46 protein-coding genes, 1 tRNA gene and 1 pseudogene are annotated in these 57,267 nt (G+C 64.3%); 24 read left to right on the top strand and 24 right to left on the bottom strand.

What is annotated here, in order from left to right; genetic code table 11:
• Positions 1–122: 122 nt before the first annotated feature.
• Positions 123–1,265 (top strand): sensor histidine kinase, encoded by a 1,143-nt coding sequence (locus E5162_RS11555; protein WP_158291293.1) that lies wholly within the window; start codon positions 123–125, stop codon positions 1,263–1,265.
• A gap of 68 nt (positions 1,266–1,333) precedes the next feature.
• Here E5162_RS11555 and E5162_RS11550 read toward each other — a convergent pair whose 3' ends face one another.
• From E5162_RS11550 to E5162_RS11540, 3 genes are all read right to left on the bottom strand, one after another.
• Positions 1,334–2,968 carry an AMP-binding protein gene (locus E5162_RS11550; RefSeq protein ID WP_135945408.1) on the bottom strand — a complete coding sequence of 545 codons (1,635 nt, stop codon included), beginning with the start codon at positions 2,966–2,968 and terminating at the stop codon, positions 1,334–1,336.
• Positions 2,965–4,614, bottom strand: coding sequence for a carboxylesterase/lipase family protein (locus E5162_RS11545; protein WP_135945407.1), 1,650 nt, complete (start codon positions 4,612–4,614; stop codon positions 2,965–2,967). Before E5162_RS11545 ends, E5162_RS11550 begins: the two co-directional genes overlap by 4 nt.
• A gap of 140 nt (positions 4,615–4,754) precedes the next feature.
• Positions 4,755–7,040: a TonB-dependent receptor gene (locus E5162_RS11540; RefSeq protein WP_135945406.1), complete on the bottom strand. Its 2,286-nt coding sequence runs from the start codon at positions 7,038–7,040 to the stop codon at positions 4,755–4,757.
• A 291-nt stretch (positions 7,041–7,331) separates the two neighbouring features.
• Between E5162_RS11540 and E5162_RS11535 the strand changes: the two genes are divergently transcribed.
• From E5162_RS11535 to E5162_RS11520, 4 genes are all read left to right on the top strand, one after another.
• A complete protein-coding gene (locus E5162_RS11535) occupies positions 7,332–8,018 on the top strand; it encodes a TetR/AcrR family transcriptional regulator (RefSeq protein WP_135945405.1) in 687 nt (228 codons plus the stop codon).
• A 187-nt stretch (positions 8,019–8,205) separates the two neighbouring features.
• Positions 8,206–9,873, top strand: coding sequence for an MFS transporter (locus E5162_RS11530; RefSeq protein WP_135945404.1), 1,668 nt, complete (start codon positions 8,206–8,208; stop codon positions 9,871–9,873).
• Positions 9,866–11,197 (top strand): hypothetical protein, encoded by a 1,332-nt coding sequence (locus E5162_RS11525; protein ID WP_135945403.1) that lies wholly within the window; start codon positions 9,866–9,868, stop codon positions 11,195–11,197. The genes E5162_RS11530 and E5162_RS11525 overlap by 8 nt, the downstream gene beginning before the upstream one ends.
• A gap of 8 nt (positions 11,198–11,205) precedes the next feature.
• Complete coding sequence (locus E5162_RS11520) at positions 11,206–12,927, top strand: carboxylesterase/lipase family protein (protein ID WP_135945402.1); 1,722 nt, start codon at positions 11,206–11,208, stop codon at positions 12,925–12,927.
• On the opposite strand, the gene E5162_RS11515 is transcribed toward E5162_RS11520, so the two are convergent.
• The 3 genes from E5162_RS11515 to E5162_RS11505 form a co-directional block, all read right to left on the bottom strand.
• Positions 12,924–14,519, bottom strand: a complete 1,596-nt coding sequence (locus tag E5162_RS11515; RefSeq protein ID WP_135945401.1) for an ABC-F family ATP-binding cassette domain-containing protein — start codon at positions 14,517–14,519, stop codon at positions 12,924–12,926. The two genes, E5162_RS11520 and E5162_RS11515, sit on opposite strands and share 4 nt — an antisense overlap.
• 274 nt (positions 14,520–14,793) lie before the next feature.
• The gene (locus tag E5162_RS11510) at positions 14,794–15,552 is read right to left on the bottom strand and encodes a methyltransferase domain-containing protein (RefSeq protein WP_135945400.1); all 759 of its coding nucleotides are present in this window, start codon (positions 15,550–15,552) and stop codon (positions 14,794–14,796) included.
• 261 nt (positions 15,553–15,813) lie between these two features.
• Positions 15,814–16,392 carry a TetR/AcrR family transcriptional regulator gene (locus tag E5162_RS11505; RefSeq protein ID WP_135945705.1) on the bottom strand — a complete coding sequence of 193 codons (579 nt, stop codon included), beginning with the start codon at positions 16,390–16,392 and terminating at the stop codon, positions 15,814–15,816.
• Positions 16,393–16,595: 203 nt separating this feature from the next.
• Between E5162_RS11505 and E5162_RS11500 the strand changes: the two genes are divergently transcribed.
• The gene (locus tag E5162_RS11500) at positions 16,596–16,994 is read left to right on the top strand and encodes a RidA family protein (RefSeq protein ID WP_135945399.1); all 399 of its coding nucleotides are present in this window, start codon (positions 16,596–16,598) and stop codon (positions 16,992–16,994) included.
• A 155-nt stretch (positions 16,995–17,149) separates the two neighbouring features.
• On the opposite strand, the gene E5162_RS11495 is transcribed toward E5162_RS11500, so the two are convergent.
• The 4 genes from E5162_RS11495 to E5162_RS11480 all read right to left on the bottom strand — a co-directional run bounded on the left by E5162_RS11495 (position 17,150) and on the right by E5162_RS11480 (position 21,468).
• Positions 17,150–17,464 carry a HigA family addiction module antitoxin gene (locus tag E5162_RS11495; protein WP_135945398.1) on the bottom strand — a complete coding sequence of 105 codons (315 nt, stop codon included), beginning with the start codon at positions 17,462–17,464 and terminating at the stop codon, positions 17,150–17,152.
• Complete coding sequence (locus E5162_RS11490) at positions 17,436–17,720, bottom strand: type II toxin-antitoxin system RelE/ParE family toxin (RefSeq protein ID WP_135945397.1); 285 nt, start codon at positions 17,718–17,720, stop codon at positions 17,436–17,438. Before E5162_RS11490 ends, E5162_RS11495 begins: the two co-directional genes overlap by 29 nt.
• A gap of 153 nt (positions 17,721–17,873) precedes the next feature.
• Positions 17,874–20,330 (bottom strand): DUF305 domain-containing protein, encoded by a 2,457-nt coding sequence (locus tag E5162_RS11485; protein ID WP_135945396.1) that lies wholly within the window; start codon positions 20,328–20,330, stop codon positions 17,874–17,876.
• A 136-nt stretch (positions 20,331–20,466) separates the two neighbouring features.
• The gene (locus tag E5162_RS11480; RefSeq protein WP_135945395.1) at positions 20,467–21,468 is read right to left on the bottom strand and encodes an LLM class flavin-dependent oxidoreductase; all 1,002 of its coding nucleotides are present in this window, start codon (positions 21,466–21,468) and stop codon (positions 20,467–20,469) included.
• Positions 21,469–21,757: 289 nt separating this feature from the next.
• Between E5162_RS11480 and E5162_RS11475 the strand changes: the two genes are divergently transcribed.
• Positions 21,758–22,903 carry an FRG domain-containing protein gene (locus E5162_RS11475; RefSeq protein WP_135945394.1) on the top strand — a complete coding sequence of 382 codons (1,146 nt, stop codon included), beginning with the start codon at positions 21,758–21,760 and terminating at the stop codon, positions 22,901–22,903.
• A 458-nt stretch (positions 22,904–23,361) separates the two neighbouring features.
• On the opposite strand, the gene E5162_RS11470 is transcribed toward E5162_RS11475, so the two are convergent.
• Entirely contained in the window at positions 23,362–23,616 is a 255-nt protein-coding gene (locus E5162_RS11470; RefSeq protein ID WP_135945393.1) for a hypothetical protein, read from the bottom strand.
• 134 nt (positions 23,617–23,750) lie between these two features.
• Here E5162_RS11470 and E5162_RS11465 point away from each other — a divergent pair, with 134 nt between their 5' ends.
• The 6 genes from E5162_RS11465 (at position 23,751) to E5162_RS11440 (ending at position 29,803) form a co-directional block, all read left to right on the top strand.
• Positions 23,751–24,440 (top strand): NifU family protein, encoded by a 690-nt coding sequence (locus E5162_RS11465; RefSeq protein WP_135945392.1) that lies wholly within the window; start codon positions 23,751–23,753, stop codon positions 24,438–24,440.
• Positions 24,441–24,513: 73 nt separating this feature from the next.
• Positions 24,514–25,620 carry a two-component system sensor histidine kinase NtrB gene (locus tag E5162_RS11460; protein ID WP_135945391.1) on the top strand — a complete coding sequence of 369 codons (1,107 nt, stop codon included), beginning with the start codon at positions 24,514–24,516 and terminating at the stop codon, positions 25,618–25,620.
• A 3-nt stretch (positions 25,621–25,623) separates the two neighbouring features.
• Entirely contained in the window at positions 25,624–26,211 is a 588-nt protein-coding gene (locus E5162_RS11455; protein ID WP_135945390.1) for a response regulator transcription factor, read from the top strand.
• A 44-nt stretch (positions 26,212–26,255) separates the two neighbouring features.
• A complete protein-coding gene (locus E5162_RS11450; RefSeq protein WP_135945389.1) occupies positions 26,256–26,636 on the top strand; it encodes a hypothetical protein in 381 nt (126 codons plus the stop codon).
• 88 nt (positions 26,637–26,724) lie between these two features.
• Entirely contained in the window at positions 26,725–27,294 is a 570-nt protein-coding gene (locus E5162_RS11445; RefSeq protein ID WP_135945388.1) for a Crp/Fnr family transcriptional regulator, read from the top strand.
• Positions 27,295–27,505: 211 nt separating this feature from the next.
• Positions 27,506–29,803 carry an adenosylcobalamin-dependent ribonucleoside-diphosphate reductase gene (locus tag E5162_RS11440; RefSeq protein ID WP_135945387.1) on the top strand — a complete coding sequence of 766 codons (2,298 nt, stop codon included), beginning with the start codon at positions 27,506–27,508 and terminating at the stop codon, positions 29,801–29,803.
• A gap of 78 nt (positions 29,804–29,881) precedes the next feature.
• On the opposite strand, the gene E5162_RS11435 is transcribed toward E5162_RS11440, so the two are convergent.
• The 3 genes from E5162_RS11435 to E5162_RS11425 are packed head-to-tail and all read right to left on the bottom strand — an operon-like array spanning position 29,882 to position 32,028.
• Positions 29,882–30,361, bottom strand: coding sequence for a hemerythrin domain-containing protein (locus tag E5162_RS11435; RefSeq protein WP_135945386.1), 480 nt, complete (start codon positions 30,359–30,361; stop codon positions 29,882–29,884).
• Positions 30,358–30,831: a group III truncated hemoglobin gene (locus E5162_RS11430; protein ID WP_206751106.1), complete on the bottom strand. Its 474-nt coding sequence runs from the start codon at positions 30,829–30,831 to the stop codon at positions 30,358–30,360. The genes E5162_RS11435 and E5162_RS11430 overlap by 4 nt, the downstream gene beginning before the upstream one ends.
• A gap of 6 nt (positions 30,832–30,837) precedes the next feature.
• On the bottom strand, positions 30,838–32,028 hold the full coding sequence (locus E5162_RS11425) for an NnrS family protein (protein ID WP_135945703.1): 1,191 nt from the start codon (positions 32,026–32,028) through the stop codon (positions 30,838–30,840).
• Between E5162_RS11425 and E5162_RS15040 the strand changes: the two genes are divergently transcribed.
• Entirely contained in the window at positions 32,027–32,866 is an 840-nt protein-coding gene (locus E5162_RS15040) for an Rrf2 family transcriptional regulator (protein WP_233342195.1), read from the top strand. The two genes, E5162_RS11425 and E5162_RS15040, sit on opposite strands and share 2 nt — an antisense overlap.
• Here E5162_RS15040 and E5162_RS11415 read toward each other — a convergent pair.
• From E5162_RS11415 to hemN, 3 genes are all read right to left on the bottom strand, one after another.
• Complete coding sequence (locus tag E5162_RS11415) at positions 32,863–33,246, bottom strand: YbaN family protein (protein ID WP_135945385.1); 384 nt, start codon at positions 33,244–33,246, stop codon at positions 32,863–32,865. The genes E5162_RS15040 and E5162_RS11415 overlap by 4 nt on opposite strands.
• 95 nt (positions 33,247–33,341) lie before the next feature.
• Positions 33,342–35,624 carry a nitric-oxide reductase large subunit gene (locus E5162_RS11410; protein WP_135945384.1) on the bottom strand — a complete coding sequence of 761 codons (2,283 nt, stop codon included), beginning with the start codon at positions 35,622–35,624 and terminating at the stop codon, positions 33,342–33,344.
• 138 nt (positions 35,625–35,762) lie between these two features.
• A complete protein-coding gene (gene hemN / locus E5162_RS11405) occupies positions 35,763–37,100 on the bottom strand; it encodes an oxygen-independent coproporphyrinogen III oxidase (RefSeq protein WP_135945383.1) in 1,338 nt (445 codons plus the stop codon).
• A gap of 92 nt (positions 37,101–37,192) precedes the next feature.
• On the opposite strand from hemN, the gene E5162_RS11400 reads away from it, so the two are divergent.
• The 5 genes from E5162_RS11400 to E5162_RS11380 all read left to right on the top strand — a co-directional run bounded on the left by E5162_RS11400 (position 37,193) and on the right by E5162_RS11380 (position 42,607).
• Positions 37,193–37,891 (top strand): Crp/Fnr family transcriptional regulator, encoded by a 699-nt coding sequence (locus tag E5162_RS11400; RefSeq protein ID WP_158291291.1) that lies wholly within the window; start codon positions 37,193–37,195, stop codon positions 37,889–37,891.
• Positions 37,892–38,259: 368 nt separating this feature from the next.
• Positions 38,260–38,484: a DUF1858 domain-containing protein gene (locus E5162_RS11395; RefSeq protein ID WP_135945381.1), complete on the top strand. Its 225-nt coding sequence runs from the start codon at positions 38,260–38,262 to the stop codon at positions 38,482–38,484.
• Positions 38,485–38,777: 293 nt separating this feature from the next.
• The gene (gene nirK / locus E5162_RS11390; protein WP_135945380.1) at positions 38,778–39,836 is read left to right on the top strand and encodes a copper-containing nitrite reductase; all 1,059 of its coding nucleotides are present in this window, start codon (positions 38,778–38,780) and stop codon (positions 39,834–39,836) included.
• Positions 39,837–39,916: 80 nt separating this feature from the next.
• Complete coding sequence (locus tag E5162_RS11385) at positions 39,917–40,375, top strand: pseudoazurin (protein WP_135945379.1); 459 nt, start codon at positions 39,917–39,919, stop codon at positions 40,373–40,375.
• 120 nt (positions 40,376–40,495) lie between these two features.
• A complete protein-coding gene (locus E5162_RS11380) occupies positions 40,496–42,607 on the top strand; it encodes a TonB-dependent receptor (RefSeq protein WP_135945378.1) in 2,112 nt (703 codons plus the stop codon).
• 233 nt (positions 42,608–42,840) lie between these two features.
• Here E5162_RS11380 and E5162_RS11375 read toward each other — a convergent pair whose 3' ends face one another.
• On the bottom strand, positions 42,841–44,514 hold the full coding sequence (locus E5162_RS11375; protein WP_158291290.1) for a pyridoxal phosphate-dependent decarboxylase family protein: 1,674 nt from the start codon (positions 44,512–44,514) through the stop codon (positions 42,841–42,843).
• A gap of 191 nt (positions 44,515–44,705) precedes the next feature.
• Between E5162_RS11375 and E5162_RS11370 the strand changes: the two genes are divergently transcribed.
• Positions 44,706–45,131 (top strand): hypothetical protein, encoded by a 426-nt coding sequence (locus E5162_RS11370; RefSeq protein ID WP_135945376.1) that lies wholly within the window; start codon positions 44,706–44,708, stop codon positions 45,129–45,131.
• A 587-nt stretch (positions 45,132–45,718) separates the two neighbouring features.
• Here the strand turns inward: E5162_RS11370 and E5162_RS15190 are convergent.
• Both E5162_RS15190 and E5162_RS11360 read right to left on the bottom strand, forming a co-directional pair.
• Positions 45,719–45,841: pseudogene (locus E5162_RS15190) on the bottom strand (hypothetical protein); the annotation flags it as partial.
• 89 nt (positions 45,842–45,930) lie between these two features.
• Positions 45,931–46,020 (bottom strand) — tRNA-Ser (locus tag E5162_RS11360).
• A gap of 234 nt (positions 46,021–46,254) precedes the next feature.
• Here E5162_RS11360 and msrA point away from each other — a divergent pair.
• The 4 genes from msrA (at position 46,255) to E5162_RS11340 (ending at position 49,460) form a co-directional block, all read left to right on the top strand.
• Entirely contained in the window at positions 46,255–46,917 is a 663-nt protein-coding gene (gene msrA / locus E5162_RS11355) for a peptide-methionine (S)-S-oxide reductase MsrA (RefSeq protein WP_135945374.1), read from the top strand.
• Between the two features lie 164 nt (positions 46,918–47,081).
• Positions 47,082–47,750 carry an HAD-IB family phosphatase gene (locus E5162_RS11350; RefSeq protein ID WP_135945373.1) on the top strand — a complete coding sequence of 223 codons (669 nt, stop codon included), beginning with the start codon at positions 47,082–47,084 and terminating at the stop codon, positions 47,748–47,750.
• Positions 47,751–47,781: 31 nt separating this feature from the next.
• Positions 47,782–48,576 (top strand): 2OG-Fe(II) oxygenase, encoded by a 795-nt coding sequence (locus E5162_RS11345; RefSeq protein ID WP_135945372.1) that lies wholly within the window; start codon positions 47,782–47,784, stop codon positions 48,574–48,576.
• A 32-nt stretch (positions 48,577–48,608) separates the two neighbouring features.
• Positions 48,609–49,460, top strand: a complete 852-nt coding sequence (locus E5162_RS11340; protein ID WP_135945371.1) for a CHAD domain-containing protein — start codon at positions 48,609–48,611, stop codon at positions 49,458–49,460.
• 20 nt (positions 49,461–49,480) lie between these two features.
• Here the strand turns inward: E5162_RS11340 and E5162_RS11335 are convergent, their stop codons facing one another.
• The 4 genes from E5162_RS11335 to E5162_RS11320 form a co-directional block, all read right to left on the bottom strand.
• The gene (locus E5162_RS11335; protein WP_135945370.1) at positions 49,481–50,605 is read right to left on the bottom strand and encodes a M14 family metallopeptidase; all 1,125 of its coding nucleotides are present in this window, start codon (positions 50,603–50,605) and stop codon (positions 49,481–49,483) included.
• Between the two features lie 123 nt (positions 50,606–50,728).
• Positions 50,729–55,273 (bottom strand): glutamate synthase large subunit, encoded by a 4,545-nt coding sequence (gltB, locus tag E5162_RS11330; protein ID WP_135945369.1) that lies wholly within the window; start codon positions 55,271–55,273, stop codon positions 50,729–50,731.
• Positions 55,270–56,682, bottom strand: coding sequence for an NAD(P)-dependent oxidoreductase (locus E5162_RS11325; RefSeq protein WP_135945368.1), 1,413 nt, complete (start codon positions 56,680–56,682; stop codon positions 55,270–55,272). Before E5162_RS11325 ends, gltB begins: the two co-directional genes overlap by 4 nt.
• A gap of 192 nt (positions 56,683–56,874) precedes the next feature.
• The gene (locus E5162_RS11320; protein ID WP_135945367.1) at positions 56,875–57,066 is read right to left on the bottom strand and encodes a hypothetical protein; all 192 of its coding nucleotides are present in this window, start codon (positions 57,064–57,066) and stop codon (positions 56,875–56,877) included.
• Positions 57,067–57,267 lie beyond the last annotated feature (201 nt).

Below are 57,267 nucleotides of genomic sequence, written 5' to 3'. Positions count from 1 at the left end.
CCGAGCGTGACTTGCGCTCTTGCCTGGCCGCTCTCCCGGAACCGGCGAGCCGGTCGCAAGTTCGATGCCGTCACACGCAGCACCACGGCATTTCGGGCCGCTCCTGAAAGGGGGGAATGGACATGATGAGCCACGATGACATGATCAGGCGCCAACGCGTGCTGGCCGAGTTCGGCGAGTTCGCGGTGGCCTGTGACGATCTCTATGAGGTCCTGGACAAGGCCTGCCGCCTCATATCCGAAGCGCTCGATGCCCCGCTGGCCAAGATCGTCGAGATCGAGCACAGCAATGGTTCGGCGCGCGTCGTGGCCGGTGTCGGCTGGCAAGACGGCGTGGTTGGCGAGGCGACCGTCTCGCTGTCCGACCGCTCTTCAGAAAGCTATGCGATCGAGCACGGCGCGCCTCTGGTGACGCGGGATATTGCCCATGAAACCCGCTTCGTCTTCCCCCACTTCCTGGAGAAGGCGGGCGTCGTCGCCATGGTCAACATCCCAATCTTTCTGCCGGGAAAAAAGCCCTACGGCCTGTTGCAGGTCGACGATACGCGCCCGCGTAATTTCGACGACGTCGACATTGAGTGCCTGAAAACCTACGGCGCAATCCTGGGCCCTGTGATCGACCGCTTGCACAAGGCTCATTCCCTGCGCGACGCCCTCGACAGGAACCGCCGGTTGATGAGCGAGCTGCAGCACAGGGTAAAGAATAATCTGGCAACGCTCGCCGCGCTCGTGCGCGTTCGCGAGCGCCAGACCGACAGCCAGGCTGCCCGGGACGAACTGCGTTTCGTGGCCGACCGGATGGATACGCTGCATCTCGTCCATGAGCGTCTCTATTCCAGCGGAGAGATCGACCGGATCGAGCTTGGTGGTTATCTTCAGAAGCTCCTGGAAAACCTGCTTCAGTTGCAGCGCGACGACGGCAAATCGGTGACCTCGGAGATCGAGGTGGAGGAGGTGGACGTTGCCGCCGACCTCGCGACCCCGCTGGGGCTGATCGTCAACGAGTTCGTCACCAACAGTTTCAAGTACGCCTTCAATGACCGGGCCGGTAGGTTGAACCTGAGCCTGAGCCGGGTCGATGACGGGTATGTCGAGGTCGTTCTCGCCGATAATGGCCCGGGTCTGCAAAAGGCGATGAACGCCACGCCGGTATCGGGCACGGGCATGTCTCTCATCGAAGGTCTGGCGCAACAGCTTGGCGCCACCCCGGACTGGGAATGCGACGCCGAGGGCGCCTGCCTTCGCCTGATCATTCCTCTGCAATGAGACGCGGCGCCAAAGGGAGGAGAGGGCGCTCTCCGGGCTGGCACCGCTCTCATTGCGGACGTTTCAGGTCAGGGCAGGGCGCGTTGCCTGGGGGTCGTGCTCCCGGCCTCGCGTGCCTGGCCATGTTCGGCCCTCAGCCGTACCTTGTCGATCTTGCCGGTCGGCCCGACCGGCATGTCGCGCAGGCGCACGACCTCGTCGGGAATTGACCAGGAGGCGACCTGTCCGCGCAGCGGAGCCAGCAGCGCCTCATCGCTGAGGCCGCTCGCCTTGATCAGCTCGACCAGAAGGACGGGCCGCTCACCCCATTTGGGATCGGGCCGCCCGATTACGGCGGCCTGCGACACATCCGGCAGGGCCGAGACGAGCGCCTCGATCTCGGACGGATTGATCCATTCCCCGCCCGACTTGATGAGGTCCTTGGACCGCCCGGTAATGTAGAGATTGCCGTGAGAGTCGATCCGGGCAAGGTCGCCGGTATCAAACCAGCCATCCTCGTCAGTGGCCGGCTCGGTCTGCCCGAAATAGCGTTCGATCACGGCGGAGCCGCGCACGCGCAGATGACCCTCGCCGTCACGCTGATCGGGCAGAGCGCGCCCGTCCGCATCGGTCAGGAGCAGGTCGATTCCGATGGCTGGACGGCCTGAGCTGGCCGCATCGCGATGCGGATCCGCGGGCGCCGCCGCCGTGCCCAGCGGGGAGAGTTCGGTCATGCCCCATGTGGTCTGCACGACCGCCCCGAGACGGCGTTCGAGCCGGTCCATCAGGGCCGGCGCCATCGGTGCGCCCCCGACCATCACGCGCTCCAGCGAGGGGACGTCCTCGCCGGTCTGTTCGAGATGTTCGACCAGGTCGAGCCAGACGGTGGGAACGCCCACGGCCATCGTAACCTGTTCTGAACGGATGAGGCGGGCCAGGCTCGCCCCGTCCGCTGCGCGTCCCGGCAGGACGAGCTTTGCGCCGACAGCAGGCGCGGCAAAGGGAAGGCCCCACGCATTGGCGTGAAACATGGGCACCACGGTCAGGACCGCGTCGGTCGAGACGATGCCCATCACCTCGGCCTGCAACTGGCGCAGCGTATGAAGATAGCAGGCGCGATGGGTGTAGGTGACGCCTTTCGGGTCTCCGGTCGTGCCCGAGGTGAAGCACAGGCCGGACGGCGCGGATTCGTCGAAATCGCCCCACGCCACCTCTTCGCCGGCTTCGGCGATGACCTGGTCCAGGCTGCCGATCGACAGGTCCGGGCGATCCTCGCTCCGGTCCGGCGGCGCGCCGTCCATGACGAGAAGCTGGGACACCGATTTCGCACGCGCGAGGACCATCTGGGCCAGCGGCGCAAGATCGGCGCTCACGATGAGAATGCGGGCGCCCGACTGGTCCAGCATCGAGGCGAGCCGGGAGGCCGTCAGCCGGGGGTTGAGCGTGTGACAGACCGCGCCCATGCCCATGATGGCGTACCAGGCCTCGACATGGGCCTGGGTGTTCCAGGCGAGCGTCGCGACGCGGTCGCCGAAGCGCACGCCGCGGCCCGCCAGTCCGGCCGAAAGGCGCCTGGCGCGCTCTCTGAGGGCGCCATATCCGGTCCGGCTGCTCACGCTGCTGTCGCCCGCCGTCACGACTTGGGCATCGGGGTGCCATTTGGCGGCGTGGTCGAGGAAGCGGTTCAGGGTCAGCGCATAATGCTGCATGCTGCCGTCGGTCATGAGCAGTCTGCCACCGGCGCGGGCAGGGGCGGCGCGATGACGCCGACATTCCAGTGCCACCCGATATCGGCCGCCCGGCGGCGGCACATCACCGCCTCGTGCAGTTCGAACATGCCGGGCAGCAGATCGGTCCGGCCGCCGCGCGGGGCGTCGTCAAAGAGCATGTAGGCCTCATTCTCGCTATAGGGCGGCCAGGCCGGCTGGCCTTCGGCGGCAGGGTGTCCGTCGCGTGCGAACGACACCCAGTAATCGGTCATCGCATCGGCAAGCGCGGCTTCGTCTGGCGTGTCCGGCGGCGCGGGCCAGTGCTCGGAAAGGCGGTCGAGATTGTCGAACATGTAGGGCAGCTCGCTCGCATGGAAGGCGTGCAGCCCCATCTCCTCGGCGGCCGGGTAGCCGTGGTGATAGTAGTAGTAGTAGGCGGCCTGGCCGATCTCCGACTGATCGCGAGCGAGGCGTTCGGCCGACCAGCCATACATGGCGTCCCGCGTCGTCGCGAGCATGCTTTCCTCGATATCGCTCGGCGGATAGTGCGCCAGGGCGGTTTCGGCCAGCTCGCCATAACCGCGCCGGATCGCGGCCTCATAGGCCTCCTCGTCGGCGGGCGGGGGCGGCATGAGCCGGCGCAGGGAGCGGATTTCGCCTTCGTTGAACCCGGCGATCACTGGGACCGGCGCCTGCTCGCCCCGGTCGAAGATGCTCACGATCTGATCGGGCAGCACCAAGCCGTCCACGGTGCCAGACGCCAGATATCCGGCGCGTCCGGCCGCGTCGACGAGGGTCTCCGCGTCCATCGCGCGCAGATCTGCCACATCCTCCGCACCCAGCGCTTCGGCCAGGGCCACGCCCGCGGTCTCCGCGGCCGGCGCTCCGAAAGCCGCCTCGCTCAGGGACGGCGTGGAGATCGTATAGGCGCTCTGCGCAATCGCCTTGTCGAACAGTCCGCGCGCCAGCGGGGAGGCCATCAGATAGGTCACGCTGAGCGCGCCGGCCGATTCCCCTGCGATCGTGACATTCTGCGGGTCGCCGCCGAACGCCGCGATATTGTCTTCCACCCATTCAAGCGCCGCGATCTGGTCGAGCAGGCCGTAATTGCCGGACACGCCGTCCGGCGACTCGGCGCTCAGCTCGGGATGGGCCAGATATCCGAGCACGCCAAGGCGATAGTTGATGGAGACGAAGACCACGCCGCGCTCGGCATAGGACGCGCCGTCATAGAGGCTCAGGCTGTTCGCGCCGCGTACCAGGGCGCCTCCGTGAATCCAGACGACGACGGGTGCGCCGCTGGCCTCGGCCGGGGCCCAGATGTTGAGGTTCAGGCAGTCCTCGCTCAGGCGCGGCAGCGTGTCGGTGTAGATGCTCTGCGACACCCAGCCCGGCTGCATGCAGCCGGGACCGAACTCCGTCGCGTCATAGGCCTCGTCCCAGGCCGGCATCGCGGTCGGCGGGGCCCAGCGTGCCTCGCCGACCGGGGGTGCGGCGAACGGTATGCCCTTGAAAATCTCCAGCCCGTCCTGCGTGACGCCCCTGACGGGGCCGGCCGGAGCCTCGACGAGCACATGGCCTGAGTCGGATGCGCCCGCACAGGCAGAGCCGAGACAAGCCAGGCCGACCGCGGCACTGGCGCTGCGCAAGAGGCGTATCATGGATGCTTCCTTCGGTTCGTGCCTCGCGGCGGTGCTTTGCTCTGGCCCCCGCCAGGCCGGTCCGTCCAGCCGCTTCGGGAGCGCGGCAGTCGCCGGGACGGACCGGCTTGGCGGGAGAGTGTGATACCAGCGGGCATGGATCAGTAGCGGTAGTTGAGACGGATACCCACGGTGCGCGGGCGCAACGTGCTGGATCGCGCATCCGCAAAGGCTTCCGGGTGGGCGTAGATCAGAGAATCGTCGTCGAACGCGTTCTCGACATAGACCGTGGCGGTCAGGTGATCGCCAAAGAATGCGCCGAGCGTACCGTTCACGCTCTGATAGGACTCGGTGGGAGAGTAGGTCGGCGCCGGCACACCCGGCCGCCCCGGCACGTAGGGGAACTGGTTGGGGAAGCCGTCGACGTGGCGCGCGTTGATCGAGGTGAAGCCCTGAACGGTCGGCGAAAGCGCCCACGAATAGTTCAGATAGATCGAGCCCTGGAATTCGGGGAAGGCAAGCTGCACGCCTTCCACGGCTCCGGAGATGGCCGCTTCCTGAGCGGTCAGGTCGTCAACCTCGCTGTCGTTGAATGACGCGTTAAGACCCAGATTGAGGCCTTCGAACAGAGTTGCATCGACCTCGAACTCAAGGCCTTGGCTGGTCGCTCCGCCGATATTGGTGGCGAACTGGACGGAGTCCGAAACGCGGTTGGCCTGGACCTGGATATTGCTCCATTCGATGTAATAGGCCGCGATATTTGCCCTCAGCCTGCCGTCGAACCAGTTGCCCTTCACGCCGATCTCGTAATTTTCCAGCTCGTCGGATGAGGCCCCGTCCGGGATCACGATGTCGGTGGGATCCACGGTGCTCGCGAGGCCGCCGCGTGCGTTGACCACCGGCGCGCGAAAGCCGGTCGAATAGGTGGCGTACACGGTCATGTTGTCGACCGGGCGGTAGGAGGCGCTGAACTTGTAGGACGGCCCCTCCTCGGTACCCTCCTCGCCGGTGGCTGCAACGTTGGGCGTGACGGTCAGCGGGCCGGAATAGCCGGTCAGTGCTGCGGTCAGATAGTTGCTGGTATAGCCGCTTCCTTCGGCAAAGCCCTGAACATCGAGGGCGCCGTAGCGCAGCCCGCCCGTGAGCCAGAAATTGTCCGAGAAGCGGTAGGTCAGCTCGCCGAAGGCCGCCAGTTCGTGCGAGATGGCATGGGTACTGCTGCGCGAGTAGTATTCGTCAGGAAGCCCGGTCAGCCCGCGTGCATCCAGGAAGTCCTGCGACGAGCGATAGTTGAAATCGACGTCGCGGCGCTTGTAGTAATAGAATGCGCCGGCGACCCAGTCGAACCGTCCGCCCTCTGCTGAGACCAGCCGCATTTCCTGCACGAACGCATCGTCATAGGCCAGCGCGTCGAGTGCGAAGGGCACGGCGCCGCCGAACGTGGCGTCCAGATCGATGATGAATTTTTGGTCGTAGAGCGAGTAGGTGGTCGAACTCGTCAGATTGGCGAAGCCGAAATCATAGTCCAGCGTCGCGTTGTAGGAATCCAGATAGCCGGCGTAAATGTCCGAGCGCCGCGTGCGCCGCGTATCGCGGTCGTCACCAAGATTGGGGTTGATGAGCTGGGAATCCTCCGGCTCGCTCGTCTCGTGCAGCGCCATGAAACGTAGCGAGAGCTCGTCGGTCGGCTCCCACTGGAGGATCGCCCGGCCGCCATAGGCCTCCAGCGTGTTGGCATTCTCCACGCCTGTCCCGATATTCTCGACCCAGCCTTCCTCGTCGCGGTAGAATCCCACGACTCGCAGTGCCAGCTTGTCCTCGACGATCGGCACGTTGACCATGCCGTTATAGCGCTGGCGGAAGGAATCGCCCTCTGTTATGCCGAAATCGACCAGCGTTTCAGCATCGAAATCGTTGAGATCCGGGCTCTTGGTCAGGATGCGGACGGCGCCGGCGAGCGAGCCTGATCCAAACAGCGTGCCTTGCGGGCCGCGCAGGAATTCGACGCGTTCCACATCGAACAGCGTGGAATCGAGCTGGGTGGAGTTGCCGTTGGCCGAGATCGGCAGCTCGTCGATATACACCGCCACGGTATTTTGAAGATTCGCACCGTAGCCGTTGGTTGCGATTCCGCGCACCGAGAAGGTGTTGAAGTTGGCGGTCGGCTTGTTGAGCACCGCACCGGGGGTTTCGAGGGCCAGGCCCTCATACCCGACAATCCCCTTGATCGTGAGCTCTTCTTGAGAAAACGCCGTGACGCTGATCGGGATATCCTGGACATTCATTTCACGGCGGGTGGCGGTCACGACGATGACATCGCTCTGGCCCGTGCGGGCTTGATTGGGAGTGGTGTCGGCTGACGGCTCCGGGGCCTCTTGGGCTAGAACCGGGCATGGCAAAGCGGCAAGTGCGATCACAGACGCGGTCGCGCGCAGTATGGTCTTCATAGCTATTTCCTCCCCTGGGTGGCCGGTCTATGCCGACCTGATCGTTATGAGGAAAGCCTACGCACAAAAGATATTCACTGACAAGCGTGTGAATAAGATTCTAGGTAATTTATTGTTTCGCGCTTGCGGCTCGCACCGGAAGGTCTTGCGACAGGTGTCTCTACAGGGCTTGAATGAATTGTGCGGTGCGGCGCAAGCTCTGGCAAAGCCGGTTGTGCGGTGCGTCGTCAACGCTCTATGACAAGGCTAATACCCTGACACCGAGAGGTGAAGACCAGGAAAGGATTGATCTTGGCGGCAGAGTCCAAACCTCAGCGAAAGCGTCAGACGAAGGCGGAAAAGCGCGCCGAGACCATCGAGCAGATTCTCGATGTGGCCGAGTATCTGTTCTCTCGTCACGGCCTGTATGGCGTTACGTTGAAGGATGTCGCCAAGGGCGTCGGCGTTCATCACACGCTGCTGAACTACTATTTCGCCGACAAGCAGGAGCTCTTCGACGCCGTGTTCGCGCGGCGCGCCGCGGTTACCAGCGAGCGCCGGATGAAGGCGCTCGACGCTTACGACAAGGCGTCTGGAGGCAAGCCCACCGTCGAGGGTGCGCTGCGCGCCTTTCTGGATACCGATCTGGATCTCTATATCGAAGGCGGGGATGGCTGGCGCAATTACGGCGCGCTGAGCGCCCAGATCGCCAATACCCCGCAATGGGGCGCGGAGATGATGGACCAGCATTTCGACCCGGTCGTGCTGCGCCTCATCGAGATTCTTGGCAAGGCGCTCCCGGACGCGTCGAAAGAAGACATCTTCTGGGGCTATCATTTCGTCAGCGGGGCCCTGATGGTCACCCTCGCGCGGACCGGCCGTATCGACAAGCTGTCCGGCGGCTTGTGCAAGTCCGACGACTACGCCGCGGTGAAGGCGCGCATGGCCCGGTTCATGGCCGGCGGCCTTAAGACGATCTGCGATAACCGGCCCGAATAGCGGTCTCGATAAATCTGAAACTCCACGCCTTGCGGCTTGGCTTGCGGTGCGGTTTATGTATTAACTCACGTGTGAGCGAATGAAATCCGGCGCGGGGAGGAGGGTTGCTCGTCCCGCGCCGTCTTATACGAGCCGAATGCCGGCGACAGACCGGCAATGGCTCCCGACACAGGGGAGGGACAGGCCCATGGCCGCCGACGACACGCAGGCGCCAGCCGCGCACAAATTCAGTTCGAACGACGTCAAGGTCATCGCGGCCTCGTCACTCGGTACCATGTTCGAATGGTACGACTTCTATCTGTACGGCCTGCTGGCCGGGTATATCTCCGTCAAATTCTTCTCCGGTGTCAACGAGACGACCGCCTTCATCCTGGCGCTGGCCGCGTTTGCGGCGGGCTTCGCTATCCGGCCGCTCGGCTCGATCGTCTTCGGGCGCGTGGGCGACATGGTGGGCCGGAAGAACACATTCTTGGTCACGATGGGACTGATGGGCCTGTCGACCTTCGCGGTCGGCTTCCTGCCGAGCTATGATGCCATCGGGATTACCGCCCCGATCATTCTCGTCGCCCTCCGCCTGCTTCAGGGCCTCGCGGTGGGCGGGGAATATGGGGGCGCGGCGACCTACGTGGCCGAGCACGCCCCCATGGGCAAGCGGGGCTTCTTTACCAGCTTCATCCAGACCACCGCCACGATCGGCCTGTTCATCGCGCTGCTCTTCGTGATCGGCCTGCGCGCCATTCTCGGAGAGGAGGCTTTTTCCGACTGGGGCTGGCGCCTGCCCTTCCTGCTCTCGATCTTCCTGCTGGTGATCTCGCTCTGGATCCGGTTCCAGCTCGCGGAAAGCCCGACCTTCCAGAAGATGAAAGACGAAGGCACGACGTCCAAAGCGCCGCTGGCTGAAGCCTTCGGGCGCTGGTCAAACCTTAAGCTGATCCTGATCGCCCTTTTCGGCGGCGTCGCCGGTCAGGCGGTGATCGGCTATACCGGCCAGTTCTACACGCTCTTCTACCTGGAGCGGATCGCAGACGTCGATCCGGCGACCTCCAACATCCTGCTGGTGATTGCACTGATCATCGCGACGCCGACCTTCGTCTTCTTCGGCTGGCTCAGCGACAAGATCGGCCGCAAGAAGATCATCATGACCGCCTGCATTCTGGCCGCACTGACCCTGTTTCCCCTGTTCAAGGCGTTGACCCATGCGGCCAATCCCGAGCTGGCCCAGGCGGTTCGGGAGGCCCCGGTCACGGTGACTGCGGCTCCGGGCGAATGCTCGATCCAGTTCGACCCGATCGGCCGGAACACGTTCGACAGCAGCAGCTGCGACATTGCCAAAGCGTATCTCGCGCGCAACGGCATCAACTACGCCAATGCCGAAGCACCGGCCGGCACGCTCGCCACTGTGACGATCAGCGATCGGGTCATCACCGCGCCCGACCCGGCCGCGCTTGGCGAGGCGGAGCTAGCCGCGCAGATCGACGCGTTCCGGCAGGAGGTCGGAGCGGAGCTCGTTGCCGCCGGCTATCCCGACGAGGCCGACCCGGCCAAGATCAACCGGCCACTCGTCATCGCGATCATCGTGGCCATCATGTTGATGGTCACCGCGGCCTATGCGCCGCTCGCGGCCATGCTCGTCGAGCTGTTTCCGGCCCGCATCCGCTACACGTCCATGTCGCTGCCCTATCATATCGGCAATGGCTGGTTCGGTGGATTTTTGCCCACGGTGGCCTTCGCGATGGTCGCTGCGACCGGTAACATCCATTTCGGGCTCTGGTATCCGGTGCTGATCGCGGCGATGACGGCGATTGTCGGACTCCTCTTCCTGCCCGAGACGTTCCGGAGGAATATCGATGAGTGATCGGGCCGACACCTTCCACAGCGGAGCCGGCACGACGCGGCGCAACTTCTTGGCCGCCTCGGCGGCCGCGCCCATCATCGCTGCTGCCGGTACGTCCCGCGCCGCTGCGCAGGGGAACCAGGGCAGCCGGGCCGCCGAGGATCTCCAACGCTATATCGCGTTCGGAAACAAGCAATCGGGCGGGCCGGGGGATGACGCCTGCGGCGCCTGGCTGGAGGCCGAGCTGGCCCAGGCCGGCTTCCAGACGGAACGCCAGTATTTCTCGGCGCCCTGGTTTGAAAGCGTCCGCGCAGAGCTCAGCGACGGCACGGCGCGAGCGTCCGTCTGGCCTCAGCCCATCGTACAGACGACGCCCGCCGAAGGAGTGACGGCGCCCATCGTGCGCGTGGATGCGCAGGGTCTGGCGCAGCGGCCGCTGGACGGCGCGATCGCGCTCGTCGATCTGTCCCACGCGCGCTGGTCGTCGATGTTCTGGCCCGGGGTCGCCACGCCGGTCGGGCGGGCCTTCGAGGGCGGGGCGCTGGCCTGCGTCATCGTCACGAACGGGCCGACCGGAAAGATCATCGCGCTCAATACCGATGGCCGCGAGCCGCTTTATCCCAACCCAGTCGCCTTGCTGGCTCCCGAAGATGCCGCGCCCTTCCTGGCCGCCGTGATCGACGGGCGCGACGTCACGCTGACCGTGACCGGCGAGGGTGGCCGGCGGCGCGCGTTCAACCTGGCCGGACGGCTCGACCGCGGGCGGGGCCGCTGGCTGGTCGTGTCCACGCCGCGCTCGGGCTGGTTTACCTGCGCGGGCGAGCGCGGGGGCGGGATTGCCGCATGGCTCCACCTGGCGCGCTGGGCCGTGCGCGCGGCGCCTGAGTACGATCTCGCCTTTGTCTGCAATAGCGGCCACGAATACCAGTATCTGGGCGCGGAGGAGTTGCTGCACTCGGTTGCCCCGTCTCCGGAGGAGACCGCGTTCTGGCTCCATCTGGGAGCCAACCTAGCCGCGCGCGATTGGCACGAAGCCGTTGGCGGGTTGATGCCGCTGCCCGGCACCGATTCGCAGCGCTATCTCGTGGTCAGCCCGCCCCTGCTGCCTGCGGCCCGGGAGGAATTTGCCGGTCTGTCCGGGCTGGAGGGCCCTTACTCCAGCGAGACGCTCTCGGCCGGCGAGCTGAGCAATGTGATCGAGGCCGGCTACGCGCCGGTTGCCGGCGTTTTCGGCGTCCATCGCTTCCACCATGTGGCCGAGGACGATGCGCGCTGTGTTTCCGGGGATGCCGTGTCCGAGACGACGGCCGCGTTTCAGCGGCTGGTCGAACGTGTTCTGATCTGAGGCCTGCCATGCTGGACCGACCTGCCGAAATCCGCCCGGTGCTGACCCTGACCTGCGCGGTTCTTCTGATGTCTCTGACCGGATGCGCCCGTGCGTCCGGCAGCGAGGCCCACGCCGATAACCCCGATCTGGAAGCCCCGGCCTCGGAAACCCCGGTCTCGGAGGCCCCTGTCGTGGAGATCGCGCAGGGCCGTCTTGAAGGGGTCAGGCGCGAGGGGCTGACTGTCTTCAAGGGAATTGCGTATGCGGCGCCGCCTGTGGGCGATCTGCGCTGGCGCGAGCCCGGACCGGCCCCGGCCTGGGACGGAACGCGCACCGCGGAGGCTTTCGGTCCGGCCTGCATCCAGCCGGCCATTCCTCCCACCAGCCTCTATTTCGATCCGCCTCACGCCACGTCTGAAGATTGCCTCACACTCAATGTCTGGGCGCCCGCCCGCGCCCAGGAGGCGCCGGTCATCGTCTGGATTCATGGCGGCTCGCTGCGCATCGGAGGCAGCGCCCGGCCCATGTATGACGGGGCGGCGCTCGCCCGGCGCGGCGTCGTGCTGGTGTCGATCAACTACCGTCTCGGCGTGCTGGGCTGGCTTGCCCACCCGGAACTCACCGCAGAGTCGCCCCGCCAGGCCTCAGGCAATTACGGACTGCTCGACCAGATCGCAGCCTTGCGCTGGGTGCAGGAGAATATCGAGGCGTTCGGCGGCGACCCGGACAATGTCACCGTCATGGGGGAATCGGCAGGCGCCCTCAGTGTCACCTATCTGATGAGCAGTCCGCTGGCCTCCGGCCTTTTCGACAAGGCGATTGCGCAAAGCCCGAATATCCGTGCCGTACCGGAGCTGTCCCGGCCCGCATTCGGCTTGCCTTCTGCCGAGGCCATCGGAAAGCACCTGAGCGAGGCGCTGGACGCGCCCACGCTCGAGGATCTGCGCGCCATGGACGCCCAGGCGCTGGTCGATGCGTCCACCCGGCAGCGCTTCATCAGCCAGGGCACGATCGATGGCTGGTCCCTGCCGGTCCAGGTCCTCGACGCGCTGGAAGAGGACCGCCAGGCCCGGGTTCCGCTTCTGGCCGGGTTCAACAGCGGCGAACTGCGCTCGCAGCGTGCCCTGCTGCCGCCCATTCCCGAAAGCGCAACCGCCTATGAAGAGACGATCCGGTGCGGTTACGGCAATCTTGCCGACGACTTCCTGCGCCTCTATCCGGTCAGCGACCTGCACCAGTCCACCCTGGATACCTTCCGCGATGCCATCTATGGCTGGGCGGTAGAGCGCCTGGTCGCCGAGCAGTCGCGCGACGGCCTGCCGGCCTATCTCTATATCTTCGATCATTGCAGCGATGCGGCCCGAGTCCGCGATCTCTGCGCCTTCCACGCCAGCGACCTGCCTTACGTGTTCGGCCAGGTGGGCGAGGATGCCGCGCTGGCGCCGAACTGGCCCGCGCCGGACGGCGAGGGGGCGCGCGCCCTGTCTGCGTCCATGATCGACTACTGGGTCTCCTTTGCGGCCAGCGGAACGCCTGAAAGCGACGGCGCTGCCGCTTGGCGGCCCTATTCCGAGGACGAAGCCTATCTTCGCTTCGCCGACCGGCCGCTGGCCGGCACCGATCCGGTATCCGGCATGTTCGAATTGCAGAACGAATGGGTGCGCCGTCGGCGTGAAGCCGGAGCGCAATGGTTCATCGATGTCGGCGTGAATGCGGATCCGGCCTGCGCCGCGCGGGACGGAGGCTAGGCGCTTACCTGCCGCTTGTCTGCCTGCAGGACGAGCTTCCTGTAATCGTTGAGGTCCCCGTCATAGCGCGAGGCGCGTCCGTCCTTGACCAGCCAGAGCTGGTCGGCGGTCCCCTCGGCCAGGTAGACGTCGTGGGTGATCAGCACGACGGCGCCATTATAGTCGTTCAGCGCGTAGATCAGCGCTTCCCGGCTGTCGATATCCAGGTGCGAAGTCGGTTCGTCCAGGATCAGGATGTGGGGTTTCTCCATTGCCATCAGGCCCAGCAGCAGCCGGACTTTCTCGCCGCCGGACAGCTTCTCGATATTGGTCTCGACCTTCTCGTGCGCGAACCCCATCGCGGCGGCGGCGGCGCGCTGTTTCGACACCGGCGCGCCGTCGGGCAGGGCATCGCGGACATGGTCGAGCACCGTCTCGCCGGGTCGAAGCTCGTCCATCTGGTCCTGCGAAAAATAGCCGATGCGCAGCGAGCGCGGCGCCGTACGCTCGCCGGAGATCAGCGTCAGGCGTTCGGCGATGGACTTGACCAGTGTGGTCTTGCCCTGGCCGTTGGCGCCGACGATGGCAATGCGGTCTTCCGGGTCCAGGCGCAGATCGACACCCGACAGGATCACCGCGTCCTCGCCATACCCGACCGAAGCGTCCCGCAGCTGGAGCAAAGGCGGGGAGAGCTTGTCGGTCGAGGTCGGGAAGGAGAAGGGCGTCGTGCGCTCCTCCAGCGGAACCGTGATCTCCGTCATCTTCTCGAGCATCTTCACGCGCGATTGGGCCTGGCTGGCCTTGGACGCCTTCGCGCGGAAACGGTCGATGAAGGCCTGCAAGTGCGCCCTGTCTGCGTCCTGCTTGGCGCGCTGGCTCTCCAGCAGCGCGGTCTTGGCCGCGCGCAGTTTCAGCCAGGCGTCATAGCCGCCGGGCGAGATGGAGAGCTGCTTGTGCTCCAGCGCCATGGTGTGGGTCACGCACCGGTTCAGCATCTCGCGGTCGTGCGAGACGACGATCACGGTGTGCGGGTATTTCTTCAGATAGCTTTCCAGCCAGGCCGCACCCTCCAGGTCGAGATAGTTGGTCGGCTCGTCCAGCAGCAACAGGTCGGGTTCGGAGAACAATACGCCCGCAATGGCGGCGCGCATGCGCCAGCCGCCGGAAAATTCGCGCGTCGGGCGGTACAGATCGCCATCGCTGAAGCCCAGCCCCATCAGCACGTCGGCGGCGCGCGCCTCGGCCGACCAGGCATCGATATCGGCCAGCCGCATGTGGATCTCCGCGATCCGGTCGGGGTCGAGCGCGGTCTCGGCTTCCTGCATCAGGGCGTGGCGTTCGAGGTCGGTGGCCAGGACCACGTCCAGGATCGTCTCGTCGGAGGGTTCGACTTCCTGCGCGACCCAGCCCATGCGCGCGCCCTTGTTCAGGCGGATCGCCGAATCCGGGGAGGGCTGCTCGATCTCCTCGCGGATCAGCTTCAGCAAGGTCGATTTGCCCGTACCGTTGCGGCCGACCAGGCCGACCTTCCAGCCGCTGGAAACCTGCGCGGAGGCGTTCTCGAACAGAGAGCGCGCGCCGATGCGATAGTCGAGATTTGAGATCGTGAGCATGGGGTGCGGTGTAACCGACCCAGCGCGCGGCGCAATGGCCGGACACCGGGCCCGCGCACCTGCCACATAATCGTCACGCGGCGGGCGTGATCGCGTATTGAGAGTCGAAACCGGCAAGGAGGCGGCTCCTACTACTACCACGACTCTCATCCTGCCGGAGCACGCCTGCGGATGGATGCAAATTGAGAAAGAGCCGGCGCGCAGTGTAGCGCGTCAGGCGCTGGCGGGGATTAGGCGCGGTGGCTCCGGCCGTGTCCGGATGCACCGGGCTGGCTCAATCGGCCGGTTTGCGCGCCCAGCCGCAGAAGACCAGCTCCCAGACCAGGGTGGCGCCGGCGCGGCGGCGCTCCTGGCGGAGGCTGTGATCGAGCAGCTCGGTATCGACCTCACCGGTCTTCACGATCCCGTACCGCTCCAGCCGGGGCATCACGCCGGCAATGATCTGCGCGATCGGATAGTCGCTGTCCGGAGTCAGCACGTTCGCCCTCGCCTCCACCTTTTCCACCTTGTAGCCAGCCTCGGTGAAGGCCCGGTGCAGATCGTGTCCCATGTTCAGATGCGCGCCTTCATGCTCCAGCATCTGGCGCAGCCAGGACCGCACCGTGCGGTGCAAGGGCAGGTCGGCGCGCGGATCGTCGGCCGTCACCATGTCGTGTTCGTGGAAGAGCACGTGGCCGCCGGGACGCAGGGCCGGGAATAGCGCCTTGAGCGCAGCGACAGGATCGCGCTGGTATTTCAGCACCCGGCGACCGACAACGCCGTCCCATCCCTTCGCGTCCTCCGGCGCCGCGTCGAACCCGGCCTGAATGAGGTCCACCCGGTCTGACAGACCGGCCGCGTCAAGCCGCCTGCGCGCCACGTTGAGCATGCCTGCATCGATGTCGGCGCCCCAGACATGCCCGCCCGGCCCGACCCGGCGGGCCAGCATTTCTGTCACGACCCCGGGACCGCAGCCGATATCCAGCAGGCGCTGCCCGCGTCCGATCCCGGCCTCATCGAGCCATTGCCCGGTCATCAGATCGACAGCATTCATGGGTCTCTCGCGTTATAATGTTACACTGCGAGACAGTCCGGTCTCTCTCCCCCCAGGTCAATGCATCCGTGAGACCGGCCGCGAAATTTCGCCATGCCGGGCAAGCGCGGGATGGCTCTCTTTCCCCCCCTCTCTACCGCCTCCCTTCCTCTTTCCTGACGACAGTCAGGACCCAGGGAGGACGCGCGGAGCCTTACGATCCTTGGATCCCGGCCTTCGCCGGGAAAGAGGAGGGAGACGCCTCCGCCTACCCTCCGGTCTTCAGGAATGCGCCTTCGCGTCCTTCAGCAAGCCTGTTGCCATCAGGCGGAACGCCTCGACGGCCTTGGGAAGGACGGCGTGCGGATCATCGCTGGCGGCAACCCACAGGGCGGCATTGAGCGCGGCTCCGCTCAGGAGGCGGGCCGCGGCTTCGACGTCGACGGGCTTCAGGACGTTTGAGGCAATCAAGCGGGCCACCGCCTGCTTCGTCAGATCGAGGCAGGCATTCTGGCTCGGCCATTGTGACGGATCGCCCAGGAAGGCCGGCCCGTCCAGCAGGACGATCCGGCGCACCTCCGGGTCCAGCGCCATCTCGATATAGGCTGAGCCTTCCGCCAGCAGCCCCTCCCATTCGCTCGGCGAGGCGGCAGCCGCCTCCCGGGCGCGTTCCGCCATCTCGGCGTCGACCTCGGCGACCACGGCGGCCAGCAGGCCCGTCTTGTCGCCGAAATTGTGGTAGAGCGCGCCGCGCGTCAGGCCCGCATCGGCCGTGAGCTCATCCATCGAGGCGGCGGCGAAGCCCTTCGCGGCGAAAGCGCGCCGCGCGGCCGAGACCAGCCTCGCCCGGTTGGCTTCCATCGTTTCGGTCCGGCGGCTTGCAGCCAAGCGTCCTCTCCCTTTTTCATTCACATACGAAACGCATGTGAATTTGACATACGGCACGTATCTGAATAATTGACATACGCGCTGTATATCACGATCCGGCGCGCGCTCGAAATTCTCGCCGCCTCCCGGGTGCATTCCGCATCCTTGGGCGGCCCGGCCTCACGAAGGACCAGACCATGCCACAGCGCGATGCCATCTTTCCAAAAGACCGCCACGCCCTTTACGAAGCGCACGGCTACTCCGCCGCGATCCGCTCCGGCGATCTCCTCTTTGTTTCCGGTCAGGTCGGAAGCCGCCCTGACGGCTCGCCCGAACCGGACTTCCCGAGTCAGGTCCGACTGGCGTTTCAGAACCTCGAAGCGGTGCTCAAGGCGGCCGGGTGCACTTTGGAGGACATCGTGGACGTGACAACCTTCCACACCGATCCCGAAACCCAGTTCCCGGCCGTGATGGAGGCCAAGAGCGAGGCCTTCCCCCAAGCGCCTTATCCGAACTGGACCGCCGTCGGCGTCAACTGGCTTGCCGGCTTCGACTTCGAGATCAAGGTCATCGCGCGTATCCCGGCTGAAAGCTGAAGTGTCTCGCCAGGGCGGGATTCTGGGACAATGAGGCGGTCGGACACGAAGACAATCTCGCTTTTCCTGACGAGGGTCAGGAGCTGAGAGGCCAGCGCGCAAAGTTCGCGTCTGGTCCTGCATCCCATGCGCCCGACCGTCTTTTGATGCGCCTCTTACGCTGCCCTCGGCTCGATTGTGCTCAGATCGCCCTCGATTTCGCGGCGGCGTTCCATGAGGTCATAATCGGCCTGCAGGCCGAGGAAGAAGCCTTCCGACACGGCGAAATAGCGCGCTAGGCGCAGGTCGGTGTCGGCGGTTATGGCCCGCTTGCCTAGGACGATTTCATTAATCCGGCGAGGCGGCACATGCACCGCACGGGCCACCGCATTCTGGCTGAGAGCCATGGGCTTGAGGAATTCTTCAAGCAGAATCTCGCCGGGATGCGGGTTCGCTAAAAGCTCAGTCGTGATAGTCGACGATTTCGACATTGCTCGGTCCTCCGGTCTGCCATTCAAAGCAGATGCGCCACTGATCGTTGATCCGGATGCTGTGCTGTCCCTTACGCCCGCCCTTGAGGGCCTCAAGCCGGTTGCCGGGCGGCACGCGCATGTCTTGCAGGGTGCGCGCCTGGTTGAGCATGCGCAGCTTGCGCAACGCTACCGACTGGATATCTGGCGGCAGCTTGCGGCTCCGGCGTCCAGACCAGATCAATTCCGCTTCCGGGTCGCCGAAGCTCTGGATCATAAGAGAATATAACGTATATCGTCATATAACGCAATGCGTTATATCGGGCGCCGGTCGGAGTCTGACACCTCCTCGATGCCTGCCTGCTCACCCACGAAAAACGCCGCGATCCGGGATGGATCGCGGCGCTCTTCATAGGCTCTATGGCAGAGTTTAGCGCACGGCCTGCGCCACGCTGTCGATTACGCTGCGCAAGGCGGCAGTGCGCTGTGCCGTAAGGCTCCCGGCCTCTGGCGCGGGCAGATCATCGGCGAGGCTGCGCAATTGCGCGGCGAGATCCGGGTCGTCCGATCCGGACTCCCATTGGGCCGCGCTCTGCTCCAGGGCGCCGGTCAGGGCCGCCGCCAGATCGGGCGAAAGCGCCTCGGCGCGCACAAGCTGGTCGATATAGGCCAGGCCCACCACCGGATGGTCCGGCCAGGTCACCGGCATCTGCTGCTGCGGATTGAACGCCTTGCCCTGATCGGCCAGCGCAGCCGCCGCGATTTCGTTCGGCGAGAGGTACTCGCTCGGCTCCAGCGCGAAGACGTCCAGCCCGCGCACGATCTCGCTGGCGTAGATGCGTCCGTCATACCAGTAGCTCGACCAGTAGCCGCCCAGGACCAGAATGTCCTCGTCGATCGGCCCGCGGTCGAAGAAGGCGATTTCCACCGGGTTCTGCGCATCGGTGAAATCGATCACAGAGATCCCGCCCTGATACCAGGACTGCACGAACAGATCGCGGCCCGGCACCGGAATGACCGAACCGTTATGGGCGACGCAGTTTTCCACCTCGGTCTGGGCCGAGGGGATCTTGAAGTAGCTGGCAAAGTCGAGCCCGCCGTCATTGATGGTGTAGATCGCGTCGGCGCCCCAGGTGTCGGGATCGTGCGCGCGGCAGCGCGGGCGTCCGCCTCCGCCCCATTCGTCGGTGAACAACACTTTCGTGCCGTCATTGTTGAACGTCGCCGAGTGCCAGTAGGCAAAGCCCTGATCGACCACCGCATCGATGCGCCGGGGTGCGCGCGGATCGGTGATGTCGAACAGGATGCCGTTGCCCGAGCACGCCCCGGCGGCCAGGTCGAGCGAGGGGAAGACCGTGATGTCGTGGCACTGGTCGGTGCGGCGCGTGGTCTGCGTGTCCTCGCCGTGATCGCCGCCTTCCCACAGGCCGGCAATGCGTCCGGTCTCGTCGTCGGCGAAGACGCGCGGGCTGTCCACGATGCGCGCCGCGCCCGGATTGTCCACGGGGATCTCGATGACGTCGATGGAGAACAGCGCCGTCTCCTCGTCGCCTGGCAGGCCGGAAACGCAGCCGGCCAGCTCTTCCTCGTCGCGGATCGAGCTGGTGCCCGAATTGTAGACGACGATGGTCTCCTCGTCGCTGGAGACGACCGAATGGGTGTGCGAGCCGCGGCAGGTCTGCACCAGGCCGACCTGACGGGGCGCCACGGGATCGCTGATGTCGAAGATGCGCAAGCCCCGCAAGCGGTCCTCGCTCACCTCCTCGCTCACGCCCTGGCGGCCGCAATCGATCCGCGCGCGTGTATCCTGCACCGACACGATCAGCAGGTCGCCGACGATGGAGACATCGCCCTGGCCACCGGGACACACGACCGAGCTGATGAGCTGCGGCGCCTCGTCCGCGCCCAGCCGGTAGAGATTGAAGCCGTGATAATTGCCGACCGCCATCAGGTCGCCGGCAAACGCCATATCGGTATTGGAGAAGCTTAAGAAGGGCGCGCGTTCGGAGAAGCGGCGCTCGGCCTCCTCTTCGCTATCTTCTGCCGCCTCCTCGCTCTCGTTTGCGTCATCGCTGTCTTCCGAGCTCACTTCCGGCGGCAGGCCGGCCGGGTTCTCGGTGTCGAAAAAGCCGGTCGGCTTGGGCAGGCTCGCCACAAGGTCAAGGTTCGAGATCGCCTCGCCCGCATCGCGGAAGCCCGGCGAAAGTCCATTGCGCGGATCCTGCGACAGGCCCGCGAGGACCGCGTCCATGCGCCGTATCTCCGCCTGCTGCTCGCTGCGCACATCGTTGATGAAGTCGTACAGGACCGGATCGTAGGCCGAGCCGCCCTGCTCGAGCAGGTGATCGACCATCTCCACCGCACCATTATGGTGCTCGATCATCAGTCCAAGGAAGAGTTCGTCGAACTCGCTGCCGTTCGCTGCGGCCAGCGCCTCCATTTCGGCCGGCGTCGCCATGCCCGCCATCTGCTCGTGGCGCGCTTCGTGGTGCATGGCGTGGGGGTCGGCCGCCGGGTCCGGCGTCGCTTCGCCGCGTTCGCGTAGCCAGCCTTGCATGAAGGCGATCTCGTCGGCCTGGGACGCGTCGATCCGGCCCGCGATGGCGACCAGTTCCGGCGTGCTGGTGCGGTCCGCCACGAGATCGGCCATCTGCACGGCCTGGTAATGGTGCAGGATCATGGCCTGCATGAAATCGACATCGTCCTGGGAGTAGCGGTTGGCCGCGATCTGCACCGCTTCCTGCGCGCTCAGCTGACGGCCCGCCTCACCGGGGGCGCCCGGCTGCACGATCGGCGCGTCCTGGGCCAGTCCAGCCCCGGTCGCCGTCAGGCTGGCCGTGATCGCCGCGCAGGCCGTACCGATGAGAAATGCCGTTTTCCGGGCCATGAACTCCCCCTTCAAGTTATCTCGATCAGGCAAGACTAGCCGACGCGGGCGCGCAAACAAGCACGCTTCGGTTTCAATATGATCGCAGGAGGGCGGGGCGGCGCCGCCGCGGCCTGAACATAACTTCGGCCCGGCCTCAGGCCGCCGCGGTCCTGGCCAGGTCCGCCATTGCCTCGGCGGCAATCTCGAACGAGCGCAGGCGCGCGCCGTGATCGTGGATCTGGCCGGTCAGGATCACCTCGTCGGGCCGGTAGCGCTCGATCAGCGCGCGCAGCTCGCGCGCCACCGTGGCCGGGCTGCCCGTGGCGGAGATCGCCAGTGCCGCGTCGATTGCCGGCAGCGCGTCCGCGGGAATGGCGTCGCGAATGTCCTCGACCGGACGCGGCAACTTGCCCGGCTGGCCCGTGCGCAGGCGGTAGAAAGCCTGCTGCATGGTGGTCTTCAACCGCACGGCCTCTGCGTCGGTCTCTGCGGCAAAGACATTGATCGCCAGCATGGCGTGGGGCCGCTCGCACTCTTGCGAGGGGCGGAAGTCTTTACGGTAGCGCGCGAACGCCTGGTCGAGCGCGGCCGGCGCGAAATGGGAGGCGAAGGCATAGGGCAGGCCGTGCTCGGCCGCGACCGTGGCGCCGTAAAGCGAGGAGCCGAGAATCCACAGCGGCACGTGGGTGCCCTCGCCGGGATGGGCGCGCACGCGCATGTCGCTGCGGGCCGGACCGAACAGCGCGCGCAGCTCGCCGACCTCGTCGGAGAATTGCTCGGCCCGGCGCGGATGCACGCCCAGCGCCTGCATCACGGCATGATCGCCGCCCGGCGCGCGTCCGAGCCCCAGATCGATGCGGTCAGGATGCAGGGTTGCCAACGTGCCGAACGCTTCGGCCACGGCCAGCGGCGCATGATTGGGCAGCATGATCCCGCCTGCGCCCACGCGCATCCGGCGGGTGCGCGCCGCCACATGACCGATCAGCACCGCCGTCGCGGCCGAGGCGATGCCGGGCATGTTGTGATGCTCGGCCAGCCAGTAGCGGTGATAGCCCCACTCCTCGGCGCGCACGGCGAGGTCTTCCATATTGCGCAGCGCCTGCGCCGTGTCCGCGCCCTCCGGCACGGGGGCAAGATCGAGAAGGGAATAGCGCATGGCCGGGCTCCGAGCGTTGCTTTTCCTGTATCTAGGAGGCGCGGGGGGCCGGCGAAAGGGGCGCGGGAGGGGTGTGGTGGGGGTGCGGGCGTGGGGCGCTTGTGCAGACGGTGCCCGTAGAATGAATATCGGCCTCGATGCAGTTTCGGAGCGCGTAGCGGCGGGTGTCTTGAAGGTCATCGTTGCCAAGGCCGAAGGCTCAAAGGCTTTTTCGTCTTCCGGTACTGGCGAATCCTCCTTGGGCCTTTATCGTCATGATTCTTCGAGAGTTGGCGGAGTTTGAGGTGAGATGAGAGAACTTGTTGGGCAGTGGATTGGTCGCATTAGTGGTGAACTCAATAAAGGATCTTTGGTCGTCAATCTCGAACTCGAACCCGAAGGTCTAGTTGGTTCTGCTACCTACCTTGATGAGGAGCCGAGCCTAGGCGCGATGTTCGCTGAGCGCCTTCATCTGATCCCAGGACAAGGCAATGCATCCGGGACTGCTAAGGTCGCGCCGATTGCACGCAATGGCACGTTCTTTCCTGACATCGACAGCGCGCAGGCGTCATATCCAAGGACACTGTTTCCAGATACCGTGACGGTTTCAGCGCAAGTCGTCGAGGGTGGACTTGGAATCGCTCTTAGGACCTCGTTGGGCCAAGAGATGAGCGGTGTGCTCAAATCCTACGAACCGCCTAAGAAATCTCAGTATCAACGTGAGCCCAGCGTACGCTCTTGGGCCTCGTTCAAGGAAAAGGTCTCCGGGCTTGAACCTCGACGCTACATCTTCCGAGGCCAGCCCCAACCCTGGCCGCTGCAAACACTTTTCCACCGGAAACGACGTAAAGATGTAAACCGCTATGTGAAGGAAGATATTCCCAAATTAACCGAACTGATTACTCCTCACATAACAAAAAAGATCGACATAAGAAACCCAGATGAGTTGGCGACATTATACAGTATAGCTCAACATCATGGTTATCCGACTCCCATGCTAGACTGGACCTGGTCTCCATTTATAGCTGCATTCTTTGCATTTAGAATTAGACCTGAAAGGCCAAACCCAAATTCTGTTAGAATATTTGCTTTTGATCAAATTTTATGGAGGCAATGCAGCAAAGAGCCTGCGTATTTCCTATCCTCTATTCCAATGTTAGAGGTGATTTCCGCGGCTCCGCTTGATAACAATCGGCTCGTTCCTCAGCAGAGTGTGTTTACGCTCACGAACCTCTGGGATGTTGAAGGGTTCATTAGGTGGAATGAGAAGAGGTGCGGCGAGAAGTTTCTCCATTGCTTCGATCTTCCTCTCAGTGAGCGATCAAATGCCCTCCATGAGCTTAGTGTTATGGGCGTAACCGCGGCTTCAATGTTCCCGGGCCTCGACGGCACATGCGAAGCGCTCCGCGGCCGGATGTTTGGCGACCTAACCGAAGTTCCGCAATCGCGGCTCTAGCGTCGAGATCGCCCCTCAGGCGTGTATCGAAGCGGTTCCGGTAAAGGTCGATCTGCGAGGTCGCCTGAGTTAAGTGTCACACTTTTTAACACGCGCCGTCGCATGACGCGTCACGACCCCGTCTGAGCAATCGAAATATTGGGATTCATAAAAAAAATATGGCGGTGAGGGTGGGAAACTCCACCACTTATTGAATATATAAGTAAAACAATTATTTATGACGATTGTGGATAGAATTTTGTACCAGGATTTGTACCATCCGCGGCAAACGCCGGGCGGAAAAACTCTTCCGGCTCTCGCGAGGAACCCAGGAGCAGATCAGTGTCCTCACCCGGCTCGGCTTCGCGAAGGCCATGGCGGCGAAGGGCCGTCACATGCCGACCATACTGAACGACGCGCCGGCCTATTTCGACGATGATCGCATCCAGAAGCTGTTTGAATGTCCAAACGACTAACCATCAATCGTTCTCGAAGTGGCCGCGATAGAGCTCGTGTGCGCCTTCGTCGTAGCCGCGACGCCGACTGATGACGAGAATAGCGGAAAGACCGCCCCCAACGATCAAGCTGAGCAATGTTCCAAGCGCGAGCGCGACCCAACCGTGAGCTCCCATCTCGACGGCCGGCAACTGGCGCCAGATGACAACCATGAACACAACGCAGATCGCAATCGCGGCGAGAACGACTAGCGCCGTTCCGATAGCATTCCTGTTCATACCCAGCCTCTTCATTGGTGATTGATGCCGCATGAGCCGCGGTGTTGAAGCCGCTCAATCTCATTGACATTAAAACTAGTATTTTTGATACCTCTTATATCTCGAGTTAGCAACCCGCCTGGGTTTGTGCCCGGATGTTCATCCAGACCGAAGCTACGCCCAATCCGCATGCTCTGAAGTTTTTCCCGGGCGTCGCCTTGTCGGATAGCAGTCCGACGCGATGGTCGGTTCAAAGCGAGGATCTTTCGGCCGCTCCGCTCGCTAAGGAGCTTCTTGCACTCGGACCGGTCACTGAGGTTCTGATCACACGAGACTATGTCAGCGTACGCAAGGACGTTGAGTGCGACTGGGCAAGTCTGAAGATTCTCGTCCTGTTGGTGATCGCGGACTTCGTCGAATTCGGTCGGCCGGCTGTCATGCTCGAAACAGAACAAGGGGCGCGGAGCCAGAATGAGCAATTAAGTCAGGTCGAGCAGCACATACTGGAGGTGCTCGACGCCTATGTCCGTCCTGCAGTCGCACGCGACGGAGGCGATGTCCGGCTTCACGACTACCTTGCGTCCTCGAAAACAGTGCGGCTCGAATTGCTGGGTGCCTGCGGGGGATGTCCCTCGGCCCGGGTGACCCTGAAGCAGGGCATCGAGCGTATTCTTCGCGAACGCCTGGCCTTCGTTCATCATGTCGAGGAATTCAAGTCGTCAGAAGACGATGCTTCCAAGGCGCGCAAGCAGCGACTGCGCAAACTGGCTGAGGGAGGCGGCGTGAGCCGCCCGCAAACGCAATTTTCCTTCAACACAAAGCCCGTTGCGTCGAAAGGCACCTGACGCGGCAAGTGGACCGGAACGCGAGCGCAGGTTAGCACTCTCCCCTTCAGGAGCGAGCAACACGCCACAGCCCATGACCACGACCTACGCTGAAGGCCAGCTAAACGCGCTGATCCGCACTGCGGTGGACGGGATTATCTCGATAGATGCCCGTGGCATCGTGAATCTCTATAATCCGGCGTGCCAGGGCATTTTTGGCTGGTCGGAAGCCGATGTGCTCGGGCGCAATATCTCAATGCTGATGCCCGCCCGCTACGCCGAGCACCACGATGATTTCATCATCCGCTATCTGAACACCGGCGATGCCCGCATAATCGGCATCGGACGGGAGGTCGAAGGACTGAGAAAGGACGGCAGCGAGTTCCCGATGGATCTCTCTGTTGGAGAATTCGAGCATGAAGGTGAACGCCGTTTCGTCGGGATCATCCGCGACCTGACCGAACGGGTTGCAGCAGAACGCAGGCTGCGGGAAATCCAGTCCCAGCTCAGTCACATGAGCCGCGTAAGTGCCGTTGCGGAGATGGGCTCTTCGCTCGCGCACGAGCTCAACCAGCCCCTCACGGCGATTTCACTCTTCCTGACCGCGTCCGAGCGTGCGCTTGCGACCGACCCTGACAAGGCACGCGCGATGTTCGCTCGCGCCGAGGCCGAATGCCAGCGAGCTGGCGACATCGTGCGGCGCATCCGGCAAATGGTCGAGCGGGGGGACGACGAGCGCAAAGTCATCGATCTCGTTGAGATCATTATGGGTGCAGCCGAACTCTGTAGCGTCGCCGAAGCGGGGGGGCGTTCGTCCATCGATTTGTCGGGTCTGACCGATCAGACGGTGGAGATTTACGCGGACCCGACCCAGATCCGCCAGGTGATGGTCAACCTCATCAAGAATGCCATCGACGCCACGCAGAACCTCGATATGCCCCGGATTCGGGTCCGGATGGAGGTCGAGAACCCTAAGTGCGTGACTGTGGAGGTGGAAGATAATGGGCCGGGCATTGATCCGGCCTTTCGCCATCGGCTCTTCTCGCCTTTCGTCACGAGCAAGGAGCATGGTCTGGGAATTGGCCTCTCCATTTGCCATACCATTGCCGAATCCCACGGCGGAAGCCTCGACCTTATCGAGGACCGCAACGAGACGCGCTTGCCGGGCGCGATCTTCCGGCTTCGCCTGCCGCTGGAGTAGATCATGACCGACGAAGAGATAACGATCGCAATCACCGACGATGATGACGCCGTGCGTGAAGGGCTCGCGGCGGTCCTGGATCGGCCCGGACGCAGGATCGAACAATATCCGCACGGCTATGCATTTCTGGAAGCAACCGCGGAGAAGAAGCCCGACATTGCCTTCCTCGACCTGAAGCTGCCCCAGATCTCGGGACTCGATGTGCTGCGCCGCCTTCAGCCGGTTCCGTTTCCAGTGATCATGATCAGCGCGCATGGCGATATTTCAACTGCCGTGGAAGCGATCCGGCTCGGTGCGTTCGATTTCGTGGAGAAGCCCTTCACGCCGGCCGCGCTTGAGGCGGCGCTCACGCGTGCGCTCTCGGAATCCGGGAAGGAGACAAGCAGCGTGTCGCTGGATCGGCTCACAGATCGCGAGCGCGACGTCGCGCAGGCATTGAACCGAGGCCTCTCCAACAAGGAAGCTGCGCGCGAACTCGATATCAGTCCACGCACGGTGGAGATCCACAGAGCCCGCGTGTTCGCAAAGCTCGACGTGCGCAATATCGCGGAGCTAGTGCGCCTGCTCTCCGGCATCAGCAGCAGAGTTTGATTTCGCACAAGGTTCCACAGGCACCAAGCCGGTATCAGGAGCCCATGTTGACCGGATGCACACTCTTCCTGATCGAGACCGATACTGCGGTCTTCGAAGCTTTCGAGGCCTTGTCAAGTACGTTCAATTTCGTGCTTCATCGCTTCGACACGCTTCAGTCCGCAATGCAATCAGCCATCGTGAATGCGGGCGACTGCGTGGTGCTCGATTGCGACAACCCGAGCGATGTCGACCAGTTGCTATTTTGGCGTGAAACCCAGGCGCCAGCTTCACAGCTTCTCCTGCTCTCCGGACTGCCAGGGCCGCTTCTGAATATCTTCCGGGGGGGCAACCCCGGGCTGGAGATCCTGGAGAAGCCTGTCAACGGCGACGAGCTGATCGCGGTCCTTTTGCAGATGAAGAAAAACCGAACTCGTCTGGGATAGGTAGAAGCGCGTACGCATCCTGCCGAATTTTTTCGCCGGATAGGATCTGCGACATCAGGCTCAACGAAACGCCGTTGGAGCCTCTCCCATGACCATAAAAGAAACCCCCCGCCGATTCGCTAAGGATGCGCCGATCTACTTCGCGGGAGATGCCGCCGGCCGGCTTCTTAAGGTCGCGTGCGGCGCGGTGATGATCTTCCACATCTACGATGATGGGCGCCGCCAGATCGTCGACATCGTCACCGAGGGCGAACTCGTGCACTTCCAGTTCGATGGCGAGCTCGACCATTACGCCGAGGCGCTGACTCAAACCACCCTCATCGAAGCGAGCGCGGACGCCGCGCTTTCGGACCAGGCTTGGGCGGAGTTCATCTTCGCGCAGATGCGCGGACGGCTCCAGCGCGAGCGCCGGCACATTGCCATGCTAGGCCAGAAGAGCGCGGCCGAGCGCTTGGCCGAGTTCCTCATCCTCGTCTCCGAACGCCTGTCCACCCCGCTAGGCGATATCGAGCTGCCCATGACCCGCCAGCAGATCGCCGACTATACCGGCCTCACGATCGAGACCGTGTCGCGCCTGTTTTCGCGCTGGACCCGCGAACGCCGTCTCGTCGTGACCGGCAAGCGGACCTATCGCATTGAGGGCGAGCTGGCGGCCTGACCGCGACTGTCGAGGCGGGAGCAGTGCGATGGCCGCCCGCACGCGGCGGCCCGATGCGAATGATCCGAAGACCCCGATCACACGCGGAGTTGGGCGGACTTGTCCTGCCGCAAATCGGCTTCGGACCGCTTCAATCAGACTGGGCGGGCCGTTGTGGCGAGTCGCGATTCGCCATCCCCGCACCACTTTTCAAAGCCGATTGAGAGCGCCAATGACCGCCCTGCAGAAAATTTCCACCGACATCTGGAGTATGAAATACCAGTTCAAGGACGCTCGGGGCGAACCCGTCGACGCGACTGTCGAGGAGACCTGGGACCGGGTCGCCCGCACGCTGGCGGACGTCGAGGGTGATCGCGCGCCCTATTGGGCGAGGCAGTTTCGAGAGGCGCTGGACGATTTCCGGTTTCTGCCGGCCGGCCGCATCGTTTCGGGCGCCGGCACGGGGCGCAACGTGACCCTGTTCAACTGCTTTGTCATGGGGACGATCCCGGACAGTCTCGCCGGCATATTCGACATGCTCAAGGAAGCGGCCCTGACCATGCAGCAGGGTGGTGGGATCGGCTACGACTTCTCCACGATCCGCCCCCAGGGCACGCTCGTTGCAGGCGTTTGCGCCGATGCGAGCGGGCCTCTGACCTTCATGGATGTCTGGGATGCGATGTGCCGCACCATCATGAGTGCCGGCACCCGGCGCGGAGCGATGATGGGTGTGATGCGCGACCACCACCCCGACATTCTTTCTTTCATCGACGCCAAGAAGGACCGGACGCGCCTGCGCATGTTCAATCTCTCGGTCCTGGTCAGCGACGCGCTGATCGAGGCGGTCGATGCGGACGAGGATTGGCCGCTCCACTTCAATGACACGGTCCATGAGACGATCCGCGCGCGCGATTTGTGGAACGCGATCATGGAAGCCACTTACGAGTATGCCGAGCCCGGTGTGATTTTCATCGATCGCGTCAATCAACTGAACAATCTGTCCTGGCTGGAAAACATTGCAGCAACCAATCCGTGCGGAGAGCAGCCTTTGCCTCCCTATGGCGCCTGTCTGCTGGGCTCGCTCAACCTCAGCCGCTTTGTCGAAAATCCCTTCAGCGACACAGCCCGGCTGGACATCGAATCAATGACGGCCTGCGTCGCCACCGCGGTCCGCATGATGGACAACGTCATCGACGCCAGCCACTTCCCCCTGGAGCAGCAGCGCGCGGAGGCTCGAAACAAGCGCCGCCTTGGCCTCGGCATCACCGGTCTTGGCGACGCTTTGATCATGTGCGGCATTCGCTACGGCTCCGAGGAAGCCGTCAGAACTGTTGATCACTGGCTCTCGCGCTTTACCAACGAGGCCTACCGGACCAGCGCCCTGCTCGCCAAGGAAAAGGGCGCCTTTCCGCTCTATGACGAGGACTTCTATCTCGAGGCGCCAATGGTCGAAGCGCTCGACCGCGAAGTGTTTTCACTCATCCTCGCTCATGGCATCCGCAACAGCCACCTGACGTCGATTGCGCCCACCGGCACGATCTCACTCTACGCGAACAACACGAGTGGCGGCATCGAGCCGGTCTTCGGCTACACCTTCAAACGCAAGGTGCTCCAGAATGACGGGTCCCATGTCGAGGAGGAGATCCAGGACTACGCCTACATGCTGTTCCGCGAAAAGTTCGGTGCCGGGACCGAACTGCCTGACTATTTCGTCACCGCCGAGGAGCTAAGACCGGACGAACACGTCGCGATGCAGGCGGCCGCCCAGAAATGGATCGACAGCTCTATTAGCAAGACAATCAACCTCCCCGAAGACATCTCGTTCGACGATTTCAAGGACGTCTACCGTCTAGCCTACGATATGGGTTGCAAGGGCTGTACGACCTATCGACCGAACGACAATACCGGTTCGGTTCTGTCCAAGACCGAAGGCAAGCCGAAATCAGCCCCGGCCACCGAGGATGGGTCCTGCGATGTCGCCCATCGTCCCGAAGAGCTGCCAGGCCAGACCTACAAGCTTCGCTGGCCGCACAGCGAGCACGCCATCTACGTGACCATCAATGACATCGTCGAAGAGCGTGAGGATGCGGAAGGCGAGATCGTGCAGACGCGGCGTCCATTCGAGATCTTCATCAACTCCAAGAATATGGAACATTACGCTTGGACGGTGGGCCTGACCCGCATGATCTCGGCCGTGTTCCGGCGCGGCGGCGATGTCGAGTTCGTTGCCGAGGAGCTCCAGGCGGTCTTCGATCCGCAGGGGGGCGCCTTCATCGACGGGCGCTATGCACCAAGCCTCCTTGCCGTCATCGGTGGGGTGATCGAGCGTCACCTCAATGCCATACGGGACGGCATGGAGCCCGTCAGCATCCAGAGCGCGGACCGGCAGAAAGAGGCCAGCAAAGCAACGATCGAGGAGATCACCTTTCGAATCCGGGAAGCACTTTGCCCGAAATGCCACCAGCCGGCGCTTGTCAAGCTTGAAGGATGTAATACCTGCACCAGCTGCGGCTATTCGAAATGTAGCTGACAGCGGGCGCCGGGAAAGGAGAAGGGAGAGGCGCCGCCTCTTCCTTTTTTGCCACCGCCTTGGCCGTCTCGCGCCGGACTAGGTTTGCTGCGCCTCGAACCGAGGGAAAAGCACGTCGTTCTCCAGATGGAGATGCTCTTCGAGATCCGCGATGAATTCCTCAATTCCCTCATATAACGTTGCCCAGGTACGACAAGCACCCTCGGGAAGCGACGGTCCGCGGGTCAGGCGTCGGATTTCCTCGACATCGGTTGCATGCTTCTCATGATCGCTTCGCATCACAGCGATCGGTTCACTGATGTCCGCTCCGCCGCCGTTACGGATCGCGGGAAAGAGGATAAGCTCCTCCTTCTTCATATGAACTTCGATCTCACCGATCATCCGGCGAAGTGCTTCGCAGAGCCCGGCCGGCGCTTCAGGATGACCGGCATGCACCCTCTCAACCTTGGCTGCGAGATCCGCGAGCCATGACAGCTGTTCGCGGTGGCGCGAATGGTACCAGGTCTCGATATAGCGGGTCAGCTCTGAGGGGTCTTCAGTGTACACGATTCTGCTCATGGCGCTGGGTCCTTTGCACTGGAGGAAGTTGAGCCATTGCGGGAGGACAGACCTTCGACGGCGAGGTGAAGCGATCGCGCGATCCGCTCGGCCCGTTCGATCACGTGGGCCGCACCCGTGGGCGGGCAGACCTCGCGGGCGGTCTGACGAAGCAACCGCAGCCAGCGCTCAAAATGCTCCCTCGAAACCGGGAGAGTAGCGTGTGCCGGCACGGGCGCCCCGTGATAGCGGCCGGTCATGAGCGCGACGGACGACCAGAAGGCCACCATCCTGTCGAGATGAGGTTTCCAGCTTTCGACCCGTTCTTCAAAGATCGGCCCGAGTAAATCGTCCGCACGCACACGCTCGTAAAACTGATCCACAAGCGTTTCGAGCATCTTTTCGTCAAGTCCGGTCGCCTCCATCAGGGCCGACGTCATTTCCGGCCGGGCGGAAGCGGGCTTGGACGAATCGGCGGGGTGATCGGTCATTTTCGGTTAGCGCTTTCTCGGCCCCATCAGGATTGGCCCGTAGCGCACGAAGAAGAGCGCGAATGCGCTGCTCCACATCATGGCAGAAACGCCCAGCGCCGCGAACTGCGCCGGCCCCAGAGCGACGGGCGCCACTACTCGGATCAAGGCCCCAGTCACCACAAGTACATAGATCGCGCTCGTCCAGAGATCGGCGGTGCGCTCGCGCCCGGTATGACCAAGGCTCGCCCGGGTCATGACCGCTAGGGTCATGGTGCCCATGGCCCCGGCCGTCAAAGCGTGAAGGGCCGCGCTGGCCGGGACCACAACGGGCGCGATCATCGAAAGTCCCATGAGAACCAGCGCGAGCGGCAACCAGGCGTAGCCGACATGAAGGATCAGAACGAGCGGCTCCGCGGTCGTTTTCCAGCCCTTCCAGCGCACGACGCGACCTGTGTGCATGGCTCCGGCGATGAGCAGGAAGGCGCCGGTGAACCAGTCGAAGGGGAGTGCGATCCAGAGGACGAGCGCTACGGCCAGCGCAAGCAGGCTCGCACGGTCGTACAGGCCCATGGGTGCAGGCAGATCGCTCTGGCCTTGCTGAACCAGCCAGTTGCGGGTGAAGCTTGGAACGATACGCCCGCCAATCAGCGCGATGAGCATGGCAATGACCGCGATTGCGACGCCTTGCGCGGGCCGCCAATCCAGGCCGAAGAGCAAAGCGGCGTGAAAGCAGATATTGGCGAGCGCGAAGAGGCTTGCGAACACTATCACGGGAACGTTCTTCGCATTGCCGCCCGTAACGACTTCCCGGCCGAGCAGGCCGACGAGTACGACGAGGAATGCACTGTCGATGACTGCCGCAGCGATGCCAAGCTCGGCGTAGAAAAGCATCGCTGCGCGGCCGGCGGCCCAGAGTGCAAACAGCCCGGCGAGCGGCCAACCCATCACAGGCAGCCGCCCCGTCCAGTTCGGCACCGCTGTCAGCAGGAAGCCGGCGACAATAGCGGCGATGAAACCGAACAGCATTTCATGGATGTGCCAGGCGAGCGCGGGCGCGGCGCCGACCATCGCATCTCCTCCGGCATAGGCATGCATCCAGAGCGGGGCGGAAAGCGCCGCCCAGAGAGCACCGAACAGAAAAAAAGGCCTGAAGCCGAAGCTAAAAAGCGCGGGACCTGAATACTCGCGCCGTGCGGCAATCGGATCCTTGGGCATGGCCCGTCGCTTGGCGGACTTATCGGTATTGAGCACGGCGCACCTCGAATTCGTCGAACTGCCGGGCGGAACCTCCAGAGGATTCTCGCCGGGCTTCTTTTTTGCGGACCCGATGGCGGGCCCTCGATCAACTTTCTTGAAGCACGAAGCGCTGGCGGGCATTTTGCGCTGGCTCAAAACTCGGCCTCACGATTTCGGTCTGCCTGCAGTCAGCACGTCGGACATCACAGTCGTCACGAACGATGAACCCAAGGCGCACCGCGCGGCTGGGCTGGCTCTGCATCGCCAGCGGGTGACGACAAGAAAAAAGCATCTATGGTACCTCTTCAAGAACCGGACCTGCTCCGTCGTCCGGACCAGCGCGGCTGACGAACCGATCACTGGACTTTTCTGGGAGCTCTGGATGCGACTGACCGCTCACACCGATTATGCGCTGCGCGTCCTGATTTACGCCGCCGTCGCGCCCGGCGGGCTATGCCGGATCGAGGAGATCGCATCAGCTTACGGCATCTCGAAAAACCACCTGATGAAAGTGGTTCGTGGCCTTAGCGAAAAGGGGTTTCTCAAAACCCTGCGAGGGCGAGGCGGCGGGCTGAGGCTTGCCTTGCCGGCGAGCGAGATCGTCGTAGGGAATGTCGTGCGCGCAATGGAGGACAGCTTCTCGCAGGCTGAATGTTTCCGTCCTGAGAACCGCTGCGTGATCACACCGGCCTGCGGTCTGAAAGGCGTACTGAATCGGGCGGTCCAGGCCTATCTCGCCGAACTCGATACCGTCACGCTGGCGGACATCTCTCGAAAGAACGAAGCGCTGACCGAGCTGTTATCCTTCTCAGACTAGGCATCGGGCCGCGACCAGATGAAGCCGGCAGCGACGAGCATGACGAGGCCGGCGGAGAGCTTGCCTGCCAGCGGTGCTGCGGAAGCCAGCATCCAGACGAACGACACGCTCATTGCGCCTGAAGCGACCATTTTCGCGCTCCAGGCAATGGCGCCGTGCGTCCGCCAGGCCTGGATCGGCGGTCCGAGCCGGGGATGATCGACGAGCCAGGTCTCCAGCCTCGGCGAGGCCTTCGCGAAACAGAACGCCGCAACGATCAGGATCGGCGTCCCAGGAAGCAACGGCAACGCGATTCCGGCAATGGCCACGGGAAGCAACACCATACCTATGCAGGCCAACATGATCTGCAAAGGCGTCATCACGATCTCCTTCTCACGCACCTGCAAGCGGTCCGGCTCCGGAGCGAACTCCGGAGCCGTCCCGAGTGAACCCGGCAGGCAGGCGGGCGGGGGCAAACCTGCCTGCCGGGCATCCGCTATTCGGCCGGAGTTCCGACCGGTATGGTCTTCGTCTTCTGACTGCGGAACCCCGTCCAGGCGAGTTTCGCTACGAAGACGGCCAGCACGCCGGCCCCGACCGAGAAGACGATGTCACCGGGCACCCGCATCCACACGAAGAAGTGGACAAGCTCCGACTGCAGCACTTCCGGCGACCGGGCGAACCACAGTCCCTCGGTGATGGAGGCATGGGCTTGGATGACCCCGACCGGGAACAGGCTCATGAAGACCATCATCGCTAGCCCGCCATTGAGCAGCCAGAAGCTCCACGCGGCCATCCGGTCGGACCAACCTTCCTTCGCGAACAGGCCGCGAAGGCAGAACATCATCAGCCCGATGCCGAGGAAGCCATACACTCCGAATAGGGCGGCGTGGGCGTGCGTGGCGGTCAGGTTCAGGCCTTGCACGTAGTAAAGCGAGATCGGCGGGTTGATGATGAAGCCAAGGAGACCGGCGCCGACGAGGTTCCAGAACGCCACCGCCACGAAGAACATGATGGGCCATTTGTAGGATTCTACCCACTTGGCCGCCTTCGTCATGCGGTAGTTTTCCAGCGCCTCGTGACCGATCAGGGCGAGCGGCACCACTTCCAGTGCGGAGAACACGGCGCCGATCGCGAGCGTCGGGGTCGTGGTGCCGGAGAAGTAGAGGTGGTGCAGCGTACCCAGCACCCCGCCAGTCAGGAAGATGATCGTCGCGAACAGCACGGCATGGTTGGCGGTGCGGCTGCGCAAGAGGCCCATCTTGACGGTGAGCAGAGCGACGGCCGCGGTCGCGAAGACCTCGAAGAAACCTTCCACCCACAGGTGGACGACCCACCAGCGCCAGTACTCGATCATCGACAGGTGCGTGTGCTGGCCCCAGGTCAGACCTGCGCCGTAGAACAGACCGATGGCGATCGTCGAAAGGAAGAGGATGATCGTAAGCGGCTGGCCTTCACCCGGCTGCCTGAGCGCCGGCCAGAGTGCACGACCCATCAGCGCGAGCCAGATCATCAGCCCGGCGAAGAGCAGGATCTGCCAGAAGCGGCCCAGATCGACATATTCCCAGCCCTGGTGGCCGAACCAGAAGTTCATGTCGAGATCGAAGTATTGCTGGACGGCGAGCCACTCACCGGCCATCGAGCCAACGACGACCACGAGCAGCGCCCCGTAGAGAATGTCCACGCCGATCTTTTGGAACTTGGGTTCGTTGCCGCCGAGCGCGGGGGCAAGATAGAGGCCGGTGGCGAGCCAAGCGGTTGCGATCCAGAAGATCGCCAGTTGGGTGTGCCAGGTCCGGGTCACGGCGTAGGGAAGAACGTCCGACAGCGGGAAGCCGTAGAAGTCGTGCCCCTCCACCGAGTAGTGAGCCGTGATCGCTCCCAGGCCGATCTGAGCGAGGAAGAGTGCCACGACGGTCCAGAAATACTTCCGGGTCGCCTTCATCGAGGGTGTGGGCTTCATGGCTGCGAGCGGGTCTTCGGCCGGCGGTGTGGGGGCCGGCTCTTCCTTGCGCCCGGCATGCCACCAAGTCAGAGCCGCGATGCCGCCGATGAGCAGGATGACCGATCCGATCGACCACATGATGTTCGGCGCCGACGGGGCGTTGCCCACCAGCGGCTCGTGCGGCCAGTTATTGGTGTAGCTCACATTGTCGTTCGGGCGCTCAGTGACGGTCGCCCAGCTGGCCCAGAAGAAGAAGGCGGTCAGGACTTCGCGCCGCTCCGGGTCGGGAATGGCATTGTTGGCGATGGCGTAGTCTTCGCGAAGCGCTTCGAGTTCGTGGCCGTTGCCGAACAGGTCGGCGAAGTGCGGCTTAACACGCGCGATCGCCTCGGCCCGTTCCGCGCTGATCACGATCTGGCCGGTTTCGGTGTTGTAGGTGTTTTCCCGGATGCGTGCTTGGAAACGGTTCTGGAGGCGGGCCTGCGCGCCTTCGTCCAGCTGCTCGAATGACACGCCGTAATCGTCCTGCGCCATGATATCGAGCGTGGCGAGCGCCTCACGATGCAGCCAGTCGGCCGACCAGTCCGGGGCGAGATAGCCGCCATGGCCCCAGATCGAACCGACCTGCTGGCCGCCCATTGACTGGTAGACCTGACGGCCGCGCTGAATGTCATCCTTGGTGTAAACAACATCGCCCGCCATCGTGACGACGGCGGACGGCATGGGTGGAGCCTGGCGGTAAAGATCGCGGCCCAGCCATCCAAGGACGCTGAACGACGCGATCAGTATCACAGCCAGGATCACGCCCATTTTCCTGATGGAGCGGTCCTGCATGGTTTTATTCTCCCTCCCTGAAGAGCTACGCCCGCACCCGTCCCGGGGAGCGGTTCCGGCAAGTGTGTTAGGCGAGGTCGCGCCGCCCCGATTTGCGCGAGATCAAATCGGGCGCGGGACGCGCAGTGTTTCGAAAGATCAGACCGCCACGGCGTGACGCGCGGTCGAGGTCGCAAGCCGTCTGTCGAAAGCCGCCGCGACGCTGCGCGCCAGCGGGCGATAGTCCGGCGCGATCGTGATCCGGAGTCCGTCGACGGAAACGATTCCCTCCGCCTCGAACCCGGACAGGTCGGGCATCTCCACGAGAATTGCGTGCGCGTTCGAGACAGCTTCGAGATCGACCGAGAGAAAGCACATCAACTGCTCGATGATGTCACGGCGCATGCGGTCCTCGGGCGTGAGTTCGTAGCCCCGCGCGATCGGCAGCCAGCTTTCCAGGACGCGGCGCTCCCAGTCATGGGTCATCGGCGTGTTCTGGACATAGCCTTGCGGCAGCCAACCGATCGCCGAGCTGCCAAGCCCGATGATCGCGTTCGCGGTGTCGGTCGTGTACCCTTGGAAATTGCGGCGCAGAGTGCGTGCGTCCAGCGCCATGGCAAGGGGATCGCCGGCACGGGCGAAATGATCGAGACCGATCTGGACATAGCTGGCCTTGGTCAACTCCTCCGCGATCGCATCGGACTGCGCCAGGCGCTCACGGGCGTCAGGCAGGTCGGGATCCTTGATCATTTTCTGATGCGGCTTCATATGCGGCACATGCGCATAGCCGAAGACCGAGAGTCGGTCGGGGGCGAAGTCGAGAATTTGTGCGACGGTCTGGCGGCAGCTCACTTCGGTCTGGAGCGGAAGGCCGTAGAGCAGGTCGAGATTGACCGCCTCGATCCCGACGGCACGCAGGCGGGCCAGGCAGTCGGCGACGAGATCGACGCTCTGGATGCGGTTGACGGCCTTCTGCACAATTTCGTCGAAGGTCTGCACCCCGAGGCTTGCCCGGTTGACCCCCGAGCGCGCGAAGGCGGTAGCCATTGCGTCAGAAAAGATGCGCGGATCGACCTCGACGGCGATCTCGGCATCCTCGAGCACGTTGAAGCGCTCCCGGATGCGCGCCATTAGTTCGGCGAAGCGTTCGGGGGGCAAATAGGTCGGGCTTCCCCCGCCCCAGTGGATATGGCTCACCTTCAGCCGCTCAGGGCAACGCGCCGCGACCGAGTCGATCTCGCGAAGGAGCACCTCGGCGTAGGCATCGACCGGATCGATGCGCCGGGTTGCCTTAGTATGGCAACCGCAATACCAGCACATCGTGCGGCAGAACGGCACGTGGAGATAAAGCGAAACCGGCTTGGCCGGATCGAGTTCGCCGAGCCAGCGCGCATAGACCGCAGCGTTGACCTCGGGGCCGAAATGCGGCGCGGTCGGGTAACTCGTGTAACGAGGTATCCGCGCGTGCGCGTATCGAAGGATGGTGTCCTGTCTCATGGCGACGGGCTCTACCCGTTTGGCCGTTCGAACGATTTGCGGTAACGCAAACATTTTGGAACATGCTGCAGTCCGCGCCACGAGGAGCCGTCATGGATGCCAATGCCAAAATCACGGTTCTGAAACGCTCCAACCTGTTCGGCGGGCTGCCGCCCGAAACGCTGGAAGCCGGAGCGGAAGCGGCTAAGGAACGCAAGCTCGACAAGGGCGACGCGCTCTTCCAGCAGGGCGACGACGCGACCACGCATTATATCGTGGCCTCCGGTCGGCTTCGGCTGGACCAGGCGACGCCGGACGGCAAGAATGTCGTGCTGCGCTTCATGGGACCGGGCGACCTGGTGGGCTCGGTCGCCGTGATGCGCGACATTCCCTATCCCGCCACGCCGATCGCGGCGGACGAGACGCGGGTGCTCAGCTGGACCCAGGCGCGCATGATGGACCTGATGCAGGCCCACCCCGCGCTCGCGATGAAGGCCATTAACATGATGGGCGGCCGCATCGAGGAATTGCAGGAGCGCCTGCAGCAGGTCGCCACCCAGCAGGTCGAGCGCCGTATCGCCGCGACCGTGCTGAAGATCGTCGGCCAGTCGGGGAGAAAGACCGAAGCCGGCGTAGAGATCCCCTTTCCGCTTTCGCGTCAGGACCTGGCTGAAATGACCGGCACGACCCTGCATACCGTCAGCCGGACATTGTCGGCCTGGATCGAGGAAGGAATTATCGAGGGGCGGCGCTCCAGTCATATTGTCATCAAACGCCCCCACCGGCTCGTGGAGATTAGCGAGCAAGCCTGAAAGTGCCGGGCATTTGATGTGAAGCAATAATGCTCTGCACAAACCCTGTCATTCCTTCGTATTCCAAGGAGGCAGGCGATGTCGGACAGGATCGAAGAGCTATTAGTCTGGGACGTAATGAAAACCTGGCCGCAAACGGCTCAGGTCTTTACTTGGTACGGCATAGCGCGTGCGCCGGGCACTGCGTTAGCGGCGATGACCGTGAACGATGCCGCGCTCATATGCAGGCTACAGCCCGTGGCGCTTGCGCGCGACCTCGTAGACGCGATCGAAACCGATTGTAGCCCGACGCAAGCTCATTTGCCCTGCGACAATTACCCCGTGCCTTTCGGTTGCCATTCTCCCTACGTGACTGAAGGAGATGGCCCATGCCGGACAAGATCGAAACCCTCATCGTCGCCGACGTGATGAACTCGTGGCCCGAAACCGTGCCGGTCTTCATCGCCCATCGCATGGCCTGCCCAGGCTGCGTGATGGCGCCCTTCATGACGGTGACCGAGGCTGCGCTGGAGTATGGACTTGAGCCCGCAGCCTTCGCGGCGGATCTCGCTCGCACGATCATGAAAGTGAAAGAGGACGCCGCATCGGCTTGATGTGTGAACGACCCACGCTGCCAAGTTGGCCCCGCAGTTCCGCTGCGGGGCCTTTTGTGGCCTGGCGGATTCCGAGAGTCCTCTCCGGTCTACTGACGTCCGTCAAAAACAGCGCGCAAAAGAGGCATTGCCTCCGCAGAGCCCGTCATTTCCAGAGGTTCGGCCCGGAGCAAAGCAGTGTTCCGCGTCACTGATTGCACAAAACACAGCTCATTTGACCGAGCGCAATAAAACCCCGCCGCGCTTCTCCTAAACCCGCATCATCAAACGTTGCTCAAAAGGAGGGCACAGACATGAAAACCCGCAGGCTCAAGACCGCACTCTTTGCCGGAACCGCGACCGCCATGGTGGCCGCTGCGGCAATGTTCGCTCCGCTCGCCTCCGCCCAGTATGACACCCAGGAAGGGGTCACGGCCGAGGTTAACAACATCGTGGCCAATCCCAATGTCGTGCCCGCCCCGGTCGACTGGACCGAACCGCGCCGTCACTTGGTCGAACTGGAAACGACCGAACTGGTCGGTCAGCTCGCAGATGGGACGACCTACACCTACTGGACCTTCAACAACCAGGTTCCCGGTCCGATCCTGCGGGTTCGCGTGGGCGACAGCGTGGAAGTCCGCCTCACCAATGCTGAAGACAGCACGATGATGCACAATATCGACTTCCACGCGGCGACCGGCCCTGGCGGCGGCGCGAAAGCGAGCCTGGCGATGCCCGGCGAGACAAAGTCCTTCATCTTCCAGGCTCTCAACCCGGGTGTGTACGTCTATCACTGCGCCACCCCGATGGTGGCCTCGCACATCGCCAATGGCATGTACGGGCTGATCGTGGTGGAGCCGGAGGAAGGCCTGCCGCCCGTCGATCGCGAGTTCTACGTCATGCAGGGCGAAATCTACACCGAGGAACCTTTCGGCACGCCCGGCCATAACACGGAGAGCATCGAGAAGCTGCTCGACGAGGATCCCGAATACTACGTCTTCAACGGTGCAGCGGGCGCTCTGATGAACACCCCGCTGGAAGCCGAAGTGGGCGAGACCGTGCGGATCTTCTTTGGGGTTGGTGGTCCGAATGCGACGTCGAGCTTCCACGTGATCGGCGAGATCTTCGACAGCGTCTACACGATGGGTTCGCTGACCAGTGAACCGCTGACGGACATCCAGACCACGACGGTCGCCCCCGGCGGTGCGGTCGCGGTGGACTTCAAGCTGGAAGTGCCCGGCGACTTCATCCTGGTCGATCACGCCCTGTCGCGGGCCGAACGCGGCCTCGCTGGTATCCTGCGGGTCACCGGTGAAGAGAACCACGAGATCTTCCAGCCGCTCGACGGCGAGAGCGACCTCGCGGGCCACTAGGCCAAAATTGCAAGAACTGCCGGAGGGCGGCTTGTCCGCCCTCCATCCTCCCCAAACAGCCTCCAAGAAAGGCTAGACCAATGAAAACCCAACTGATCCTTGCCGTCTCGCTAATCGCGACCGCCATGACGACAGGCGCTGCGATGGCCGAAGAGCATGAAGTTCAGATGCTCAATCGCGGCCCGAACGGCGACATGATGGTATTCGAACCAGCGTATCTGGAGATCGAGCCGGGCGACACCGTCACCTTCCTGCCGACCGAACCAAGCCACAACGCCGAAAGCATCTTGAACATGGTTCCCGAGGGTGGCGAGACGTTCAAGGGCCGGGTCAATCAGGAGATCTCGGTGACCTACACCACAGAGGGTGTCTACGGAGTGAAATGTCTGCCCCACTATGGTCTCGGCATGGTCGCTCTGATCAAGGTCGGTGGCGGCGAGGCGCCCAATCTGGGTGAAGCCGCCGGCGTGCGTCACCCCGGCCGCGCCAACCAGCGCTTCCACGAACTCTTCGAACTCGTCGAGGCCGGCGCCGAATAGACCCACGAGGCCATCCCTCTACGGCCTCCTCCTGCGGCGGCGTGTCTTTCTCCCCGGCACGCCGCCGTTTTCTTTTCCGGGGACACCTGAATCTTCACATCTCAAGGCGGGGGCAACGCCATGACACTCAGATCCAGACTTCTCGTGGGCGCCGCAGGCGCTCTCGCACTGACCGCTCCGGCGCTCGCCGAACACGGCCAACCCGAGCCGCAACCGGCCACGCACGACGTGATCGTCGTCACCGGCTACCGGATGCATGTCGACATCCACACCGAGACCGAGATTTCGCCGGAACAGGCGCCGGTGCTCGGCCCGGACGCGGCCGGTCTCGTCGCGCGCCTGCCGGGTGCGGCCTTGATCGATAACGGCGCGGTCTCCGGCCAGGTCCAGTATCGCGGTCTATTCGGCCCGCGTGCACCAGTGACGATCAACGGCGCCTCGGTTCTGTCCGGCGGCCCGAATCTGATGGACCCGCCCCTGCACTATGCCCCGATGCCGCTGGTAGAGCGCATCGAGGTCGATCGCGGCGTTGCTCCTGTGAGCCGCGGTCCCGGCATGGGCGGCGGCATGAACGCCATCCTGAAATCGGTCGACTTCGCGTCTGGCGACGAGATCGAATGGAGCGCCGACACCATGGCCTCCGTGCGCAGCGTAGGCGGGTCCTACGCTGTCGGCGGCATTGCGGGCGCGGCCGATGATCGGCGCCGCGTCGAGCTCCTGCTCGCGCGTGAGGACGGCGGCGACATCACCTCCTCCGGCGGAGATATACCCAACAGTCACCACGAGCGTAGCGTCTATGGACTCGGCGGCGGCCTGCGCAACGGCGATCACGAGTTCGGCCTCACCTACCGGCGTGTCGATACCGGCGCGACCGGCACCGCGCCGCTCGCCATGGACATCGCCTTCGTGGAGACCGATATAGCGCGCGCGACCTATCAGGGCACGTTCGGCGAGGTCCTCGTCGACGCGGCGATCGGCTGGAGCGATGTCCTGCATGGCATGGACAATTTCTCCCAACGGCCCAATGCGAACCCGATGATGCATCGCTTCACCCTGGCCGGGGCGGATGCCCTGAACGCGGAAATCGCCTTCGGTCTGGCCCTTCTCGGGGGTGATTTCCAGCTCGGTTTGGACCGCGAAGACGCGCAACGCGAGGCTCGCATCACCAATCCGAACACTGCCGGCTTCTTCGTCGACACCCTGCCGGGCCTGGAACTGGACCGCACCGGCGTCTTCGCCGAATGGACCGGACAGATCGCCGGGTTCGAAAGCGAGCTCGGCCTGCGCGCCGACCTCTATGAGGAAAGCGCCGGCCGTGCCGATGTCGGCCCGGCCCTTCCGACGGGGCCGCGCATGCTGGCGATGGCCTACAACATGGCCGATCGTTCGGCCGAGGAGTCCACGGTGGACGCCGTCGCCCGCTTCTGGCGGGAGACCGATGGGCCGGTGACCTGGCGCCTCACGCTCGCGCGCAAGACCCGCATGCCCAACTTCGTCGAGCGCTTCGCCTGGCTGCCCACCTCGATGAGTTCCGGTCTCGCCGACGGCAACACCTATGTCGGCGATCTCGACCTCGAGTCGGAGGCGGCCTGGTCGGTGGAGGCCGGTTTCGACTGGAGCAGCAATGGTGTGTATTTCCGCCCGACGGCCTATTACCGCCGCGTCGACGACTTCATTCAGGGCGTTCCCTTCGACGATACGCCAGGCGTGGTCGACACCCCGACCGAGATGGTGTCCGCGATGAACGGCGACCCCACCCCGCTGCGCTTTGCCAATGTGGATGCCGAATTCTACGGGCTGGACGCCGATTTCGGCTGGCAGTTCGCCGGCGACTGGCGCATTGACGGCGTCGCCTCCATGGTGCGCGGCCAGCGGCGCGATATCGAGGACGATCTCTATCGCATCGCTCCGCCGCGGCTTCTGCTCGACGTGACCTGGGAGCAGCCGGACTATGCGCTGACCTTCGAAAGCCAGCTCGTCGCCGAGCAGGACAAGGTCTCGCGGACCAATGACGAGCGGGAGACACCCGGTTACGCTATCCTCGGAGCGCGCCTGGACTGGTATGCGCGCGACACCGTGATCGTCACACTCGGCGTGGAGAACCTGCTCGACCACACTTACGAGCGCCACCTTGCCGGCTATAACCGCGTCGCGGACGCCGATGTGGCCGTGGGCGACCGCCTGCCGGGTGCAGGCCGGGGCCTTTACGCCCGGGTGAGTGCCGCCTTCTAGCTTGACTGCCCCACCCAGAAGAAAGCCGGCTCAAACCAGATAACCCAGCACGGCATAGGGAGGGACGAGCAGGACCTTGACGGCAAGCCACGTGTCTTGAATCGGAGATTGTTCGATGATCGTCTGCTGCAGTCAGCTGCCATCTCAGTCCAGCTTGGCGATGCACGCCTTCAGGAAGTCGATGAATTCGGGAATGAGCCGCTCGCGTACGTCCCGGCTCGCCCAGTAGGGGTTCATGAAGACGCAGCGTACCAGCACCAGGCTGTCGGTATCGGCCTGCCCGCCATAGCGCGCCACGTGCCGGGCGATTTGCTCGCATATTGCGGGCTTTTCAATGTCGTCGTGGTCACGAAGAACTCGCCGGCCTCGCGAATCGCCTCGTAGAGCGCCTGGGTGCGCCGGTTGGAATGGGACAGCGCCTCACCCTTCCGGCCCAGTGAGAAGCACAGGATATTGGTGTCGGCCGGCTCCAGAAAGCGGGCATCGGCGACCCCGCTAGCGATCGCGGTCTGGAAGACGAGGCGGGATTCCACCGTCCCGGCGAGGATCGCCCCGAAGCGGTCGGGCTCGAAGCGGATCGTCTTGCCCGTCAGCCAGACCGCTGTCGCGCCGGCCGCGCTGCGCGAGCCTTCCAGCGTTGCCGACCAGAGATCGTCGGCCAGATGCGGCCGCTCCAGATAGGGCGCATCGAACACCGAGACCGCATACCGGTCGGCACCGCGCACCAGGAAGGCGCCACAGGCATAGGGGACGAAGCCGAGCTTGTGCGGATCGAGCGTAACGGAGTCCGCGCGCGCGACCGCCCGAAGTGCCGAGATCGTCTTTTCATCGAGAACGTCCTCGTGCGGCCCACCCGGGATGGAGCAGAGAAACCCGCCATACGCCGCGTCGACATGGTGCCAGATACGCCAGCCCCGTTCGGCTTGCCAGTGATCGAGGAGATCGGCCACGCGGTCGAGCGGGTCGATTTCGCCGGTCTCGGTCGTGCCGGCCACGCTCACCACGGCGAGGATCGGCCTGTGATCGCGCGCGGCGCGCTCGACCTGGCGTTCGAGGTCGGCAAGGTCGAGCCGACCGTCCTCGTCGAGCCCGACGCTCCAGAACGCCTCCTCGCCCAGCCCGGATACGTTCGCCGCCTTGCGCCAGGAGAAGTGCTTATTGCCCGGCACCAGCACAACAGGCCCCAGATAATCCTCCCCGCTCGCCTTCGAGATGCGCCGGAAGACATCGGCCGGATTGCCCGCAACGGTGCTCGCATTGCGCAGCTCTTCCTGACCGGGCTCGAACCGGTCCATCAACGCCTTGAATCTGTCCCAGCCCATGTGAGCCGCGGCGAAGACGTCGAGCCGCTCGCCCGTGTATTCGGCAATCCAGAGCGCCAGGGCGAGCCAGTGATCGAGCCGGTAGCGCGCGCGCCAGACTCCTTCGAAGTTCGCGATCGTCCCGCCGGAGGTAAAGTGCCCGCGCGCGTTTTCTGGATCGTAGCCGAGCATCCGCGCCAGCATGGCGATGGCCTCGGCCTCGATCACCGTGCCGACGCGGCTGACTTCCTTGGAGGTATTGTTGGGATTGTGCAGCAGCGCGGTGAAATGGCCGAACAGGGCGGGCAGAGTCAGTTCGGCCACCATGTGGCCGGCATAGCGCGGCGAATAGGTCGGAGTCTCGCGTCGCATCAGAGTTTTCAGCGTCTCCAGTTCCTGAGCGAGGACCTCGCGCTCTTTGAGGAAATCGGGCGCGATGCGTTCGGCCGGCGTCAGGGCCGACGGGTCGTCCTCGCGATAGCGCTTCCGCCAGTCGAACCAGTCATCGATGATCGCCTGGAACTCGGCGCGCACCCAGGATTCGTTTTCCGACTTGGGACCGGGGAAATAGGCCTTGGCCCCGATCGCGCCGTTCGAACTGCCCATCGGGGTTCTCCCTTCGTGATAGATGTGACCCGCCGTGCCTCGCACGGCCCGGAGCGCGTTTCCTTGTCGCAGCGCAAACGCCGATGGACAGCGTGGGGCGTGGACACATGTCCCTCGCGTTTGTGCCAGAGCAATACCGGGCCGCACGCCATGACCTAGAGAACGGAAAATCAGGACAAGGAGCCCATCCCATGACCGTATCTCTTCTCGCCCTTTCAGCTGCGCTCGCCGCAGCCGAGCCGGCCGCTTCCGCATCCGTTCTCCCCGACGGGCTGATCGTGGACGCTCGCCTGCGCTACGAACATGTCGATCAGGCCGGGCTCTCGGAGGATGCCGACGCGCTGACCTTACGAACGCGCTTCGGCTTCAAGACCCCGCGCCGCACCGGGTTCGCGACCCTGATCGAAGACGAGAACACGCTCCACCTCGTTGATGATTTTGCCGACACGGTCGAGCCCGCACCGGGCTTCCCGGTCGTGGCCGACCCGGAAATCACCGAACTTAACCGGCTGCAGCTCTCCTTCGAGACCGAAGAGAAGGCTGACCGTGGCGATGGCCTCCATGGCGGTGCTCCCGTACCAGCTCGCGAGACCGCACGCCCGCGATCAGACGCGTAGCCCTCCACCAGCTCCTGCAACGACTGAGCGCTGGTGGCCTCATTTGGAACTGAACCCGGGTTCAATGGCGAAGGTGTTTGTTCACGCTGCGTGAAGCTTGCATCAGTGCCGAGGGGCGCGGCCGAGAAGTCATCGCTCATGCGGGCCAATACGCGCTTCGCAATATCAGCTCTGGCCTCCATGATCCGATCGGCAAGCCGGTTCCATGTATGCGTTTGGGGCTCTGGCGGCTCGAAGCCGTGCGTCAGGCAAAGATGGTCGATTACTTCCTGCGCCGTATGTCGCCAACGCCAGTGCCTCAGCTCAGCATATCCTTCGAATTCCTCGCGAACCGCCTGGAACCGCTCTTCAGAAGCTCGATCATGACGGGAGAGACCCGCCAGACCGTCCAACTCAGCGTCCATCCGGAACGTATGCCACTGTCGAACTATTGGCTCGATATTGAAGTCCGTAAGGTGCTTCAGGGTCTGAGCGCTGGTAGCCGTGGCGGGGTCGGCGTCTGCCTCGCTCTGTGCCGCTCGCTTCAATGTTTCGAAAGCGGCTTCAGCTTGGACCCAAAGTCGACGGGCTTCACTCAGGCTATCCGTCGCCAAAGCCTGCTTGAACTCCGACTTGCCAGCGAATTTGCGGAGAGGCTCGGGGATAACGGCGCGGTAGACGTATCGATCGCCACGCCGATAAAGCCTCGGAAATCCTTCAACCTTCTTCATGCGACTTTGTACCACAATTTGTACTAAGTCGCAACGAAAAGGCTTTTCTATTCAATGCCGTATAAGGAATACAGGTACTTATAAAAATATGGCGGTGAGGGTGGGATTCGAACCCACGAGACGGTTACCCGCCTACACGCGTTCCAGGCGTGCGCCTTCGACCACTCGGCCACCTCACCGTGCGGCGGCGGAACCTAAACAAAGGCACCGGCTAGTCAAGCAGCTGGAACGCTTGATGCGCGCGCTCTTGCAGGCGGCCGGTACGGGGTAAGTCCTGCCCGCGCTGCCGCGCCGGTGCGGTGCTCCGTCTGGCGTGTCCGGCTCGAACAGTTCAAGGTGCTGACGCGCGCGGTCCGCCACCCTATCTAGGCGTCAGACAAGGCCGTTACTGCCCGATACGAGGAGAGCTCTTCATGGCGCTGTTTTCCGGTTCTGAATGGAAGACCACCCTGGTTCCCGCCGACAAGGCGCTGCCGGGCCGATTCCAGGCCGTGCTCACGGCCAGCACCCATTTCGTGACGGGCGAGACGCTGAAAGCCGAAGTCCCGGCCGGGATGGAGGAAATCCAGCTGGGCATGGGCTGTTTCTGGGGCGTAGAGCGCATCTTCTGGCAATTGCCCGGCGTCTTCGTGACGGCGGCTGGCTATGCCGGCGGCATCACGCCCAACCCGACCTATGAGGAAGTCTGCTCGGGCCGGACCGGCCATACCGAGGCGGTGCGCGTCGTCTACGATCCGGCGGTCATCTCCACCGAGGCGCTGTTGAAGCTGTTCTGGGAAAACCACGACCCGACGCAGGGCATGCGCCAGGGCGGCGATACCGGCACGCAATACCGTTCGGCCATCTACTACACGAACGAGGCCCAGAAAGAGGCCGCCGAACGCACGCGCGCGGCTTACGAGGCGGCCCTGTCGGACGCGGGCCGCGGCCCGATCACGACCGAGATCCGCGAGGCCGGGCCCTTCTACTATGCCGAGGATTATCACCAGCAATATCTGGCGAAGAATCCGAACGGCTATTGCGGCATTGGCGGCACGGGCGTCACCTGCCCGATCGGCACCGGCGTCAGCGCCTAGCCGGTCCGGCCGGTCCTCCTGGAAGGAGGACCGGCGCGCATGGGGTGTGGCTGCATGGTCCCGCTCGTGTGAGTTGCACAGATAAGCGCTGCGCTTTGGCTGGCCCGCCGCGCCAATCCGGGTTAAGCGGGCCGTCCATTTTTCGCCGAGGGGTTTAGACCGCTGTGACCCGACTGGTCGTATTCGACGTGGATTCCACCCTGCTTGCGCTGGAAAGCCTCGATTTCGCTGTGGAACTCGCGCTCGAAGACGCCGGTGACGGCGATGAGCGCGCCCGCGAGCTGGCCGACATCACCGCGCGCGGCATGGCGGGCGAGCTCGACTTTCGCCGCTCGCTCGAAGCGCGCATCGCGCTCGCCCGGCTCACGCGCGAGCAGGTGAACGCTGCTTCCAAGGCGCTGCGCGGCCAGGCCACGCCGGGCATCGAGGACTTGCTGGAAAAGCTGCGCGCGCGCGGACGCGACGTGTACGCGGTCTCTGGCGGGTTTTCCGATCTGGTCGAACCGGCCCTGATGGATCTCGGCTTTTCGCCGGGCGAAATCCGCGCCAACCGCTTCGTCTATGAAGACGATGTCGTGACCGGCTTCGACACGGCCAATCCGCTCTCGCGCAATGGCGGCAAGGCCCACGTCGTGTCGACGCTCAAGACGCTGACCGGACGCGAGGTCGCGATCATGGTCGGGGACGGCATCACCGATTACGAGGCCTTCGCCAACGGGGCCGCCGACGCCTTCATCGGCTTTGGCGGCGTGGTCGTGCGCGAGGCGGTCAAGTCGCGCGCCCCGGTCTTTGCCGACACGGTGACCGAGCTCTCGCGTCAGCTGCTCGGATAATTGTCTTGCCAGTGGTATGGCGCGGTTCTAAATGCGCGCCTCTCGCGCGCCCATCGGGGGCGTGCTGCCGGTATGCACCGCATTGACCGCTCACGATACCGCCCTGTTCGGGCCCAATCTTGCCATTGACCTGATCGGCCAGCTTGCCGGCCGCGGCTGGGCCTTTGCGCCGGGCGCACTCGATATCGAGCTGGTCGAGGCCTTGCGCGCCGAGACGGTGGCCATGAGCCAGGCCGGCGCGCTGGCGCAGGCCCGGATCGGGCGCGGCGCGGCGCTGTCGCGCGACCGGACCATCCGCAAGACCCAGATTGCCTGGCTCGATGGCGTCACCCCGGCCCAGCGCGCCTTCCTGGACGGGGCCGAGCGGCTGCGCCTGGAGATCAACCGAGCGCTGTTTGCCGGCCTGTTCGAGTTCGAGGCCCATTTCGCCGCCTATCCGGTCGGCGGTTTCTATGCCCGTCACCTGGATGCCTTCACCGCGCCGAGCCGCGCGGCCAGCGCGGCGGCGGGTCTGGGAAAGCGGGCCGAGCGCTCGCGCATCGTCTCCATGGTGACCTATCTCAATACCGGGTGGACCCCGGAAGATGGCGGCCAGCTTGCCGTGTGGGAGGGGTATGAGCAGGACGAACGCGGCCGGCCGGCGCTGGACCGGCTGGATGGCGTGGCGCCCGCCGCCATTCTGGAACCGCGTGCGGGCAGCATCGTTCTGATGATGTCCGAGCAGATTCCGCACGAGGTGCGCCCCGCCGCCGCGCCGCGCTACGCAATCGCCGGCTGGTGGCGCGTCAATGCCAGCGTCGGCGGCGTGATCGACCCGGGCCGCTAGGCCGGGTCCAGGCTTTGAGCAAAGGGTCTTCCATGACCGAGAAGTTCAGCTCCGGCGACGATTTCAACGCCATCTCCGCTGTAATGCGCGCTGAGGTCCAGAACGCCCGCCGCGCGCTACGCCGGATCGGGGATGATCCCATTCTGGGCGTCCACGAAGCGCGCAAGGCGATCAAGAAGGTCCGGTCGAATGCGCGCCTGATCCGCAAGGGCGACAAGACCGCGTCGCGCCGCATCAATGCGGCCGGCCGGCGCGCGGCGAATATCCTGGAGGAGGCGCGCGACGCCGACAGCTTGGAGCAGATCGCGCGCGCCGCCTCGATGAAGTGCGAGCATGCCGGCCTCGCCCGGGCCTTGCGCGACGAGGCGGACCGCGCGCGCGAGGATTCCCGGCGCGTGCGCCGCGGCGAGGCGGCAGACCAGTGCCGCACCGCGCTCGACGCTCTGGAAAGCGAGATCGGCCGCCTGGAGCCGTTCGACAAGCCGCGCAAGGCGATGCTCAAGGGCCTGGCGCGCACCTACAAGCGCGCCGTGAAGCGGCTGGACGACGCGAAGGACGAGCCGGACCCTCACCGCCTTCACGAATTGCGCAAGCGGGTCAAGGACTGGCGCTACCACGTCACCGTCTGCAAGCGGCTCTGGCCGGATACGCTCGAGCGGCAGAAGTCGGATGCCAACGAGCTCGCCGACATCCTGGGCGACCACCATGATCTCTCCCGCCTTATCGCCCGGCTGGATGATCGGGCCGGCGCGTGTGACGACCGCGCGATCGGGGAGCTGGACGAGGCGCAGAAGCGCCTGTGCGAGCGCGCGCTGGACGCGGCGGAAGACGTGTTCGAGCTGAGCCCGTCAAAGGCCAAGAAGCGGTTGCTCGACAGCCTCTGACGGGGCAGGGCGAACCGCGCTTACAGCCGGTCGAAGACTTCCCGCATGGCGTCGAGCTGGGACGCGCCCAGCTTCACGCACCGCTCCGGGGACCACCCAAATTGCGGATCGGGCCGGTTGGCGTTGTCCTTGAAGGGCATTTCCAGCGTCATGGCGAGGCAGGAGAAGGCTTTGGCCATCCAGTGCGTCGCGATCGACAAATCCGCCGATCCCGGCGCGTCGACCGGGTAGCCGTGCTTGGTCTGGAAATCGGGGTTCAGGCGCGCCAGCGCGTCCTTGTAGGCGTTGAGCAACTCGCCGTCCTGTTGGGTGAAGCCCGGCACGCCCTCGGCCCCGGCGATGAAGTTGTAGGGCAGGTCCTCGTCGCCATGCATGTCGAGGAAGAGATCGACGCCCGTCTTCTTCATCTCGGTCAGCACGGCATGGACTTCGGGCGAGTTTTCCTGGCTCGCCTTGTCCCATTCCCGGTTCAGGTTCACGCCCTTGGCATTCGTGCGCAGGTGCCCGCGATAGCTGCCGTCCGGGTTCATATTCGGCACCACGTGGAAGACTGCCTTCGACAACAGGTCGATCGCGACCGGGTCGGCGTCGTCCAGCAGGCGCGACAGGAAACCTTCGGCGGCCCATTCTGCCATGCTCTCGCCGGGATGCTGGCGAGCAATCACCCAGATCGTCTTCTTGCCTTCGCCGGGCTCGCCGATCACCAGCCGGTCGAGGTCGCGCCCGTCCAGCGTCCGGCCGATCACGTCCAGCTTCGCCGTTTCCGAATGCTGGCAGGCCGCGATCAGCTCGTCATGGCGCGTCATCGTGTAGGGCGCAAAATAGGCAAACCAGACCGCATCGGCCAGGGGTGTATGCTCGATGACCAGCTCGCCGTTCTCGTAACGGGTCGCTGCGCGCTCCCAGTTCTCCCGGTCGCTGGAGACCACGGCCTGGTAGTCCTTCCAGCCGGCCGGATAGGCAGACTTGCCCGCATTCTCGATGGTCAGCGTCACGGGGATGCCGCGTGCCCCGGTCAAGCGGAAATAGAACCACTGATAGAAGTCCGAGCCGTTATCCTTGCGGATATTCAGCCGGATATCGGCCGGATTGTCGGCGGAGACACACTCGATATTGCCGCTGTCGAAAACGCTGGAAATCTGCATCGGGCCGGACCTTCCTTCTACCACAAGCCATGCGCGCCCGTACGGCGGACGCGTCTGGCGCCTGTGTTAGACGATTTGGACCGGGCTTCCCACCGCTGCGCGCGCCGCAGCCGAAGAAAGCACCTAGTGCGCCGGTCCGTCCGGCTGGGCCGTCAGCTCTGCCGTGCGCGGACGCGTGGGCGGCGCCTTGGGCGCTTCACCCGGCACGTCGGCAGGGCAGACCAGGCGCAGATTGCGCACCGTCGCATCCCAGTTTTCCAGGCACTCCCTGGCCCGCTTCGAGCCGGTCAGCTCCAGATGGGTCTCGACCAGGCTCTTCACCCGCGCCAGCGCGGCCTCGTCGGGCGTCTTTATCGTTGCCGTATCGGGATTGAGCACGCTGTCGAGCCGCTTTGCGGTATCGAGCACATAGACTTCCCCGCCCGTCAGGCCGGCGGCGAAATTGTCTCCGACCCGTCCCAGGATCACGACCGTGCCTCCGGTCATGTATTCGCAGCCATGGGCCGCGCAGCCCTCGATGACGGCGGTCGCGCCGGAATTGCGCACCGCGAAGCGCGCCCCGGCCGCGCCGGCGGCGAACAGGCGCCCGGCTGTTGCGCCATAGAGGCAAGCATTGCCCAGCAGCACGATGCGCTTGCTGATCGGGATGACGGCGGGACGGATGGTGATCTCGCCGCCCGACAGGCCCTTGCCGACATAGTCGTTGGCCGCGCCCAGAAGGTCGATGGCCAGCCCCTTGGCCGCGAACGCGCCCAGCGACTGCCCGGCCGACCCGGCGATTTTCAGGGTCAGCGTGCGGTCGGCCAGCCCGTCCGGGCCGTACTGGCGCACGATCGTCGAGGACAGCAGCGCCCCCGCCGTGCGATCGGCCGTCCCGATCGGTTCCTCGACAGTGACCGCCTGGCCGCTCTCGAAGACCGGCGCGGCCCGCTCCAGAACGCGATGGTCCAGCGTGTCGGGCACCGCGTTGCGTGCGCCCGGCTCGACGCTTGAGTCCACATGACCGGCGCGGTGATGCAGCGCGCCCAGATCGAGATCGTCCAGGTCGTGATTGCCGCGCGTCTCCTGGGACAGGAGATCGGCGCGCCCTATTACCTCGCCCAGCGAGCGGGCTCCGATGGAGGCCAGATGCTGGCGCACGCTTTCGGCCAGATACGTCATCAGGTTGACGACATGGTCGGGCAGGCCGGGGAAGTGCTTTCTCAGCGTCTCGTCCTGGGTGCAGATCCCCACCGGGCAGGTGTTGGAATGGCACTGGCGCACCATCAGGCAGCCGAGCGCCAAGAGGGCGACCGTGCCGATACCGTACTCCTCCGCGCCCAGCAGCGCGGCGATCAGGATGTCGCGTCCGGTGCGCAGCCCGCCATCGGTGCGCAGGCGCACGCGTGAGCGCAGCCCGTTAATGGTCAGCATCTGGTGGGCTTCGGCCAGGCCCAGCTCCCACGGGGCGCCGGCAAACTTGATGGAGCTCAAGGGCGACGCGCCGGTGCCCCCGACATTGCCCGAGATCAGGATCGTGTCGGCATGGGCTTTGGCGACGCCGGCGGCAATCGTGCCCACCCCGGCGCGGCTGACCAGCTTCACGGTCACGCGCGCATCCGGATTGATCTGTTTGAGATCGTAGATGAGCTGGGCGAGGTCCTCGATCGAGTAGATGTCATGGTGCGGCGGCGGGCTGATCAGCGTCGTGCCAGGCGTCGCATGGCGCAGCTTGGCGATATAGGCATTGACCTTGAAGCCGGGCAGCTGGCCGCCCTCGCCGGGCTTGGCGCCCTGGGCGACCTTGATCTCCACCTCGGTGCACTTGTTGAGGTATTCGGCCGTGACGCCGAAACGGCCGGACGCGATCTGCTTGACGCGGCTGTTCTCGTCGTCGCCATTGGCGTGCAGCGTGTAGCGCGCGCGATCCTCGCCGCCCTCGCCGGAGACGGAGCGGGCGCCAAGCCGGTTCATGGCGATGTTCAGCGCGCCATGGGCTTCCGGGGACAGGGCACCCAGGCTCATGCCCGGCGTCAGGAAGCGTTTGACGATGGCGGAGACCGGCTCCACCTCGTCCAGCGGCAGCTCCGGGCCGAGCGCAGTGACCTTGAGCAGGTCGCGCAGCTGCATCGGGGCCTGACTGTCGATCAGGGCCTCATAACCCTCATAGGCAGCGCGGTCTCGGGTGCGCACCGCGGTTTGAAGCTGCTCGATGATGGAGGCCGACAGCACGTGGCGCTCCTCGCCGGAACGCACACCATAGAAGCCGCCTGGCCGGGGCGGAGATTCCGGCGCGATCCAGCCTTCGGTATTGGCCGCGATGAGTCGGCGCTCCAGGCCCTTCAGCCCGATGCCGGAGATCCGGCTGGAGACGCCGGGGAAGAATTCGTCCACCAGCGCGCGCGACAGGCCGATGGCTTCAAACAGCAGGCCGCCGCGATAGGAGGACACGATGGAGATGCCCAGGCGCGCCATGATCTTCATCAGCCCGCCTTCGAGCGCGGCCTTGTAGTTGAGCACGCACTCGCCTAGCGAGGTGTCGCCGAACAGGCCGCGCTCATGGCGCTCGGCAAGCGCTTCGAACGCCAGATAGGGGCTGACGGTCGTCGCCCCGGCCCCGATCAGCAGCGCCAGGGAATGGGGATCCAGCACCTCGCCGGAGCGCACATTCAGCGAGCAGAAGCTGCGCCAGCCCGTTGAGGCGAGGTGGGAGTGCACGGCGCTGACCGCGAGCGCGGAGGGGATGGCGGCGCGGCCCGCGCCCTGGTGCTCGTCGGTCAGGAAGATATGCTCGGCCCCGCCCCTGATCGCGGCTTCGGCCTCCTCGCGCACCCGGTCGAGCGCGCGCTTGAGCGACAGGCCGTTCGCCTCGCTGCCGGCCGCATCGAAGGTGGCGTCGATCTCCACCCCGTCCTCGCCGAAGCGTACGCGCATGCGCTCATACATGCCGTTGGTCAGGATCGGGCTTTCCAGCGTGAAGACGTCGGTCTGGGTTTCGTCCTCGAGCAGGATGTTGCCGAGGTTCTTGAACCGCGTTTTCAGGCTCATCACCCGGTCTTCGCGCAGATAGTCGATCGGCGGATTGGTGACCTGGGAGAAGTTCTGCCGGAAGAAATGGGCAAACGGGCGCGGCTGCTCGGACAGCACGGCGAGCGGGCTGTCATCGCCCATCGAGCCGGTCGCTTCCTTGCCGGTTTCAACCATCGGCTGGAGCAGCTTTTCCATGTCCTCGCGCGAAATGCCGGCCGCTCGCTGGCGCCGGTGCAGATCGCTGGTGGAATAGATGCGCGCTTCCGGGCCGGGACCCACGACCGGGTCCAGCTCCTCGACCTGCTTGAGCCATTTGGAGAAGGGACGCACCTGGGACAGGCGCGCATCGTGCTCGGTCTCGCTGAAGAATTCGCCGGTGATCAGATTGACCGAAATCGCGCGGCCGGGGCCGAGCGCGCCCTGGCGTTCCACGCGCGCGTCGGCGATGTCGTACATGCCGGTTTCCGAGCCCACCAGAACCAGCCCGTCGCTTGTCTTGGTCCAGCGCAGCGGACGCAGCCCGTTGCGGTCCAGACCGGCAATCGCCCACTGGCCGTCGCAGGCGGCAATCGCCGCCGGACCGTCCCACGGTTCCATGACCGCATTGCAATAGGCGTAGAGGGCGCGGGTTTCCTCCGGCATCAGCCCGGCCCGCTTGGACCAGGCTTCGGGGATGAGCAGCGCCTTGGCCATCGGAACCGAGCGCCCGGCGCGTACCAGCAGTTCGAAAGCCTGGTCGAGCGCGGCGGAGTCCGAGCTGCCCGGCTGGATGACCGGTTTGACCGCTTCGCAGTCTTCCCCGAACGCATCGCTGGCCATACGGATCTCGTGGCTCTTCATCCAGCGCACATTGGCTTTCAGCGTATTGATCTCGCCATTATGGGCCAGCAGGCGGAAAGGCTGGGCCAGGCGCCATTCGGGAAACGTATTGGTCGAGAAGCGCTGGTGCAGGATCGCAAAATCGGAGGCCCAGTCCTCGTCCTTCAGATCGGGATAGAAGTCGGCGATCCGGTTGGAGAGGAACATGCCCTTGTAGACGACATCGCGCCGCGACAGCGAGCAGACATAAAGCTCCTTCAGATTGGCCGCGAGCGCGCGCTTCTCGATGCGCCGGCGTACCAGATAGAGCTCGCGCTCGACCGCGGCCTCGTCATGGCCGGACGGGGCGCGAAACAGGATCTGTTCGATATTCGGGCGCATCGCGTCGGCGTGCGACCCTAGGACCGAGGGATCGACCGGCACGGCGCGCCAGCCGAACAGGGTCAGCCCGGCGCGCACCATCTCGCTCTCCACTATGGTGCGGGCCTGTTCCAGGGAGTCCGGTTCGCGGCGCGGCAGGAAGATCATGCCGATGCCGATGGTGTAGTCGTGCGGGTTGTGGCCGGTGCGCTCGACATATTTGCGCGCAATCGACTGATCGATGGCGATGCGTACGCCGGCTCCGTCGCCGGACAGGCCGTCGGCGGCAACGGCGCCGCGGTGGGTCACGGCGGCCAGGCCGAACAGCGCCTGGTCAATCACCTCGCGGCGGGCCTTGCCGTCGGTCACGGCGATCAGGCCGACGCCGCACGCATCGTGCTCTTCGCTGGCGTCATACAGGCCAGCGCTGGCCATCGCCTCGCGCGCGGCGAGGCGGCTTTCGAAATCGTTGTCGCTCATGCCGGTTCCTTGATCTCCGCGAAGTGGCGGACGATGGCATCGCTGGCCGTGATCGCGTCCTTCAGGGCCCACACGACGAGGGAGGGGCCGCGTACCAGGTCACCGGCAGCATACACGCCCGGCTCGCCGGTTTGGAGCGTTTTCGGATCGGCCTCGATCGTGCCGCGCGGTGTCAGGTGGATGCTCGCCCCGCCCGACATGGCCGCGGCGTCTTCGGGCGAGAAGCCGAGCGCCTCGATCACCATGTCCGCCTCCAGGCTCCACACAGGACCGTCATCGGGCAGCACGCGTCCGCGTCCGCCGCCGCTCATATCCAGCTTCATCGGCTGGATTTCGATCTTCCCGTCGGCCAGGCGCGCCGGGGCGCTCAGCCACTCGAACGTCACGCCTTCGGACTCGGCATGTTTCACTTCGCGCGCCGAGCCCGGCATGGTCTCGCGCTCGCGCCGGTACAGGCAGGTCACCGTCTTTGCGCCTTGGCGCACCGCAGTGCGCACGCAGTCCATCGCGGTGTCGCCGCCGCCGACGACGACCACGCGCTTGTCCCTGGCGTTCAGGTCGCCCGCCTCGAAGCCCTCGACCGGGTCGCCCAGGCCTTTCCGGTTCGAGGCGGTCAGGAATTCCAGCGCCGCCAGCGGCTTCATGTTCGTCTCGCCCGGCAGCTCCAGACGGCGGGCCGCGTAGGCGCCGATGGCCAAGAAAACCGCGTCGTGCTCGGCGCGCAGGCCCGCCACGCTGCCGTCGCGGCCGAGCTCCCATCCGAAGCGGAACTCGACCCCGCCCTCGACCAGCGCCTGATGGCGGCGCAGCGGGATGGACTTGTCGAGCTTGAAATTAGGGATGCCGTAAATCATCAGCCCGCCGGCCCGGTCATAGCGATCGTACACCGTGACCTTGAAGCCTTCCCGGCGCAGGCGTTCCGCGGCGGCCATGCCGGCCGGTCCCGCGCCGACAATGCCCACGCTCTCGGGCCGCTCGCGCTCCGGGGCGATGGGGCGCACCCAGCCCTCGCGCACGGCCGTATCGGTCAGCCAGCGCTCGACCGCGCCGATCGTCACCGTGCCGAAGCCGGCTTTCTCCACGACGCAATTGCCTTCGCACAGCTTGTCCTGCGGGCAGACGCGTCCGCACACTTCCGGCATGGGATTGGTGGAAGCGGACACCTCGTAGGCCTCACGCGTCCGGCCTTCGGCGGCCAGCTGCAGCCAGTCGGGGATGTGATTGCCCAGCGGACAGTGCGACTGGCAGAAGGGAATGCCGCACTGGGAGCAGCGCGATGCCTGCTCGGCGGCCTTTTCCTGGATGAAGGCGTCGCTGATCTCCTCAAAATCGCTAATTCGTGCCGAGGCCTCGCGCACGGCGGGCGGCTGGGACACGATCTTGGAGAATTTCAGCAAACGAGACGCCATTCAGAGCCTTTCAAAAATGTATGGAAGCCCGCATCAAGTTGTAGTTCGCGAGCGCACAAAGGCTACGCGCAAAATGGGGTGTTGCGCAAATCTTGCTCCAAAGGCCTGATTTGACAAAGAAAAACGCCGCCCCAAAGGGCGGCGTTTCTCGCTGCGATGCAGCATTAGCGTGTTGTTTCAGGCGGTTGGCCGTTACAGCTCGCCCAGCTTGTTCGGCCAGCGGGCATGGTGCCAACGCGGCCATTCCACAGCGACGAGCACAACACCCAGCACGCCAAGCGCGACGATTTCGAGGATCGGGCTCGGCAGCGGCAAGCGCGCGAACACAGCGACGGCTGCAAGCAGCGCGACGAGTGCAAAGATACCACGTGTGATCCTGGACATGGGACTGTCCTCCAATTTTGTTTCTATGCGGACTTTACCAAAAGGCGCCGCGTTGTCAAATAAATTGTCCGGGTCGGGATGAAAATCAACCCGCCAATTTATTAAAAAATCCCTGCATTTCAATAAGAAATCTATGTCACAAATCTGAAACACATTGAAAAACAAAGGCTATCGCGCTTGACGAAATGCCCTCGAAACAGG

This window comes from Marinicauda pacifica (genome assembly GCF_004793635.1).
GTDB classification, from domain to species: Bacteria; Pseudomonadota; Alphaproteobacteria; order Caulobacterales; family Maricaulaceae; genus Marinicauda; species Marinicauda pacifica.
The sequence above is the reverse complement of the archived record's forward strand: the minus strand, read 5'-3'. Positions and strand labels throughout refer to the sequence as shown.

What these genes read in the sequence shown, in the direction of transcription:
- E5162_RS11555 (WP_158291293.1), top strand. Translation starts at nt 123, where the DNA reads ATGATGAGCCACGATGACATGATCAGGCGCCAACGCGTGCTGGCCGAG.
- E5162_RS11550 (WP_135945408.1), bottom strand. Translation starts at nt 2,968, where the DNA reads ATGACCGACGGCAGCATGCAGCATTATGCGCTGACCCTGAACCGCTTC.
- E5162_RS11545 (WP_135945407.1), bottom strand. Translation starts at nt 4,614, where the DNA reads ATGATACGCCTCTTGCGCAGCGCCAGTGCCGCGGTCGGCCTGGCTTGT.
- E5162_RS11540 (WP_135945406.1), bottom strand. Translation starts at nt 7,040, where the DNA reads ATGAAGACCATACTGCGCGCGACCGCGTCTGTGATCGCACTTGCCGCT.
- E5162_RS11530 (WP_135945404.1), top strand. Translation starts at nt 8,206, where the DNA reads ATGGCCGCCGACGACACGCAGGCGCCAGCCGCGCACAAATTCAGTTCG.
- E5162_RS11525 (WP_135945403.1), top strand. Translation starts at nt 9,866, where the DNA reads ATGAGTGATCGGGCCGACACCTTCCACAGCGGAGCCGGCACGACGCGG.
- E5162_RS11520 (WP_135945402.1), top strand. Translation starts at nt 11,206, where the DNA reads ATGCTGGACCGACCTGCCGAAATCCGCCCGGTGCTGACCCTGACCTGC.
- E5162_RS11515 (WP_135945401.1), bottom strand. Translation starts at nt 14,519, where the DNA reads ATGCTCACGATCTCAAATCTCGACTATCGCATCGGCGCGCGCTCTCTG.
- E5162_RS11510 (WP_135945400.1), bottom strand. Translation starts at nt 15,552, where the DNA reads ATGAATGCTGTCGATCTGATGACCGGGCAATGGCTCGATGAGGCCGGG.
- E5162_RS11505 (WP_135945705.1), bottom strand. Translation starts at nt 16,392, where the DNA reads ATGGAAGCCAACCGGGCGAGGCTGGTCTCGGCCGCGCGGCGCGCTTTC.
- E5162_RS11500 (WP_135945399.1), top strand. Translation starts at nt 16,596, where the DNA reads ATGCCACAGCGCGATGCCATCTTTCCAAAAGACCGCCACGCCCTTTAC.
- E5162_RS11495 (WP_135945398.1), bottom strand. Translation starts at nt 17,464, where the DNA reads ATGTCGAAATCGTCGACTATCACGACTGAGCTTTTAGCGAACCCGCAT.
- E5162_RS11490 (WP_135945397.1), bottom strand. Translation starts at nt 17,720, where the DNA reads ATGATCCAGAGCTTCGGCGACCCGGAAGCGGAATTGATCTGGTCTGGA.
- E5162_RS11485 (WP_135945396.1), bottom strand. Translation starts at nt 20,330, where the DNA reads ATGGCCCGGAAAACGGCATTTCTCATCGGTACGGCCTGCGCGGCGATC.
- E5162_RS11480 (WP_135945395.1), bottom strand. Translation starts at nt 21,468, where the DNA reads ATGCGCTATTCCCTTCTCGATCTTGCCCCCGTGCCGGAGGGCGCGGAC.
- E5162_RS11475 (WP_135945394.1), top strand. Translation starts at nt 21,758, where the DNA reads ATGAGAGAACTTGTTGGGCAGTGGATTGGTCGCATTAGTGGTGAACTC.
- E5162_RS11470 (WP_135945393.1), bottom strand. Translation starts at nt 23,616, where the DNA reads ATGAACAGGAATGCTATCGGAACGGCGCTAGTCGTTCTCGCCGCGATT.
- E5162_RS11465 (WP_135945392.1), top strand. Translation starts at nt 23,751, where the DNA reads ATGTTCATCCAGACCGAAGCTACGCCCAATCCGCATGCTCTGAAGTTT.
- E5162_RS11460 (WP_135945391.1), top strand. Translation starts at nt 24,514, where the DNA reads ATGACCACGACCTACGCTGAAGGCCAGCTAAACGCGCTGATCCGCACT.
- E5162_RS11455 (WP_135945390.1), top strand. Translation starts at nt 25,624, where the DNA reads ATGACCGACGAAGAGATAACGATCGCAATCACCGACGATGATGACGCC.
- E5162_RS11450 (WP_135945389.1), top strand. Translation starts at nt 26,256, where the DNA reads ATGTTGACCGGATGCACACTCTTCCTGATCGAGACCGATACTGCGGTC.
- E5162_RS11445 (WP_135945388.1), top strand. Translation starts at nt 26,725, where the DNA reads ATGACCATAAAAGAAACCCCCCGCCGATTCGCTAAGGATGCGCCGATC.
- E5162_RS11440 (WP_135945387.1), top strand. Translation starts at nt 27,506, where the DNA reads ATGACCGCCCTGCAGAAAATTTCCACCGACATCTGGAGTATGAAATAC.
- E5162_RS11435 (WP_135945386.1), bottom strand. Translation starts at nt 30,361, where the DNA reads ATGAGCAGAATCGTGTACACTGAAGACCCCTCAGAGCTGACCCGCTAT.
- E5162_RS11430 (WP_206751106.1), bottom strand. Translation starts at nt 30,831, where the DNA reads ATGACCGATCACCCCGCCGATTCGTCCAAGCCCGCTTCCGCCCGGCCG.
- E5162_RS15040 (WP_233342195.1), top strand. Translation starts at nt 32,027, where the DNA reads ATGGCCCGTCGCTTGGCGGACTTATCGGTATTGAGCACGGCGCACCTC.
- E5162_RS11425 (WP_135945703.1), bottom strand. Translation starts at nt 32,028, where the DNA reads ATGCCCAAGGATCCGATTGCCGCACGGCGCGAGTATTCAGGTCCCGCG.
- E5162_RS11410 (WP_135945384.1), bottom strand. Translation starts at nt 35,624, where the DNA reads ATGCAGGACCGCTCCATCAGGAAAATGGGCGTGATCCTGGCTGTGATA.
- hemN (WP_135945383.1), bottom strand. Translation starts at nt 37,100, where the DNA reads ATGAGACAGGACACCATCCTTCGATACGCGCACGCGCGGATACCTCGT.
- E5162_RS11400 (WP_158291291.1), top strand. Translation starts at nt 37,193, where the DNA reads ATGGATGCCAATGCCAAAATCACGGTTCTGAAACGCTCCAACCTGTTC.
- E5162_RS11395 (WP_135945381.1), top strand. Translation starts at nt 38,260, where the DNA reads ATGCCGGACAAGATCGAAACCCTCATCGTCGCCGACGTGATGAACTCG.
- nirK (WP_135945380.1), top strand. Translation starts at nt 38,778, where the DNA reads ATGAAAACCCGCAGGCTCAAGACCGCACTCTTTGCCGGAACCGCGACC.
- E5162_RS11385 (WP_135945379.1), top strand. Translation starts at nt 39,917, where the DNA reads ATGAAAACCCAACTGATCCTTGCCGTCTCGCTAATCGCGACCGCCATG.
- E5162_RS11380 (WP_135945378.1), top strand. Translation starts at nt 40,496, where the DNA reads ATGACACTCAGATCCAGACTTCTCGTGGGCGCCGCAGGCGCTCTCGCA.
- E5162_RS11375 (WP_158291290.1), bottom strand. Translation starts at nt 44,514, where the DNA reads ATGGGCAGTTCGAACGGCGCGATCGGGGCCAAGGCCTATTTCCCCGGT.
- E5162_RS11370 (WP_135945376.1), top strand. Translation starts at nt 44,706, where the DNA reads ATGACCGTATCTCTTCTCGCCCTTTCAGCTGCGCTCGCCGCAGCCGAG.
- msrA (WP_135945374.1), top strand. Translation starts at nt 46,255, where the DNA reads ATGGCGCTGTTTTCCGGTTCTGAATGGAAGACCACCCTGGTTCCCGCC.
- E5162_RS11345 (WP_135945372.1), top strand. Translation starts at nt 47,782, where the DNA reads ATGCGCGCCTCTCGCGCGCCCATCGGGGGCGTGCTGCCGGTATGCACC.
- E5162_RS11340 (WP_135945371.1), top strand. Translation starts at nt 48,609, where the DNA reads ATGACCGAGAAGTTCAGCTCCGGCGACGATTTCAACGCCATCTCCGCT.
- E5162_RS11335 (WP_135945370.1), bottom strand. Translation starts at nt 50,605, where the DNA reads ATGCAGATTTCCAGCGTTTTCGACAGCGGCAATATCGAGTGTGTCTCC.
- gltB (WP_135945369.1), bottom strand. Translation starts at nt 55,273, where the DNA reads ATGAGCGACAACGATTTCGAAAGCCGCCTCGCCGCGCGCGAGGCGATG.
- E5162_RS11325 (WP_135945368.1), bottom strand. Translation starts at nt 56,682, where the DNA reads ATGGCGTCTCGTTTGCTGAAATTCTCCAAGATCGTGTCCCAGCCGCCC.
- E5162_RS11320 (WP_135945367.1), bottom strand. Translation starts at nt 57,066, where the DNA reads ATGTCCAGGATCACACGTGGTATCTTTGCACTCGTCGCGCTGCTTGCA.